Annotated in this window: 42 protein-coding genes, 7 pseudogenes and 2 riboswitches; of the genes and pseudogenes, 23 read left to right on the top strand and 26 right to left on the bottom strand. The window is 43.9% G+C overall.

The window, feature by feature from the left end:
* Positions 1-254: 254 nt before the first annotated feature.
* Positions 255-1,295, top strand: coding sequence for an adenosine deaminase (locus ACYRY3_RS06955; protein ID WP_460200972.1), 1,041 nt, complete (start codon positions 255-257; stop codon positions 1,293-1,295).
* Between the two features lie 84 nt (positions 1,296-1,379).
* Here the strand turns inward: ACYRY3_RS06955 and ACYRY3_RS06950 are convergent, their stop codons facing one another.
* The 6 genes and pseudogenes from ACYRY3_RS06950 to ACYRY3_RS06925 all read right to left on the bottom strand — a co-directional run bounded on the left by ACYRY3_RS06950 (position 1,380) and on the right by ACYRY3_RS06925 (position 6,829).
* Complete coding sequence (locus ACYRY3_RS06950) at positions 1,380-1,724, bottom strand: rhodanese-like domain-containing protein (protein WP_460200971.1); 345 nt, start codon at positions 1,722-1,724, stop codon at positions 1,380-1,382.
* Positions 1,725-2,093: 369 nt separating this feature from the next.
* A pseudogene (avd, locus tag ACYRY3_RS06945) lies at positions 2,094-2,315 on the bottom strand (diversity-generating retroelement protein Avd); the annotation flags it as partial.
* A gap of 91 nt (positions 2,316-2,406) precedes the next feature.
* Positions 2,407-5,166, bottom strand: coding sequence for an SAV_2336 N-terminal domain-related protein (locus tag ACYRY3_RS06940; RefSeq protein WP_460200969.1), 2,760 nt, complete (start codon positions 5,164-5,166; stop codon positions 2,407-2,409).
* A 14-nt stretch (positions 5,167-5,180) separates the two neighbouring features.
* The gene (locus tag ACYRY3_RS06935; protein WP_460200968.1) at positions 5,181-5,669 is read right to left on the bottom strand and encodes a hypothetical protein; all 489 of its coding nucleotides are present in this window, start codon (positions 5,667-5,669) and stop codon (positions 5,181-5,183) included.
* 86 nt (positions 5,670-5,755) lie between these two features.
* Positions 5,756-6,685 carry a thylakoid membrane protein ThyD gene (gene thyD / locus ACYRY3_RS06930; protein ID WP_460200967.1) on the bottom strand — a complete coding sequence of 310 codons (930 nt, stop codon included), beginning with the start codon at positions 6,683-6,685 and terminating at the stop codon, positions 5,756-5,758.
* The gene (locus ACYRY3_RS06925) at positions 6,686-6,829 is read right to left on the bottom strand and encodes a hypothetical protein (protein WP_460200965.1); all 144 of its coding nucleotides are present in this window, start codon (positions 6,827-6,829) and stop codon (positions 6,686-6,688) included.
* 281 nt (positions 6,830-7,110) lie between these two features.
* Here ACYRY3_RS06925 and ACYRY3_RS06920 point away from each other — a divergent pair, with 281 nt between their 5' ends.
* The gene (locus tag ACYRY3_RS06920; RefSeq protein ID WP_460200964.1) at positions 7,111-7,458 is read left to right on the top strand and encodes a hypothetical protein; all 348 of its coding nucleotides are present in this window, start codon (positions 7,111-7,113) and stop codon (positions 7,456-7,458) included.
* A 123-nt stretch (positions 7,459-7,581) separates the two neighbouring features.
* Here the strand turns inward: ACYRY3_RS06920 and ACYRY3_RS06915 are convergent, their stop codons facing one another.
* The 3 genes from ACYRY3_RS06915 to ACYRY3_RS06905 form a co-directional block, all read right to left on the bottom strand.
* Positions 7,582-8,085: an FHA domain-containing protein gene (locus tag ACYRY3_RS06915; protein ID WP_460200963.1), complete on the bottom strand. Its 504-nt coding sequence runs from the start codon at positions 8,083-8,085 to the stop codon at positions 7,582-7,584.
* 150 nt (positions 8,086-8,235) lie between these two features.
* A complete protein-coding gene (locus ACYRY3_RS06910; protein WP_460200975.1) occupies positions 8,236-10,707 on the bottom strand; it encodes a heavy metal translocating P-type ATPase in 2,472 nt (823 codons plus the stop codon).
* Positions 10,708-11,135: 428 nt separating this feature from the next.
* Positions 11,136-11,357: a zinc ribbon domain-containing protein gene (locus ACYRY3_RS06905; protein ID WP_460200961.1), complete on the bottom strand. Its 222-nt coding sequence runs from the start codon at positions 11,355-11,357 to the stop codon at positions 11,136-11,138.
* 188 nt (positions 11,358-11,545) lie between these two features.
* On the opposite strand from ACYRY3_RS06905, the gene ACYRY3_RS06900 reads away from it, so the two are divergent.
* The 6 genes and pseudogenes from ACYRY3_RS06900 to ACYRY3_RS06875 all read left to right on the top strand — a co-directional run.
* Positions 11,546-12,550 (top strand): NAD-dependent epimerase, encoded by a 1,005-nt coding sequence (locus ACYRY3_RS06900; protein ID WP_460200974.1) that lies wholly within the window; start codon positions 11,546-11,548, stop codon positions 12,548-12,550.
* Positions 12,551-12,977: 427 nt separating this feature from the next.
* On the top strand, positions 12,978-14,021 hold the full coding sequence (locus ACYRY3_RS06895; protein WP_460200960.1) for a glycosyltransferase family 2 protein: 1,044 nt from the start codon (positions 12,978-12,980) through the stop codon (positions 14,019-14,021).
* A 174-nt stretch (positions 14,022-14,195) separates the two neighbouring features.
* Positions 14,196-15,230, top strand: a complete 1,035-nt coding sequence (locus ACYRY3_RS06890) for a glycosyltransferase family 2 protein (protein ID WP_460200959.1) — start codon at positions 14,196-14,198, stop codon at positions 15,228-15,230.
* Between the two features lie 15 nt (positions 15,231-15,245).
* Entirely contained in the window at positions 15,246-16,193 is a 948-nt protein-coding gene (locus ACYRY3_RS06885) for a UDP-glucuronic acid decarboxylase family protein (protein ID WP_460200957.1), read from the top strand.
* Positions 16,194-16,232: 39 nt separating this feature from the next.
* A pseudogene (locus ACYRY3_RS06880) lies at positions 16,233-16,976 on the top strand (nucleotide sugar dehydrogenase); the annotation flags it as partial.
* Positions 16,960-17,175, top strand: a pseudogene (locus ACYRY3_RS06875) (hydrogenase maturation protease); the annotation flags it as partial. The pseudogenes ACYRY3_RS06880 and ACYRY3_RS06875, both read left to right, overlap by 17 nt.
* Before the next feature lie 274 nt (positions 17,176-17,449).
* Here the strand turns inward: ACYRY3_RS06875 and ACYRY3_RS06870 are convergent.
* Positions 17,450-17,737: a DUF2887 domain-containing protein gene (locus tag ACYRY3_RS06870; protein WP_460200955.1), complete on the bottom strand. Its 288-nt coding sequence runs from the start codon at positions 17,735-17,737 to the stop codon at positions 17,450-17,452.
* 704 nt (positions 17,738-18,441) lie between these two features.
* Here ACYRY3_RS06870 and ACYRY3_RS06865 point away from each other — a divergent pair.
* On the top strand, positions 18,442-20,082 hold the full coding sequence (locus tag ACYRY3_RS06865) for a fasciclin domain-containing protein (RefSeq protein WP_460200954.1): 1,641 nt from the start codon (positions 18,442-18,444) through the stop codon (positions 20,080-20,082).
* Positions 20,083-20,152: 70 nt separating this feature from the next.
* On the opposite strand, the gene ACYRY3_RS06860 is transcribed toward ACYRY3_RS06865, so the two are convergent.
* From ACYRY3_RS06860 to ACYRY3_RS06825, 8 genes and pseudogenes are all read right to left on the bottom strand, one after another.
* Positions 20,153-20,524, bottom strand: a complete 372-nt coding sequence (locus tag ACYRY3_RS06860) for a hypothetical protein (RefSeq protein WP_460200952.1) — start codon at positions 20,522-20,524, stop codon at positions 20,153-20,155.
* A gap of 25 nt (positions 20,525-20,549) precedes the next feature.
* Complete coding sequence (locus ACYRY3_RS06855; RefSeq protein WP_460200950.1) at positions 20,550-21,836, bottom strand: nitroreductase family protein; 1,287 nt, start codon at positions 21,834-21,836, stop codon at positions 20,550-20,552.
* Complete coding sequence (locus tag ACYRY3_RS06850) at positions 21,811-22,275, bottom strand: ankyrin repeat domain-containing protein (protein ID WP_460200948.1); 465 nt, start codon at positions 22,273-22,275, stop codon at positions 21,811-21,813. Before ACYRY3_RS06850 ends, ACYRY3_RS06855 begins: the two co-directional genes overlap by 26 nt.
* A gap of 290 nt (positions 22,276-22,565) precedes the next feature.
* Positions 22,566-22,961, bottom strand: a pseudogene (gene minD, locus ACYRY3_RS06845) (septum site-determining protein MinD); the annotation flags it as partial.
* Positions 22,962-23,124: 163 nt separating this feature from the next.
* Positions 23,125-24,345 carry a septum site-determining protein MinC gene (minC, locus tag ACYRY3_RS06840; RefSeq protein ID WP_460200947.1) on the bottom strand — a complete coding sequence of 407 codons (1,221 nt, stop codon included), beginning with the start codon at positions 24,343-24,345 and terminating at the stop codon, positions 23,125-23,127.
* Positions 24,346-24,429: 84 nt separating this feature from the next.
* Complete coding sequence (locus tag ACYRY3_RS06835) at positions 24,430-25,767, bottom strand: four-carbon acid sugar kinase family protein (protein ID WP_460200946.1); 1,338 nt, start codon at positions 25,765-25,767, stop codon at positions 24,430-24,432.
* A 7-nt stretch (positions 25,768-25,774) separates the two neighbouring features.
* The gene (locus tag ACYRY3_RS06830; RefSeq protein ID WP_460200945.1) at positions 25,775-26,443 is read right to left on the bottom strand and encodes a hypothetical protein; all 669 of its coding nucleotides are present in this window, start codon (positions 26,441-26,443) and stop codon (positions 25,775-25,777) included.
* A gap of 45 nt (positions 26,444-26,488) precedes the next feature.
* The gene (locus tag ACYRY3_RS06825) at positions 26,489-27,970 is read right to left on the bottom strand and encodes a GTP-binding protein (RefSeq protein WP_460200944.1); all 1,482 of its coding nucleotides are present in this window, start codon (positions 27,968-27,970) and stop codon (positions 26,489-26,491) included.
* Positions 27,971-28,322: 352 nt separating this feature from the next.
* Here ACYRY3_RS06825 and ACYRY3_RS06820 point away from each other — a divergent pair, with 352 nt between their 5' ends.
* From ACYRY3_RS06820 to ACYRY3_RS06790, 7 genes and pseudogenes are all read left to right on the top strand, one after another.
* Entirely contained in the window at positions 28,323-29,165 is an 843-nt protein-coding gene (locus tag ACYRY3_RS06820) for a YaaW family protein (RefSeq protein WP_460200943.1), read from the top strand.
* Positions 29,147-30,532, top strand: a complete 1,386-nt coding sequence (locus ACYRY3_RS06815) for an O-antigen ligase family protein (RefSeq protein ID WP_460200942.1) — start codon at positions 29,147-29,149, stop codon at positions 30,530-30,532. Before ACYRY3_RS06820 ends, ACYRY3_RS06815 begins: the two co-directional genes overlap by 19 nt.
* Positions 30,533-30,834: 302 nt before the next feature.
* Entirely contained in the window at positions 30,835-31,356 is a 522-nt protein-coding gene (locus tag ACYRY3_RS06810) for a DUF2518 family protein (RefSeq protein ID WP_460200941.1), read from the top strand.
* A 359-nt stretch (positions 31,357-31,715) separates the two neighbouring features.
* On the top strand, positions 31,716-32,894 hold the full coding sequence (locus ACYRY3_RS06805; RefSeq protein WP_460200940.1) for an iron-containing alcohol dehydrogenase: 1,179 nt from the start codon (positions 31,716-31,718) through the stop codon (positions 32,892-32,894).
* A 120-nt stretch (positions 32,895-33,014) separates the two neighbouring features.
* A pseudogene (locus tag ACYRY3_RS06800) lies at positions 33,015-33,758 on the top strand (aminotransferase class I/II-fold pyridoxal phosphate-dependent enzyme); the annotation flags it as partial.
* A 138-nt stretch (positions 33,759-33,896) separates the two neighbouring features.
* Positions 33,897-35,147, top strand: a complete 1,251-nt coding sequence (fabF, locus tag ACYRY3_RS06795; protein WP_460200939.1) for a beta-ketoacyl-ACP synthase II — start codon at positions 33,897-33,899, stop codon at positions 35,145-35,147.
* 190 nt (positions 35,148-35,337) lie between these two features.
* Positions 35,338-36,120: a class I SAM-dependent methyltransferase gene (locus ACYRY3_RS06790; RefSeq protein ID WP_460200937.1), complete on the top strand. Its 783-nt coding sequence runs from the start codon at positions 35,338-35,340 to the stop codon at positions 36,118-36,120.
* A gap of 38 nt (positions 36,121-36,158) precedes the next feature.
* Here the strand turns inward: ACYRY3_RS06790 and ACYRY3_RS06785 are convergent, their stop codons facing one another.
* Both ACYRY3_RS06785 and ACYRY3_RS06780 read right to left on the bottom strand, forming a co-directional pair.
* Positions 36,159-38,717 (bottom strand): PAS domain-containing hybrid sensor histidine kinase/response regulator, encoded by a 2,559-nt coding sequence (locus ACYRY3_RS06785; protein ID WP_460200936.1) that lies wholly within the window; start codon positions 38,715-38,717, stop codon positions 36,159-36,161.
* A gap of 691 nt (positions 38,718-39,408) precedes the next feature.
* A complete protein-coding gene (locus ACYRY3_RS06780) occupies positions 39,409-40,251 on the bottom strand; it encodes a prephenate/arogenate dehydrogenase (protein WP_460200935.1) in 843 nt (280 codons plus the stop codon).
* A gap of 226 nt (positions 40,252-40,477) precedes the next feature.
* Between ACYRY3_RS06780 and ACYRY3_RS06775 the strand changes: the two genes are divergently transcribed.
* The 3 genes from ACYRY3_RS06775 to ACYRY3_RS06765 all read left to right on the top strand — a co-directional run bounded on the left by ACYRY3_RS06775 (position 40,478) and on the right by ACYRY3_RS06765 (position 43,749).
* A complete protein-coding gene (locus ACYRY3_RS06775; RefSeq protein WP_460200973.1) occupies positions 40,478-42,037 on the top strand; it encodes a pentapeptide repeat-containing protein in 1,560 nt (519 codons plus the stop codon).
* Positions 42,038-42,189: 152 nt separating this feature from the next.
* Positions 42,190-42,780 (top strand): DUF1517 domain-containing protein, encoded by a 591-nt coding sequence (locus tag ACYRY3_RS06770; RefSeq protein ID WP_460200934.1) that lies wholly within the window; start codon positions 42,190-42,192, stop codon positions 42,778-42,780.
* A gap of 72 nt (positions 42,781-42,852) precedes the next feature.
* On the top strand, positions 42,853-43,749 hold the full coding sequence (locus ACYRY3_RS06765; protein WP_460200933.1) for a hypothetical protein: 897 nt from the start codon (positions 42,853-42,855) through the stop codon (positions 43,747-43,749).
* 218 nt (positions 43,750-43,967) lie between these two features.
* Here ACYRY3_RS06765 and aroF read toward each other — a convergent pair.
* From aroF to ACYRY3_RS06745, 4 genes and pseudogenes are all read right to left on the bottom strand, one after another.
* Positions 43,968-44,876 (bottom strand): annotated as a pseudogene (gene aroF / locus ACYRY3_RS06760) (3-deoxy-7-phosphoheptulonate synthase); the annotation flags it as partial.
* Positions 44,877-45,067: 191 nt separating this feature from the next.
* Entirely contained in the window at positions 45,068-45,838 is a 771-nt protein-coding gene (locus ACYRY3_RS06755) for an ABC transporter ATP-binding protein (protein WP_460200932.1), read from the bottom strand.
* 115 nt (positions 45,839-45,953) lie between these two features.
* A complete protein-coding gene (locus ACYRY3_RS06750) occupies positions 45,954-46,805 on the bottom strand; it encodes an ABC transporter permease (protein WP_460200931.1) in 852 nt (283 codons plus the stop codon).
* 56 nt (positions 46,806-46,861) lie between these two features.
* A complete protein-coding gene (locus tag ACYRY3_RS06745; protein WP_460200930.1) occupies positions 46,862-47,920 on the bottom strand; it encodes an ABC transporter substrate-binding protein in 1,059 nt (352 codons plus the stop codon).
* Between the two features lie 106 nt (positions 47,921-48,026).
* Positions 48,027-48,191: riboswitch (guanidine-I (ykkC/yxkD leader) on the bottom strand.
* 427 nt (positions 48,192-48,618) lie between these two features.
* Positions 48,619-48,727: riboswitch (guanidine-I (ykkC/yxkD leader) on the top strand.
* A 127-nt stretch (positions 48,728-48,854) separates the two neighbouring features.
* On the opposite strand from ACYRY3_RS06745, the gene ACYRY3_RS06740 reads away from it, so the two are divergent.
* From ACYRY3_RS06740 to ACYRY3_RS06725, 4 genes and pseudogenes are all read left to right on the top strand, one after another.
* Positions 48,855-49,625: an urea amidolyase associated protein UAAP1 gene (locus ACYRY3_RS06740; RefSeq protein WP_460200929.1), complete on the top strand. Its 771-nt coding sequence runs from the start codon at positions 48,855-48,857 to the stop codon at positions 49,623-49,625.
* A 56-nt stretch (positions 49,626-49,681) separates the two neighbouring features.
* Positions 49,682-50,323 carry an urea amidolyase associated protein UAAP2 gene (locus ACYRY3_RS06735; RefSeq protein ID WP_460200928.1) on the top strand — a complete coding sequence of 214 codons (642 nt, stop codon included), beginning with the start codon at positions 49,682-49,684 and terminating at the stop codon, positions 50,321-50,323.
* A 79-nt stretch (positions 50,324-50,402) separates the two neighbouring features.
* Positions 50,403-52,028, top strand: a pseudogene (locus ACYRY3_RS06730) (diguanylate cyclase domain-containing protein); the annotation flags it as partial.
* 553 nt (positions 52,029-52,581) lie between these two features.
* A complete protein-coding gene (locus tag ACYRY3_RS06725) occupies positions 52,582-52,836 on the top strand; it encodes a hypothetical protein (RefSeq protein ID WP_460200927.1) in 255 nt (84 codons plus the stop codon).
* Between the two features lie 56 nt (positions 52,837-52,892).
* Here the strand turns inward: ACYRY3_RS06725 and nadB are convergent, their stop codons facing one another.
* Positions 52,893-54,575, bottom strand: coding sequence for an L-aspartate oxidase (gene nadB, locus ACYRY3_RS06720; protein ID WP_460200926.1), 1,683 nt, complete (start codon positions 54,573-54,575; stop codon positions 52,893-52,895).
* Between the two features lie 765 nt (positions 54,576-55,340).
* Complete coding sequence (gene psbU / locus ACYRY3_RS06715) at positions 55,341-55,781, bottom strand: photosystem II complex extrinsic protein PsbU (RefSeq protein WP_460200925.1); 441 nt, start codon at positions 55,779-55,781, stop codon at positions 55,341-55,343.
* Positions 55,782-55,940 lie beyond the last annotated feature (159 nt).

Below are 55,940 nucleotides of genomic sequence, written 5' to 3'. Positions count from 1 at the left end.
GGTGGGTGTTGGACGATGTGGGAAGATGTTGGGTTTCGTGCCTCAACCCAACCTACGGAACGATCGCGTTTTCAAATGTTAGGTATTGTTACTCAATTTTGTTAAAGGATTTTAGAAAAAATTGTAAACAGTACAAGCAAGGTGTCTATCATCCGGAGCATATAAGAAAGTTTTATACAAAATCCGATGGAACTATCTTGTTTTTAAATTTGTTACTGTTAATAATAATTAAAATTTTTCGTAAAAAAATCACTATGGCTCTTTACGCTGAATTACACAGGCATTTGGGCGGTTCGGTTGTACCGCGTGTTTTGTGGCGTTACTTTGAGCGCCACTCATCTGAGTTAATTTCCCGATTTTCCGATTATTCTGAATTTGAGGAATTTTACACTCGACCCCGCAATACTTTGGATGAGTATCTGGAATTGCACACCTTGGTAGAAAGCGTGCAAACAGTGGAAACACTACCTTACTTTATTTATCGCCTGCTCCGGGGTGCTTATATTTTTGAAAATTTGGCTTATTTGGAACTGCGTTACACTCCCTACCTACGTACCCCAGACCATCTCAGTCAATCTGAGAGAATTGAGAAGATGGCAGAAATTGTAGAGGTGGTGGGCAAAGCAAGCAAACTGTTGGAATATCCAATTGTCACCAGCCAAATTCTCTGCATGCACACTCGCCTTCCCTTTGAAGTCAACAAGGCAATTGTAGATTTGGCAGTGCAAAATAGGGAGTATGTTTGTGGTATAGATGTAGCTGGTGGTGATAGCTACTATGCTGAGCGTATGGACGAATGGATTAGCCTGTACGATTATGCGCGATCGCAAAATCTCAACACCACAGGACACCTTTACGAAACCACAGCCGGTTGTTATCCCCAACTCTTACCCTATTTGATGCGGCTTGGGCATGGTATCCAAATTCCCTTGTTATACCCGGAGTTACTCAAAGATGTGGCAAGACGCGGTCAGTGTTTGGAAGTTTGCCCCACAACTTACCTGAAAACCGGTACCCTGCAAAACATCCGCCAACTCAAGCTCGTGTTTGACCGTTGTTTTGATGCGGGGGTAGACATCGCTATTTGTACTGATAATGCTGGATTGCACAATGTACGCTTACCTTTTGAGTATGAAAATCTCTTGACTTACGACATTATTAACTTTAAGCAACTACAAGCTTGTCAAGATGCTGCATTTCGTCACGCTTTTGCTTGGCCTCATCAACACCGTCCCGCTTCTTTGCTCAACGGGATACTAAATCATGAAGAATCTGCCAAAGCTTTAGCACTGTGAGTTGCTGAATGAGTTTTCGGGGAGTGACTGCCAGCTATCGGTAGAACACTGATAGCTGGCAGATAAAAGATTTAGATCTTTGTGTTAAATTCCTTCTACAGCTCCGCCTGCAGCCTTCCAAGCAGAAAGACCACCTACGAGTTCGACAACACGAGTAAACCCAGAATCTCGAAGTGCTTTTGCTGCATGAGCGGATTGCTCATCACTGTCACCGTAAATATAGATGTCGCGATTTTTCACCAGGGACGACGCTCTTTTTGTTAGTTCACTTAAGGGCATCGGGATTGCTCCAGTAATATGACCTTGGTTGTAAGTTGAGCGATCGCGCACATCAACAATGGTAAAACCTGGTTGCCCCCATTCAAGACGTGATTTCAGGTCGTGGGCATCAGACTGGGATACGAAGCCACCTAGCAGAGTGTTTTCCATACGCATTTCTCTATTCACAAGCGGCAGTCGCTACAACTGGTAAAAACCAGACGTCCTTTAGGTTCGCCAGTTGCAACAACGGGGTGAACCTCCACAACGCACTGACTTACCAACACGCTGCCTTATCAATTGCAATCTACCAAAAATCTTATTTTTCTCGGTTTTTTTTCACAATTTATCCAGATTTTTCTCCTGTTTTTAAGCACGGGTTTCCCTATTGGAACTTAAGTATACTAACCAGTAACAAATATTTACACCGACTTATTTATGGACATCTCGGACAAAGAATGTAGAGACTAAGCATGGCTGGTCTCTACAACGGTTTTAGATAACGCATAATTAATTTCCACTCCTATGTCTTGTGTAAAGAGTCTGATGACGTAAAACGTCTAGTCTTGTGTTCAACGATTGTAATATTGCCAACTTGTCGGAAGCGTACTTAGCCTCAATTAAATCATCTAGCAGATTGTACAATCCACTGATTATTCTGTCTCCTAACATAAATTTATGATCTCTTGGAAGACGGTTAAGGATTGGTACGTACCATTTAATCAAATCATAAGTTTTTTGTATAATTGGTAGTTCATCCATTTTCAAAAAAAAATTTTTCAGATCGCTTCGCTCGCTATAATGAGGGGAAAGGAATAAAAAAAGGGCAAGAGGGCAAGACTATAAAGTGGTACTATGTCCACGCAGTACACGCAACACGAAAACCAAGGTCGCTGAGCCTGCTGCCCGCATTGAGGCGGACACGATACGCTGAACGGCAGTCCTCAGGATCGTTGACCCACGAACCACCACGCAGCAATAAAGTATTATCATTATCAATTATTAACCAAACACTGCCATCAATGGGTGCTCCTTCATAATTATTATGCCAATGATCAGCACACCATTCCCATACATTTCCGTGCAGATCGTATAATCCAAAGGCATTAGCAACACCAAAGCTGCCTACTGATGTTGTTTCTCCTCGGAAAGTTCCCTTCACACCCTTATCATAAGCATACCTTGCATTATAATTTGCCAAATCAGATGTGATTGTTTTGCCAAAGTGAAAAGGGGTGGTAGTTGCCCCACGACAGGCGTACTCCCATTCAGCTTCGCTCGGGAGACGGTAGGGCTTGCCAGTGTATAGGGAAAGTCGCTCACAAAATTCAATTGTATCATGCCAAGAAACGCATTCAACAGGACGATTTTCACCTTTAAATCTAGATAGAGCGGGGTTAAGTTCCTGGTTGACTTGTGGAAGAGAGGCTACTGCTCTCCACTGTGCTTGAGTTACAGGATACTTGCCTATAAAGAAAGATTGAATTGTTACGCTATGTTGAGGACTTTCAGACCTAGAGCGCTCGGGCTCATCTTCCGGCGAACCCATCAAAAAGCTTCCGGAAGGAATGGCTACCATGTCTAGCTGCACTCCATTTCCTAAGTCTTCGATAAAGCACTGAGCTTGTTGACGATGACGACGAATGGTTAAATGACGACGAGCAGCCAATTGCTTGAGGACTTTTTGGAGATTTCTTTTGGTAACTTTTTCACCAAGCACTTCTGATAAAACTTCCCAGAGTTTGAGAGCAACATCTTTTAAATGAGGCACAGAGTATTTTGTTGACGCTGCAATTTGCTCATAAGTTTGATTAGCTAATGTTCCCTGTAAAATTAACTGTTCAATATCGTTGAGGTGTTTTTCTGTGTGTGTAAAAATTATCTCATCTGCAATTTCGAGAGGATTACCTGTAACGACTTGAGCAGATTCATTAACCTCTATAAGTGCGACTTCAAATTCAAAGGCAAAGGTTCTTATCGGTGGGAAGCCTTTAATCCGATCACCCTCTTTCTCTCGTTTGCGTGCTGCCACTTGCTCGCGGAGTTTTTGCGCTCGATTGGCATATTCCCCGCCCCAAGTCATGAGAACCGCCGCATCAACTTCGGCAAAATAGAGATCCCTGTCCGCAGGTGCATCTTGAATAGAACCCTCTGGGTTGGGAATAAGCGCCTGAAAATCTCGCAGGCTTCCAAGGTGATGCTCGATAAAATCTCCAATTTCCCGCCAAATCTCAGCCGTGCGTAGAACCGGGCTATTTGCCAGCAGCAATTCGCGAATTCCTGGTTTAAACTCATACCAAGTTTCTGGAACAGTTGCCTTTTCTGGTCCCAAGGCAGACCGTTGAAGCAGACCACTAAAAAAGACTTCTGCTAAATGCCAGTGTTGGCTCTCGGGCAAAAACTGTTGTTGTGCTAACCGCATTACTGGAGGGAAAAGGGGAACCGCAGCCAGAACCTTGGCAAGTTCCCGCGCTTCGGGACTGGCATCGCTCAGAAATCCGCGCAGTAAATCTTCGGGTTTCTCCTCCACTGATTCGGGTTCGTCAACCTCGGGAATTGCTGGTGCTTCCTGTCTGATTAAAATTCCCTGGATAGAATTACCTCCACTCCCCCCAAGGAAATTTGCCCAAGTCGTAAAATGATTGAGGGATAAGTTAAAAATTGGGAACCGATAGAGGGGAGACTTGGTATGGAGCCTAGCTCCCACTTTCAACATTGAGTTCGCGCACCCTGGCTGGGGAGCAACTAAGGGGCGTAAAATCGCCTGTTGCAAAGCAGTTCGCCGCCATAAACTCTGGGGAAAAACATGGGCAATAGCAACGGGATGCTGCTCCCCCAGAATCGCCAGTGCCTCAAATGCCTTTCCTGAATGCCAAGCCTTCCCCAGGGTATCTGTCAAGGCGATAAAGAGTCGATTCCGCCCCGGTGCAATGAGACTGCGAACCTCCCGTTGAATACGCTCTGGTCCTGAAAACAACCGTGGCTCAGTGTTTCCCGTCTCAAACTGCCAAACTCGCACATCTCGAAAAAATCCTTGCCAGCGAAAGAGTGTTGCTACCCCCTCTGCTAAATCTCCCCAAAAAGCCATTGAAGGTGAGCGATCGATCAGTAAATGTACCTCAAACCATCGTTCTAAGGGAGGGCAAAATGCCATCATCACCAATCCATTTGCCTCAGCTGTCTGCTCGACTGTGGCATCAATATCCAAGTCACTCGCCAAGTTACCTGGAACTTTCTTGGCTAAGGGCAAAAGCGTCTTACCGATCGCTGCTGGTTTGGGTAGGGGAAATGGGTCAGGAACACGAATTGGTGAAGCGCGATCGCGCTTAGGTGACTCTGTTTTTTTAGAGGAAGCAGGGGGAGACTCAGAGTTTTTGGCATAAGCGGCAATAGGTGTGCGTGGTGTCTCTTCAGCCGAGGGGGGAGTAGTCTTGGCACTATCTTCCAAGAGTTTTTCAGTAGATGACCCCCCATCAAGAGGAGGCAAATCTTCCGGTCGTTCAACGCCTTTAGGGGATAAAGGGGCAATGATGCGATGCAAGTGAGCCGCACACCAAATTAGTTCAGCAACCTTTGTTTCATCTACCCACCATTCATCTTTCTCTCCAGCCATTTCCCCTTTCTACCTCACAGCGGTTTAAAGATAGTATCCAACAAAAATTGACGATCCTCTTGGGTGAGGTTGTCACCTTGCACTAAGAGATAGACGGCATTTAACAATTGGTCGGTCGCTAATTTTGCATCCTTCTTCTGAATGCGAGCGAGAAAATTTTTAATTAATTCCCTAGCTGGCTCTTCCAGTTGTTTTAGATGCTCGGAATCAAACCGCTTTTCTAAAATTCTATAGAAGCCATCCTCCGTTTCAGGTTGTTTGAGAGATAGGCGCAAACATCGGCGCAGAAAAGCTGGTGGAAACTCTCGCGCTTCATTACTGGTCATAAATACCAAGGGAAACTCTTGACATTGCACAAACCCTTTTTCGATAGGAATTTTGTCATCACTATCATCCCGTTGACGGCGATAAGGAAGCACGTCTTGAGAATCTTTTTCTAGGCGAGCCAGTTCTGGTATTTCAAAAAATCCTTCCTCAAAAATATGCAACAGATCGTTGGGCATATCAATATACTAATGACCAAGGACTAATGACCAAGGACTAATGACCAAGAACTAATGACCAAGGACTAATGACAAATGACTAATAACTAAGGACTTTCTTTCAAAATTTGTGCCAGAGCAGGTTCCAAATTAGGATACTTGTAGGAAAAACCTGTAGACTGAGTGCGTTTGGGGAGGACTTGCTGACCTTCCAGGACAACTATTGAGCCTTCTCCTAAAAGGGCTTCAATTGCAAAAGAAGGGACGGGTAACCAAGAGGGGCGATTCATAATACGTCCCATAGTTGTGCTTAACTCTGCCATGCGGATGGGGTGAGGGGCAGTAGCATTATAAACCCCTTGCATCTCAGCTTGAGTGAGAGCTTGCAAAATCAGGTTAATAAGGTCATCTATATGAATCCAGGAAAACCATTGCTGACCATTACCGATAGGACCGCCAGCAAAGAGTTTGAATGGAGTAATCATTTTACCCAAAGCACCGCCCGTACCTAAAACAATACCCAAGCGCAAAATAACCAATCGCACACCAGCCTCTGTGACTTTTTTTGCTTCTGCTTCCCAAGCTTGACAAACTTGAGCAAGAAAATCACTTCCAGGGGAGCTATTTTCATCAAAGGTAGCAGTTTCACTAGTTCCGTAGTAACCAATTGCCGAGGCATTAACTAGTACACTTGGTTTAGGATTAGCACTAGCTACTGCTTCGACGATTTTTTGCGTAACAAGCTTACGGCTTTCTAAAATTTCCTGTTTGCGTTGTGGCGTCCAGCGTCCTTCACCAATTGGTTCACCTGCAAGATTGACAATAGCATTACAACCAGCAATGGCACTTTGCCAAGAACCAGATACTGTTGGTGTATAGGCAATAATTTTTACATTTGGAAAAGCCGTAGGTGGAAAAATCTTTTGGGCAAAGGAAGTGTTACGAGTTAATACAACTACTTCCATACCCTCTTTCTGGAGCCGTTGTACCAAACGACCCCCCACAAATCCCGTTGCTCCAGCGATCGCTACTTTCATCTAAAAACCTCCGAGAGCTGGGAAAGCGTGTGTCTTTGAACCACGGTGGAACTGCGACACGAGGGATTTTAACGAGCCAGTGCGTTGCGCGGGTTCTCCACGTTGAAGCAACTGGCGTCGCTGTGCAAATATCCTAGAATGCATAGCTGTATCCGTCCTTTTTGTGGATATGTTGACAATATTTGTAGGAAATGCGCTGCACCAATCTGTTTTTAGTTGAGATGTCAAAGCTCTTATTTTACAAGAAAACCGACTGAAAGCCCCGTAAATTGATGTTGGGGGACGCCAGTTGCCTAAATTGGGCTAACCCTCCTTCTCCTTGCAGTGGTTTTTTCAAAACTTAGTTGTTTAATCATGTAATAACTTAGCTGTTGGGCGGTTGGATATTATAGGATGGACGGAGTGTTGCAAGGCTTGGGTCTATTATGGCTCGCTATACCTGTTCTTTTGTTCTTTCTGTTGCTATTAACCATCTTCAGCCATTGATGGTAGAACTTCTTCAGGACTGTCATTTGGATGTACAATATTATACAGCCGATTACATAATGGCACGTGAAATTCCCGGTACCGTACCCTTTTCCAAGTTAGTGACAGTGGAAGCACTAATTGATAAAAGTTCCGCCACTGAAACAGAAACGCGGATGAGTATTGTGATTAAAAACGAGGAACTGCCTCTTCAGCTTGATAATCACTGCCGACAAATGTTTGAGTTTGTTAAACAGGAAATTGAACATAGTCGTCATTGGCATCTGATAGAGAGTCTTGCAGGCTAGGTTATTAGCGGCTTGTAAAAAAAGGCTTCTGCTTGGGCTAGCAAAGACAAAAAGCTAGCTTAAAGCAAAATGCCTAAAAAGATACAAGCTGATTGTGGAAACGTTACAGGGTCTGCTCTGGTTTTAGTCTTCCATATCCTCGGTCATTCCGGGGTTAATCAGCGTAATATCATACTCGCTAGCATCCGTCTGCCCTGTGGAGCGCATACTATCCTTGAGTAAATAATAAATGGCACGAACCTGGGGACCAAAAACCACCTCATCCTCATTCTTGAGGTCATGAGCTGGTATTTTTCGACCGTTGATCATCAAACCATTGGAACTAGCTTTGCCTTTAGCATCACCATCGACAATTCGGTAATAAAAGGTAAATTTTTTATCATCACGCGGTAGCCTAACCAGTGTGGCGTGGCGGCGCGAGACAAATTGTGAAACAAGGCGGATATCACATTCGCGGTCTCTACCAATAGAATAAACGGGACGGTCTAGTGTAAACTCTTTACGTCCTTGGTCGTCCTCTATTATGAGTAGATGACTTTCATTAGTTTCTGCTGCCATTGACAAATCGTTGTTAAAATCGGATGAGCTGCTGTCAATAAAAATTTGTTGAGTATCTTTCCCCGTCATTACTCTATAGTAATCTTTTGATACCCACCTACACTGTTATATTGTATTTTTAAGTGAAAGAGTAGAACGAAAGATTTCGCTCTACTCTTTATATCTACTGCAGTTTAAAGAAGTTAACTCAAGAACTTTTGTTGGCCTGAGAGCAGAATCTCACAAATGATGAGTAAAACGTTTTAGTAACAGAGAATTGGTTACAACGCTCACTGAACTAAAAGCCATTAATGCAGCAGCACCAGAAGGGCTGAGAACAAAACCTAAACTAGGCAGTAGAACACCAGCAGCAAGGGGAATGCCAAGGGTGTTGTACGCGAAAGCCCAGAATAAATTCTCACCAATTTTCCTAAAGGTAGCACGGCTGAGTTGAATGGATTCTACAACATCAATTAAGCGATCGCGCATTAAGACAATTTCCGCTGTTTCCATTGCCACATCAGTTCCTGAGTGTAAGGCGATTCCCACGTCTGCTTGAGACAAAGCGGGGGCGTCATTAATCCCGTCACCGACCATTCCAATAAAAGAGTGGGGAGTGGGGGAAGAATTTCTCCCAGTTGTGTTGGACTCTTGTAACTCTTTGATGGCAGTGGCTTTCTTGGCAGGAGGAACACCAGCGATAACATCAGCACTTTCCAGTCCTAATTCTTTGGCTACAGCAGTTGCAGCTTGTGGTGTATCGCCGCTCAACATCATGACTCGCATACCCATTTGACGCAACTTGTCTACTGTTGCTTTAGCATCTGGTCTTAAGGTGTCACGAACACCAATCAATCCAGCGATTGTCCCTTCAACTGCTACAAAAACTACTGTTTTACCATCTGTTGCGAGTGCTTGAACTTGTTTTGTGACAGTTTCATCTATATGAATGCCGTGCCACTCCAGCCAGTCGCTATTCCCTAAAAGTACTAAGAAGCCTTCTACAACAGCAGATACCCCAAGCCCTGGTTCTGTACGAAAATCTACAGCATTGGGAATTGGTAATTCTTGCCGTTGTGCTTCTTGCACAATTGCTGTTGCTAGTGGATGAATTGTCCCAGTTTCTACTGCTGCTGCTAGCTGAAGAAGGGAGGGAGTTAGGTTGTCGCTTTGTTGCTTAATCGGCTCATTTTCTCCTAAAGGTAAACAATCCGTAACAATGGGACGACCTGTGGTCAGGGTACCTGTTTTATCAAAAACGATGGTGCTAAGACGGTGTACTTTTTCCAAAACGTCGCCGCCTTTGATGAAAAGACCCCTCTCTGCGCCGAGTGTCGTACCAACTAAAAGCGCTGTAGGTGTAGCAAGCCCCAACGCACAGGGACAAGCAACTACCATGACGGCGATCGCGAGTTTCAGGCTGATGAGGAGGGGGGAGGGAGCGAGGGTATGAGAAACTGAGGCAGAGGGAGAATGGTGAGCTGTTTGCATGGCGTGGGACATGAGGGTGCCATGCCAAATGTGAGTGCCGAAAAAGTACCAGAAGACAAATGTAAGTAAAGCGGCTAGCAGCACACCGTAGGTAAAATATGCAGCTACTGTGTCTGCCAATCGTTGTACGGGTGCTTTGCGAGTTTGTGCTGCTTCTACTAGGGCAACAATTTGAGCTAGAGTTGTATCGCTGCCAGTGCGGGTGGCTTGGATTGCGATCGCACCTGATAGATTGATTGTCCCTGCTGTGACTGAATCTCCTGGTTGCTTGATTGCGGGTACCGCTTCCCCAGTCAGCATTGACTCATCAACGGTTGTTTGTCCATCTACTATTTCCCCATCCACGGGAATTTTCTCTCCAGGGAGGACTTGCAACCATTCACCAACACGCACCACTTCTGCGGGGATCTCGACAACACCGCCATTGGGAGAAACAGCCGGAGTAGCACCAGCCGCCTTTGGTTTAGCAATCAATCGCGCTACCTGGGGCTGGAGAGCCAGCAATTGTTTGAATGCGGCTGCAGCACGACCTCTGGCTCGTTTTTCCAGCGTCCGCCCCAACAAGATAAAGCCCAGCATCATGACTGGTTCATCAAAAAAACAGTCCCAACCGAGTTGGGGAAACAGTAAGGCAATTAAGCTCGCTATGTACGCCGTAAGGGTTCCCAATCCTACAAGGGTGTTCATGTTGGGTGCTTTGTGCCGTATTCCCAACCAGCCATCCACTAAAACCGGGCAACCTGGGATGAGTATGGCTACCGTCGCCAATCCACAATGAAACCAGATGTTATGCAAAATGGACGGTATGGGTGCTCCTAAACTGCCAGCATGACCGATGACTGACAGCACAAGCAGTAATGCGGCGATTGCCAATTGCCGACCTGCGGACTGCATTTCCTGACGCTGTCGTTCTTCTGGATTTGGCGTTTCTTGTGTCTCGCCTGCCCCTTTCCCCCCTAGTTTCCGGGGTTGAGTCGGGAATCCTGCCGCTGTCAATTGCTTTGCCACGGCATCTGGGTCTGTCACACCAATTTCTAATTCTACGACTGCAACCTCTGTTGCCAGGTTCACACAAGCGTTTTTCACTCCTGGGTGTTGATTCAGCTGGCGTTCCACTGCTTTGACACAGCCAGCACACTTCATGCCTCCGACATCCAAAGTAATTTTCTCTAGCGTCGGAACGGGTTCTAAGGGAAGGTTTGTTTTCGAGACAAATTGCATGGAAATTTTTTGATTTGCTACGAAATAATAACGCCGCATTTCAGCGTCTCTTATTTGAGCGTAGGCGAATTCCGAAGCATTGACAGATTGTCCTATTTGTTAAGTTTTGTTAAGTTACTCCATCGCCAGTAGGTTACGTAGATTAATGCAAGTAGCTGTAGGGGAATAAGAATAGTTTCTCCTTTCAAAAAAGGGTGTACGTCTACATGGGACACAGTAGTAGAATATACTAGTGCGACTAGACCAAGGGTGACTGAGGCGATATTTTTACCTTTGATAGCTAGCATATGAGAAAAAATTCTTTATTTGTAAAAATAAGAAACGAATAGAGAAAAATTTCTACTCGCTCAAAATATCCCGATCCAGTGGGATCGCTAAGATTGACACTCCCCACCTTAGGAGTACCTTGAAGGTGGGGATTCTACACTCTACGTCGCTACTTGCTCAACCAGGCTTGCGCCAAGCAGAGTAGAGGTTGCGACTCCTGTAGCGTTACTTTGGGACTGCCCATCCCTAGCTTGACGTGCAAGATTCAAAATATTTATTGCTGCGTTAGTGTCTCTTTGCAACTCGCATCCACAACTACATTTATGAGTGCGAGTTGAAAGAGATTTTTTGCTGAAAAGCTTATTATTACGTAGGGTGGGCACCGCCCACCACCCCTTTATTGAGAAGGTGCAAGATGTCAGTTAACCATTAATAAATTCAGGAGGCGGTACGTTGGCTTTTTTCCCAAAGCTTACAGCAACTGCCATGACCAAGTTTTTATTTATCAACCTATTTTTCATCCTTTATCCTTCATCCTTTTTTGGTCATTCAATTTTGAGGAATATTAATGATGAAAGTACTTGTTACTGGAGTTGCTGGATTTATTGGCTATCACTTAGCACAGCGTCTTCTTCAAGAAGGGATGGAGGTTATTGGCATCGACAATTTGAATAATTACTATGATGTCAAGCTAAAAACATCTCGGTTAGAACGGCTAGTTCCTCAGCCAGGGTTTAAGTTTCAGTTTTTGGACTTGAGCGATCGCATTGGGGTTACCCAACTTTTCCAAACCCGCTCCTTCGATTACATAGTTCATCTTGCCGCTCAAGCAGGTGTACGCTATTCCCTCGAAAACCCCCTAGCTTATGTAGACAGTAACATCACAGGCTTTATTAATCTTCTGGAAGGATGTCGCCACAGTCAAATTCAGCATCTAGTTTTTGCCTCTTCCAGTTCTGTGTATGGTGCAAATACCAAAGTTCCTTTTGCCGTTAGCGATAGCGTCGATCGCCCTGTCTCTCTCTACGCTGCTACCAAGAAAGCTAACGAACTGATGGCGCACACTTACAGCCATCTTTATCAGATCCCCACGACGGGATTGCGCTTTTTCACAGTCTACGGCCCTTGGGGACGACCAGACATGGCATATTTCAAGTTTGTGCAAGCGATCGACCAAGGTAAACCCATTGATGTCTACAACTTTGGCACAATGCAACGTGACTTCACTTACATTGATGATATCATTGAGGGAGTCTTTCGAGTGATGCAAAAACCTCCCGAAACCCCTACTGTCGAAGATAGTCAAGCACTTTATAGGCTCTACAACATTGGTAACAATCAACCAGTGGAATTGATGACCTTTATTAAGGTAATTGAAAAGACTTTGGGTAAGGAAGCCAAGAAAAACTTCTTACCCATGCAACCAGGAGATGTTCTCACAACCTACGCTGACGTGGACGACTTAATCCGTGATGTAGGATTTAAGCCAACGACTTCAATTGAAGAAGGTATCAATCGTTTTGTAGAATGGTACCGAGAGTATACAGTATCAAGCCAACTAATTAGTGTTTATTAGCTTGTCATTGGTCATTGGTTATTAGTCATTTGTCCTACACAATGTAAATCCATTAACACCCTTACTAATGACAAATGACAAAGGACGACCCTTACTAGTTAGGTTTTTTCTTACCGACCTACTTAGGATTGCTTTGGAGCTAAGGGACTTCCAGATAAAAAAATATCCAACTTTCTCTTGTGGTGCGGGATTGACGCCCGTCACTGGGATAGAACGGGCGAGGACGCCCGTCCCACATTCAAAGGATAATTTATTTCTTGGACATCCCTAAGCGGATATCCAGAGGGATAATTCTCGTACCTAGAGGGAATGCTATCAACAGAAGATGAGATTGTAGCCAGCAGGTAGTATTTCCATTGCTATACGGGAGATTACCTTATTAACAATACAACCTGAGAACGTGACTGAAACGAAGTCGGTCTTAAAGATGAAAAAAGTTTCTGTAATTATTCCAGTATACGCAGCAGAGAAATATATAGCTGCTACACTGCAATCTGTGTTGGAACAAACTTATAAAAATTTTGAAGTTCTTATTATTGATGATGGTTCCCCAGATCGGAGTATAGAAATTTGCCAGCAGTTCACAGATTCCAGAATTAAAATTATCCGACAGGAAAATCGTGGATTAGCTGGAGCCAGAAATACTGGTATTCGTCAAGCAGAGGGAGAATATCTGGCTTTGATTGATGCTGATGATTTGTGGTTACCAGAAAAGCTAGAAAAACATATCGCTCATCTGGAAAAATCACCAGCAGTAGGAGTAAGTTTTAGCCTCTCAGCTTTTATTGATGAGGCTGGGCAACCTTTAGGAACTTATCATATGCCAAAACTCAGTGGAATCACCCCACCTTATTTACTTTGCCACGATCCAGTTGGAAATGGTTCTGCTGGGGTATATCGACGAGAGGTGTTTGAAGGCATTAAATTTCAGGACAATCTTCATGGTTTTGTGGAGGATTTCTATTTTGAAGAACGCTTCCGTATGTCACAGGACATGGAACTTCTGTTACGTATAGCCCTTCAGACTCCTTGGCAAATTGAAGGGATTCCAGAAGCTTTGACGCTCTACCGAGTGACTGGGGGAACACTTTCATCTAATTGGTCTAAGAAAGTAGAGGCTTGGGAAAAAGTCATTGAACGGGTACGCTCCTACGCTCCCGAACTTATTGCCCAACGAGCAAACCAATCTAGAGCTTATCAGTTTCGGTATTTGGCTCGCAGAGCAGTACGCCTGCAAGCGGAGGGAGCTATCGCCGTGCAATTAATCAATCGGGCTCTATTGACTCACTGGCGTATCCTCCTTGAAGAGCCGCGTCGTACACTAATGACCTGGATAGCCGCTTATTTGCTTTGGCTCTTACCCCAGTCTGCTTACACCAATATTGAGACTATTGTAGCAAAAATTACAGGCTTGATTCAAAGACGATACATTCTTGAAAGCGCCCCACAGGCGGCACGCCACCCGTTATGAATGGAACAAACACTTCCCTCCCTCACTCCCTCACTCACTCCCTCCCTCCCTCAAGACTATTTCTTAAAAGCCCATCCGATCTACAACCTAATGTAGAGACGTGCCATGACGCGTCTCTGAATACCTGACATTCTCACCCATATCGTTCTACTATAGGAAAAGGTGCTTGTTAAAATGAAAACAGTCTCTGTTATCATACCAGTCTACAAAGCAGAAAAATATATTGCTGCGACAGTACAATCTGCTCTTGACCAAACTTACAAAAATATTGAAATTTTGATTATTGACGATGGTTCCCCTGACCGAAGTATAGAAATTTGCCAGCAATTTACAGACCCTAGAATTCGGATTATTCGTCAAAAGAATCGGGGATTACCTGGAGCCAGGAACACTGGTATCCGCCATGCCAAAGGCGATTATTTGACCCTTCTGGATGCAGACGATCTTTGGTTGCCAGAAAAACTAGAAAAACACCTTCAGCACTTGGAAAATTCACCTGGGGTAGGAGTTAGCTTTAGCCGCTCTGCTTTTATCGATGACGATGGAAAACCTTTAGGTATTTATCAAATGCCTCAGATTTCGGGAATTACTCCAGCAATCGTCCTTTGCCGAAATCCAATTAGCAACGGTTCGGCAGCTGTGATTCGCAGGGAAGTTTTTGAAGCAATTAAATTCCAAGACAACCTTTACGGTATTGTTGAGGATTTTTACTTTGATGAGCGATCGCGCCATACCAATGCTGACTCAACAGATGTTGAATGTTGGTTTCGCATGTCTGTGAAGAGCGACCTGAAAATAGAGGGTATTCCTGAAGCCCTGACCTTATATCGAGTAAATTCAGGCGGGCTATCAGCAAACTTGCTCAAGCAGTTAGATTCTTGGGAATTGATGCTGAGTAGGGCACGCTTATACGCTCCGGAAATAGTTAATCAATGGGCAACACTAGCTAGAGCTTATCAGTTGAGGTATTTAGCCCGCAGGGCAGTCACCTTGCAAGATAGTGCAATGGCTGTACAACTAGTTAATCGGGCTTTAGCAACCAACTGGCGCATTCTTGTTAAAGAACCGCGCCGAACTCTTCTGACCTTAGGAGCTGCTTATTTCTTGTTGCTGCTACCCCAGTCTCTTTACAGCCAAATTGAGGCTCTGGCTTTAAAAACAACAGGAGCAACCCAGAGACGCCGCATTTTGCAAGACCAGTCTAGTTAATTATAAAAGGTGTTTATGAGAATATTAGTTACCGGTGGTGCTGGATTTATTGGTTCTCATCTCATCGACCGACTGATGGTAGAGGGACACGAAGTTATTTGCGTGGATAACTTCTATACAGGTCACAAAGAAAACATCCTGAAGTGGATGGAGCATCCATACTTTGAACTCATTCGTCATGATATTACTGAACCCATTCGATTAGAAGTCGATCAAATTTATCACCTTGCTTGTCCCGCTTCTCCGGTACACTACCAGTACAACCCAGTCAAAACCGTTAAAACTAACGTGATGGGGACGCTGAATATGTTAGGGCTGGCTAAGCGTGTAAAAGCTCGATTCCTTCTAGCTTCAACATCGGAAGTCTACGGCGACCCAGAAGTTCACCCCCAATCAGAGGAATACTGGGGTAACGTCAATTCTATTGGAATTCGCTCGTGTTACGACGAAGGGAAACGGATCGCTGAAACTCTCGCTTTTGACTATCACCGACAAAACGATGTGGCAATTCGGGTTGCTCGAATCTTCAATACCTATGGTCCGAGAATGCTAGAAAACGATGGTCGAGTGGTTAGTAATTTTGTCACTCAAGCATTGCGTGACATCCCTTTGACCGTGTATGGTGATGGTTCCCAGACCCGCAGTTTCTGCTATGTTTCAGATTTAGTGGAAGGGCTAATGCGGTTGATGAACAGCGATCGCGTTGGTCCTGTTAATTTAGGAAATCCTGAAGAATACACTATTCTACAACTGGCTACTACTGTTCAAAAGTTAGTGAATCCCAAGGCGGAGATTAATTTTAAATCACTGCCTCAAGACGATCCGCGCCGCCGTCGCCCTGATATTACAAGAGCAAGAACTTATCTCAACTGGGAACCTAAGGTTCCCTTGAAAGAAGGGTTAAAACTAACAGTAGAAAATTTCCGGACTCGCATAGCAAAAGAAGCAAGTGTCTGCTGTTAGTTAATTAGTGAAGTAAAAATTCTAGAGGATAAAAATAATATGCGCGTTTGTGTCATTGGTACTGGTTACGTTGGCTTGGTAACGGGTGCTTGTTTAGCACATATTGGGCATCAAGTTATCTGCGTGGATAACAATGAAGAAAAAGTGAAGTTAATGAAAGCTGGTCAAGCTCCAATTTTCGAGCCCGGTCTTTCAGAAATTATGCAATCAGCGATTCAGTCTGGGAACATTGAGTTCACTACGGATATGGGCTTAGGAGTGACTCACGGGGAAATTCTGTTCATTGCGGTAGGGACACCTCCTTTACCCACAGGTGAAAGCGATACTCGTTATGTGGAAGCTGTTGCTCGCGGCATTGGTACACATTTGAACGGAGGCTATAAGGTTATTGTCAATAAATCTACGGTGCCTATTGGCTCCGGTGACTGGGTGCGGATGATTGTTCTGGATGGCATTGCAGAACGTCAAAAAGTACTGGTTACAGCGGGTGGTACTGGCAGTTCTCAGGCGGTTTTAGAGAAGTTACCTGCCTTTGATGTGGTGAGCAATCCCGAGTTCTTGCGCGAGGGGTCAGCAGTGTATGATACTTTTAATCCCGATCGAATTGTACTTGGTGGCAATAACCCGAAAGCGATCGCCATGATGAAAGAACTTTATGCCCCCATTGTGGAACGAAAGTTCGCTGCTGACCCATCTTTACCCTCAGTGCCTGTAGTTGTGACTGACATCAGTTCCGCTGAGATGATCAAATACGCTGCTAATGCATTTACCAGAAGCCAGCTATAACTTACACGCTTTTCGCTGGGATAATGCACTTGCAGCAGGTAGAAAAATTTTTAAAGAAGACTTTCCTGAAGAAGTGACAGTCTATTTAATAGAAGCAGAAAATTTAGATTTTGGTTTTGAGTTGAGTTCTGCTGTCAAATATTCTGCTGACCTAGTTTTTGAAGAAGTCATGGTAATTATCCATCAGAACGTTTAAAGGGTTCATGAACTATAAACAACGGGCTTTTGACCTGTCCTCTCAACTGGGCGGGCAAAAATGCCCACCTCACAAGACGAACAGTTGTGCATTAGTTCTAATAAAATTGGCTGCTTTTGGCATCACCATGTCAGTAGTCAAATTGTGCGCTGACTTTTACGAATTATTTTTAGCAGCTTGCTGGACAGCTTCTAAATCCACATTAAGTTCTTGAGCAATTTGCTCTACGCTCATCCCTGTTTTTAGTAACAGGGGTACAGTGACTTTCAGCATTTCAGCTTTCTGTTCTTCCCGACATAAATGCTTTCGCTTCCTGATAAATCCTACTTTGCTCTAAATTCAGTCCTAGCATAGTTTCCACTTCCTCTCTACTCAAAGACGAAAACTTGTAAACGGCAATGGTAGTTATGATATCTATTATTTCGTCTTTTGCCAGTGTACCTGTTTCTTCAAATTGTACCCGCTCAATCAATAAACGAGCTTGCTCCGCCATCGCTTCATCCGATGCGATTGTCAACTGCATCAAGTTGATGCCGATAGGTTGCTGGTTCGGTTCACCCAACTCGTCTAGTAAGGGGAGGGTGTTCGTTAGGGCAGGGGAGGTTAATTGTAGCCATATTTACACTAAGAATTAATATTTACTGATGCCAGGGAAAGATGTTCTTAGGAAAAAAGATAGTTACTTTGTAACTATCTTTTTTCCCAAAATTATTTATGTGTTTTAGCTGTCAGGATATTTCGGACGTTTCTCCTCAATACGTCGAGTTTATTGAAGAGTACTCTAAATTTTTACAGATTTCCATACAAATTTCACAGCTTAATGTAGCAATTATAACTTTAAAAGGATCGAATACCCAAGCCCTGATTTTGTTCACGCAAGCTGTAGAGATGCACCTAGATGCTACAAACGTATATGTGAGGCTTGTCGCATTGTATGAGCAGCTGGTTCAAAAATACTGGAACAGTACTCACGGGTAATTTATATAACTTAGTAAACCAAAATAGCTGGAACAGTACGCGATATAGCACCTATTCAAAGGATGAATTTCTAGTCGCCGGAAGAGAGATTTTTGGGAATCAGTCAGGTGATGAAATAAATATCACTTGTAACTAACTAATCCTTGCTTAAGATAGATGCTTTGTAGCTTCTGAAACAGCTATATCAAGCTAAGTAAAGAATTTGTCACAGTAATTCTCTTTTTTGAGAAGAACAAGCATATTGGTGCATTTTTTACCGTTATCGTTGTAAAGTGGCTCTATAAAATTATGTATAGTAGATTTCGTTGGATAACAGTAAGTACAGTAGCGATCGCGCTGGGAGCAACAGCTGCCACAGTCAGCCCCAAGTTGATTTCAGCTCCAGTTTCAGCTCAAGTTACTGCTCCAACTACAGCTCAATCTCAGGGAACTAGCTTTCCAGATGTTGGCTCGAATTACTGGGCACAGCCGTTTATTCAAGCCCTAGCTGCAAGAAATGTAATTGTTGGCTTTCCTGACGGTACCTACAGACCAGACCAAGCAGTGACTCGTGCTGAATTCGCAGCAATGATTCAAAAAGCTTTTAACCAGAATCAAGTCCGACAGTTAAGCCCTGGTGGATTTAGGGATGTTCCTTCTAGCTACTGGGCAGCTTCTGCAATTCAGGAAGCTTATGAAACTGGATTTATGTCAGGTTACCCAAATAACCGATTTTTACCCAATGAGCGAATTCCTAAGGTACAGGCAATTGTTTCTTTAGCAAGCGGTCTGGGTTTGACTGCTAGCGGTAATACTACCGAGATTCTGACAACCTACTATACAGATGCCAGTGCTATTCCAGGTTATGCCGTAAATACTGTGGCAGGTGCAACACAAGCCAATCTTGTAGTTAACTATCCCAATGTCAATGTGCTCAATCCCCTTGTGCCTTTAACTCGTGCGGAAGCGGCAGCACATTTATATCAGGCTTTAGTGAGGCTGGGACAACTGCAACCCCTTCCTGGCAATGTGGCCGCAGCTGGTTATATTGTAGGTAGAAGCGCTACTGATACTCAAACCAATCAAGATATTGTGTCCATTGCTGGGTCTAGTGGTTCTTTTACAACCCTGACCTCTTTATTGCAGGCAGCAGGTTTAACAAGCGCCTTACAACAACAAGGTCCTTTCACTGTTTTTGCTCCAACAGATGAGGCATTTGCTGCTGTGCCTCAAGCAACTTTACAACGGTTGCAACAGCCGGAAAACAGAGAAACACTGATTAGGATTCTGAGATATCATGTGGTTCCCAGTCAGATTACGACTAATGACCTTAGGGCTGGAACTATACAAACTGCTGAGGGTCAATCTTTAAACGTCAAGGTTAATACCAGTACCAATCAAGTTTCCGTTAACAATGCGACCGTAATTCAGTCAGGTATCAAAGCAAGCAACGGTGTTATTTATCCTATTAACCAAGTTCTCTTGCCCCCCAATATCAGTCTAAATCAAAAGCCGCAAAATGATGGTGATGGTATTACCCCAGGAAGAGCAACTCGTGGTGTCTCTAGTTACATTGGGGTTGGTGGCAATATTGGTTTGGGTGGTGATTCAGCCCTTGCTGAAGGTAACTTTGCAGTTGTCAGCAAAATTGGGCTCACACGATTTCTATCAGTGCGACCTTCTGCTGTCATTGGAGACGATCCTGTCGTTCTCGTTCCCATCACCTTCGACCTTACCCAGCGACCGGCAGCTGGCGGATTTAGTATCGCTCCTTACATAGGTGCTGGTGTAGCCATTGAAGTGAGTGACGATGCGGACTTTGGTTTCCTCCTCTCTGGTGGTGTGGACGTGCCTTTAGGAACTCGATTTACATTAACCGGTTCTGTCAATGCAGCTTTTCTGGACGATACCGACGTAGGGCTTGTACTGGGCATTGGCTACAATTTCTAACTAAGTTAGTGGTTATTGGTTAGTGGTAGCTACTAACTACTAACTACTAACTATTAACTATTAACAGCCCCTACGCCATATTTCGGTAAACAGACAATTCATCGACTCTCATTTCAAAGGGCATTCCCTGACCTTTTGGCGGGCAAACGCGAATTCTAGCACTAGTAATAAGTTTGTGCAGTAATTCTGCCATCGTCGCCAGTTTTTGCAGGATACGCCAGTTGGTGATTTGGTCCGGACATTCGATGACTAAAGTCAAAGCAGCTTCATAATAGGTAACATACCATCTACAAGTAGATAGTAAATCTTGAATGTTGCGATCGCACCCTTCATAAAAGTATCTGCTAATAGAATACTCCAGTTGCTGGCGTAAAATAATATCTGCCGATGTTAATTGGATAGGGTGTGAATCTTCCTCGTGAAAGAAATGCTTTCTCTTCATCTTCCTTGTCCCTTGATTGCTCCATCTATATACCAATTACCAATGCGTAAAGAACGTCTTTCTGTGTTTCTAGAAAATCCCTAGTTTCATCATCATAGAAAGCGCCAATACCACTACATTGAACACCCCAGTAATTACTGAATAAATATACCCTTTGTCCTAAAAAACCAGCAATTTGCATCGCAGTTTGATAATTCCTGTAATCGGATACAAAAAACAAAGTTACAGCACTCTCTTTGGCAAGGGCTTGATTCACACACAAATATCCTACCCTGTCACTAAAATGACCTGCTTTAATCAGGCGCTTTCGGTTATATAACCCCGGCGATATGCCTTTTACTTTGTGAATCACAGAGTAAATTTCTATCTCCTCAAAATTTTCTGTTGGTACTGCTTTTTCAACTTCCTGCAAGATACTACAAAAAATATGTGCAGAGATAGGTTGTTGGTGAAAACGCCTGATTGAACGCCTGTTCCGAACAGTTTGGAAAAACCTTTCCTTGTCAAAGTTAAACTGCGGATGCTCGAGTTGCTTTTGAGAACTTGCCTGCGAAGCAGTTTCTATATAGCCATCTTCAATAAATTTATTGGCTTCAAAATAATCGGTTCCGCAGACAAAAGGAACTTTCAGCCTGAGGCGTCTGACCTTTTTTGCTTGGAACTCACCAGAAATGGCGCAAGCTGTGATAAACTCTTTATTCTCAAAACCCAAATCAGCATTGAGAGCGAGTTTATCAAAATCAAAAACGAGTTGGATATCGCGATCGTGAAAGTAAGCTGAAGCTGCAATAGCACCTAGATGATGACCGCTATCCAGAAAGCAGTACCTCACACTCCTGTCTTGATATTTCCAACTAGACCTATAATAAACGCAACTTATTAAAAAAATGAATCCGTTGATACTATTATTGGGTGAAATATAACTTTCTAATCCATCATCAATCAATTCATAAATAAGAGTTAGACAATTATTTGCAACTTCTAGATGGTATATCCCGTCAACTATCCCTTTTATTCCGCGAATTTGGACATAAACCTCGCTAGGATAAAGCGCCCCTGCTGATGGGTTGACTCGCAGCTTGTAGGAACCATCTTGATAACTTTTCTCAAATGTTATGGCACTTGTTAACCAAATAAATGAATGAATCGGATTATGAACATCCAGTGCCAGTCGCCTGTAAAACCTTGGATACAATTTAAACGCGGAAGGTTGGGTAGATGCATCCACATAGTTTGGATTAGTCAGGACGGAGAGGTATGAATGTTTTGTAGCGTCGTGATAATTTTTACCTACTTTCTTGCCTGCTTGCATTTTTTAGTATTCTTAAAACGTCTACATTACTTGCAAAGTCTATTGCTTTAAAATCATCTAAGTTCTTCAACTCTAGATTGGGGTTATGCTTAAGGAGTAACTGGGCGACTTCTGTCTTACCTGCTGATGCTGCATACATTAGCACGGTAGCACCATTATCATTTTGGTTGTTAATATCAATATTGGCAGCTAGCAACACATCAATTAATTGATAATGATTGCCAAAACAAGCAAACCATAGGGCATTGTTCCCGTCATTGTTTCTAGCATTCACATCAGCACCAGCATCAATCAGTTCCCTCACAACTGAGTCGATACCTTCTCTGGTCGCTTTCATTAATGCTGTATCACCATTCTCACCCCGGCAATTTAAATCTTGATGAGCGTAGCCTTTCGCTATTAGCCATTGATGAGTCGTTTCACTTAAAGAAGACTGCATACTTGTTCCTATTGAGACTTTAAATTAAGCTCTGAATTGGTTCTACCAAATCTGGTTTTTGAAGAGACGGTTTTGGTTTATGTTATGGTAATGCGATCGCGGTTTGTTGCTATATTTTTGTTGAGTTGCAACGATTGATGTCTATGATATTATAACAGCCAATCTACGGGGTTCATAATTTGATTTTATGTTGGGTTTCGTTCCTCAACCCAACCTACGGGGTTCATAATTTGATTTTATGTTGGGTTTCGTTCCTCAACCCAACCTACGGGGTTCATAATTTGATTTTATATCGCATTTTTAAACCCCATTTCGATTCCTGCTGGGCTATCAATTAAAACATATTCGTACTTTTGTGCCAGCGCATTTACCAAAAGCTTCATTTGGTCGGGAGTGACCGCGTCCTTGGTGCGATTTTGTGCTGCTGGTAACAGGACTAGATTGGGTTGCCTCTTATCTTTGACTAAAGCTTGCTCCAGGCGACACTCTCTAGCCAAAACTTCTACCGCAGTGTAGACTATACGGTTTTCCAGCCCCAGTAGCAAATCCAAATTTCTCAGACCAAAATCCGCGTCAACCAAAGCAACTTGACGCCCCATTTTGGCTAACGCCATCCCTAGATTTGCTGTTATCGTGGTTTTACCCACACCTCCTTTGCCAGAGGTAACGACAATAATTCGAGTCATAAGATATCTCGCTTAGAAACCCACAGATTTTATTCGTGGGAGGTAAAGCAGGCAACTTGGCGCGATTAGTGATTAAGAATATACAACAAAAAAGTATGAAGGATAAAGTATGAAGTTAAGTCTAGCTTACTGCTTGCTTGATACTCTATCCTCGATCCTGTTTTTATTCCTCATCCTGATTTTGATTCAATCTACTTAATAATATTTTAGAAAAATCGGCTGCCCTAGCGATGCGAATTCCCTGTGGAGTGATGTAAGCCACCTCAGGATGAAACTGCATCGGAGTTTTTTCGGGTGCCCTAGCCACTGCATCAGCTATCCGCAGTTGGGTGGGTTCCATTTGCAAAGCCATAATCATACAATTTCGATTTCCACTCGCACCTGCATGAGCGATTCCACGCAGACGACCCCAAACTAGAATATCTCCATCTGCTACTACGTTACCACCCGGATTTAAATCTCCTAAAAGAATAATATGACCGGGATGGCGAATTTCCTCTCCAGAACGCAATGTTTTTTCTAAATACAGAGGTTCTGCTAAAGGTGGTTTGGTAGGTTTGGGTTCGGAGGCAAGAGTTTTTTGCGGCTGTACTTGTTCTACAGAATAGCCAGCGGTTGCAGCTGCAATGGCAGTTTGGCGACGACTCGTAGTTACGGACTTAAGATGAACTTGGAATTGATTTAAAATCTCAGCCAGTTCTTGGAGTTGCCTCCCGTCTAACAAACGGTCTTGTGCTAATAGGTGTACTTTTGTATTGGGTGCGAAAGAGCGATCGCAAGCTAAAAGCCGCAACTTCATTTGTTGCCAAATATCCGACCAGCTGTATGTTGAGGAAGAGGCTTGGGATTCTGTTGGCAGAACCAATACGAGTCTGTCTTTCTCACTTTTGAGCTGAACTTGGATATTTTGATTCACCACCGTATTTTCTAGGGTAGGTGAACCATCCAATTCTAAATTAACTGAGCCAGGATTTGACTCTACACTGGGAACGACAAAATTTGACTCCACAGTGGAAAGTGAAAGATGTGACTCTATCTCAGGAACGACTGCATTTGGTTCTACATCGAAAGCCACAGAAGTTAACTCCGCATTCACAACCTGTTGTGGTGAGTCTTGATGAGAAACAATAGAATTTAATTCCGCATTTACATCGGCAGGATGAGAGTTTTCATCGGAAACCACAGAATTTAACTCCGCATCAACAATGGGGTTTGACTTTAAATAAACGAGAACAGATTTTACTTCAGATTCTGGGAGGACGGGATTTTCATCTGCATTAGAGTAGCTAGACATCGACTTTACATCAGATAGGGCAGAAACAGCCTCTACATCAGTCAAGGCTTTTGTTGATTGTAAATTTGGTAAAGCAGAATTAGACGTCATGCAAAAGTTACCAAAGTACCAAACCCTGCAATTACCTATAGTAGGTGAGTTGCTTTTGGCAAAAATTTTATTAAAAGTTAATCTTTACGATTGAGTCATTTTACTTAACCTTTGGTAAACAGTGGCTAGAGCATGAGCATCGCCAACATTTCCAGGAAATAAGACCACTGGTAAATTGGGAAACTGGGGGTGATTTGATGGAGTTTTTACCATTGAACAACCAGCCAGGATTTGACCGAGCAATCGGGCTGAGGTCAAAGCCAAACCAGTACTTAAAACGTCATTTGAAGTAATGCCACCCTTGCTAATTAAAAATCCGATATCTGATGGTAGACCCCGCACAATATCCATCAATAAACCTGAAACCTTTATCCCAAACTGCAATCTGGTTTCTACATCCTGAAAAGACAGTTCTGTACGACTTGTATAAATCACTGGTGTTTTACCAGCATCGTGTACTGTTCGGACACTTTCCAACACCTCGGTTAGTAGTGTAAGTGTAATAGATTCATTTGGGCTCTTCTCAACCAACTGTTTAACATCTACTTCTATACCAGTTGTTCCCTCTTCTTGCAATAGCATTTTCAGCTGTTCGGTTGTCTTCCGAACATGGGAACCTACTATCACCGCACCAGGTTTACCTCCTCTAACATACTGTGCCATGTTTTCTGCAGCAATGGGTTGGGGCGGCAATGCTGCTAAAGCTGTTAAGATGCTGGCAGCGCTGCGAAACAAAAATCGCTTTCCCTCACTGGCGGCGGCTAGAACGTCTTGTGCAAAGCTGTTGAGGTCTGCTTGAGTTTCTCCATCCACAACAGCACACTGATTGTTATTAAGTTTCTTTAAGCGTTCCCAACTTCCAGTACGAATATCCGCTAGTAAAAATCGCTCTACAGAATCAGCACTGATGCGTCCTTGGGTTTTTTCTTCCACATACTTTGGCAAATAACTGTGATGGTAGCCAAAGACTGAATCACGGGCAAACTCAGTTTCATGTACTGGGGTTGGAACACCATCAATTATCAAGTAATGCACGCTATCACGAGTAATACGCCCACCCTCAAAAAATGCCGGTACAAGAAAATGAGCATCAAACGGACCGAGTTCTTGTGCGATCGCATCGGTTTCAATCGGGTAATGTCCCCGCAAGGTAGAATCAGAACGGCTGACGACAAGAAAATCGTGAATTCCTTCAGCTTCTATTGCCTGCTTGAGGTTACGACAAACTTCTTTGGTGACAGATGCTGCTTTATCTGGAGGAAGCGCCCTTGTGTTAGTTAGCACAAAGAAGATCGGTGAATCATCCTGCAACCCCAAGCGTAAGGTATCCACATCCCAACGCATTAGCAGCAAGCAACTGTGGACTGTTTGAGAACCTGTGGGGTCGTCATCCAGGACAATTATTTTTGGTTTGGTGCTCATCTTTGTGTTACGGGGGAGACTGCAATTTTCTTATCTCTGCTTGCACATCAATGGCAATCTGCAATGATTGATTTAGGATTTGAGCGTATTCGCCAGCTTGAGAGCTAATTTGTAAAGACGTTGCGTGCAAGGTCTCTACGTTAGTGACAAATAACTCTTGGTTATTAGCAAGCAGTTTTTTATTATCTCGCAAAATTCGTTCAGTTTTCAAAGCTCGGACTAAATCTTCCCGAATCAGTTGTAAAGCAGCGATAACTTTCTCTCTATCGTTGAGGCTGCTGTCATTTCCCGATGTTGTAAGTTGGTCGTGAATATCTATTGCTTTGATAACAGAATGATATTTATCAACTTCATCTAAAAGTGTTGTTAGTGTTTTTTGACTGGTGAAACGCCGCCATACCCAACGGGTAACAACCACAGCAACTGGCACTAGAATTAATAAGATAAGACCGAAAAGAATAGAAGAACCTAAGATTGGCAAAATAATAAAAGCATAAATAGCACCAACAATAATAGGTGTCAGTGCTAGTGCTACAACCATTTCATTGATGAGAAAACTTAATCGCTTCTCGCGATTTTTCATAATGGAAGGTCGAAAAACATCATCTGGGTCTGACCCAATCAAACGTCTTAGCTCTCCCTTGCTAATTTCCAAGCCTAATAAATCTGGCTGCACGGACGGATACTCCTATCAGAACGCGAATTGCGTATTTATGGTATTTTAGTAAACCTTTACCTTATTGCGTAATTCATCCTTAATTCGGTTAAGAATTGAACTTTCATCAAGGTCTGCCAAAATTTTACCAATCACAGCTTTAGGCCCATTGGGTCCCCATGACGCCCCATTTGCTAAATACGCTTTGGTCACTTGCCCTATAGCATAGGAAGAAACACCAGCAACGCTAGCTTGAGTGAGTGCTACCGATAAATACGGACCCAGGGAAAAACCACCTGTCGCAGGTGCAGACAGACCAAGTAGAGTTTTGAGAGAACTTAAACCAAGGTTTGCTAGTAATTCGCTTGCCGTGATGCCACCCATCCCAAGAGCAATTTGCTTTAACAAGTTTACGGCTCCTGTTTCTGTCATGGGAATGCTGTATAGTTTTGATAACCCTACAATCAGAGCAATGTCGATCGCCGCACCACTGAGAAAATCGACTACCGTTACGGGATTGAGAGCAATGGCGATCGCTTTTGTCATGACTGACTTCCAAATCAGTTGATTGGCAGCATTATCCCGAATCGTCAGCTTGCGCTGCACCAATTGCTCATTAATATTATCAGCATAAATCATTGTGTTGAGGGCGACTAAGGCTTTCCCCTCACGGTGCAGAATTTCTAAAATTTTCAGCTTGAGGTCTTCAACTTGAGCAGTTCCCGAACGTAACTGGATACCCTGTGTTCCATCGGGGCGACGAACCATCGTCCTTATCAATGGGGATGCTGCTGCCATAACAATTTCATCAGGTGAAAGTAACTCTCTGACTCTCTCATCCCGAATTTTCTGATAAATTGCCATTCGGTCTGCTTGTGGATACTGGTCTACTTTGTTAAACACCAGCAAAATAGGCTTACCAATCTCTCGCAACTGAGACAGGGCTTCGTGTTCGACTTTGGTCATGTCACCAGAAATCACAAACAGAATTAAATCTGCCTGTTTTGCGATCTTTTCTGCCAGTGCAGCGCGGGTTTCACCATCAACTTCATCTAAACCGGGGGTGTCAATTAATTCCACCTGAGATTGACCCACCCCTGGTAAAGTCACTCGCAAAGCGTGTTCTGTGCTGCCAATTGCCTCGGAAGTCATACTCCAGCTTGCTGTTTGAGCCGTGCGAGTTACCCCGTGTAACGGTCCTGTTTCAAATACTGCTTGCCCTACCAATGCGTTGAGGAGAGAGGATTTACCCCGTCCTACCATCCCAAAAGCAGCTATTTGCACTACCATGCGTTCCAATTTTCCCAACATGGTTTCCAAATCGGCAATTTCCATCTCCAGCCCTTCTTTTTCCTCAGGTCTAAGGTCAAGATGGGCTACCAAATTTTGCAGTGTTGTTTGTGCTTGTTTGTAGTTCAGTTCCGCCTGAATATCGTCAAAGGTGAAAATGGCACTGTTGAGTTCTTCTTCCCAGTTGGAAGAAGGAATGTCACTTTGGGGCGAATGGCTACTATGATGCGGTTCTGGGGAGGGTAATGTCGAAGTCATATCAATTTCGTATTTTTGATTTAGATTTTGGATTATAAATTTTTATAGACCCCAGTCTCCATCCTAGTGATTTTTGCCAGCACAGTGTAGGGGGGGAGTGAGGGAGTGAGGGAGTGAGGGAGTGAGGGAGTGAGGGAGGAAGTGAGGGAGTGAGGGAGGCTAATGACAAATGACCAATGACAAATGACCAATGACCAATGAGTCAATAGTCATTGGTCATTAGAAATTATCTAGGACAAAGGACAACTAACCAAGGACAAATGACACCAAACGATCCAAAGATAACTCATGAGTCCCAGATCCTAATAGTAGAATAAGGTACATAAAAGCTGTATGGCAGGAGGAAGGGAAATTGGACGAACTAAGGGCGGCGCTAGAGCTGGCAACAGAAGAGGAATTAAAGGATTTGACGGCAATTCTTTTTAGTCGTAAGTTTAATCCTCTAGACTACGTTCATACACCTGAGCCCATAGAAGTGCAAAGTAAAGGTCGTCAAGCTTGGATAGATTCCCTAGAGCAACGCTTTCGCTTTTTGGCTGCCGATGGGCTGACGGTCTTGCGAGGGCGTACCCGTCAGCTTACTTACAGGCAAGTGCTGATTCAAGTATGCAAGTATTTAAAAATACCTTATTTGGATACACTGACGACTGTCGATTTAGAATCAGAGATATTTTTGTATCTGCTTGGACACGTGTGGAAAAAATTACCGGAAAAAGACAAGCAAAAATTGACAGTAAAGGTTCAGCGTCAGCTAGCCAAATCACAACCCAATCAACCCCTACCGCTTTCATTGCAGCAAGACCCTATAGGGCTCCTTTTTAAAGGTGGAAGTGCCTTAGCTGTTACCACCGTTATCCAGCCACTGCTGCTGAAACAATTTGCCCGTCAATTTGCAATGCACTTTGCTACCTATGAAGTTACCAAACAAACCGTGTTGAAGGGTTCCGGAGCCGCAGCTAACCAGTTTCAGAGTTATGTCACTTTACAGATGGCAAAACAAGGTATGGCTGTAAGTGCAGCTCGTTATAGTGTAGTTCGTAGTATGTTTTCCTTTTTAGGACCCATGATGTGGGCTTGGTTTTTTGCAGACTTAGGATGGAGAACAATCGCTACTAACTATGGCAGAATTATACCAACTATATTCACACTAGCTCAAATTCGCCTCACTCGTACTGAATGTTGGGAGTTCGTGTGAAGAGCGTTTTTCGCTACCTTAACTATGGTTTGCTCGCACCTTGGAAATACGCTCAACTAGGAATCGCTATCTTCCCACTGTGCCCCCTGTTTGGGGCTATAGGGATCGTTTTGGTTCTACTGAGAACTTGGTTGCAACATTACCGCTCAATAATTAACCGCCCCCTCAACAGGGGGTTTGCACTCCTGAGTGTTTTGCTAATCATTAGCGCGAGCTTTGCCTATGATAAAACTGCTGCTTTCTTAGGCTTATTTAATCTCATACCTTACTTTCTCGTTTTTGCCGCCAGCAGTGCTTTGATTCAGACCATAGCTCAATTACGGCAACTGTCTTGGATTCTGACAATAACCTCTGTGCCAGTCATAATTCTTGGGCTGGGACAGTTGTTTTTAGGATGGACAACACCAGAGCAAGGTTGGATAGGTGTTTTGGGTTGGGCGATCGCACCTGGAGGAGAACCCCCAGGTCGAATGTCTTCCATATTTATGTATGCCAACAGCTTAGCTGGATATCTGATGATTGTTTTCATCCTACAACTAGGATTGTGGGTAGAAAGCTATCAGCAGTTGAGGACAAGGAGACAAAGTACACAAAGAGACAAGGTAGACAAGGAGGACAAGGTAAAACTTTCTCCCTCTCTCCCTCACTCCCTCCTCTTCCTCACAGGGGCGAGCGCTCTAAATTTCCTGGCATTAATTTTGACTAACTCGCGGAATGCTTGGGCAATTGCGCTTTTCGCCTGCTTAGCTTATGCACTGTATCAGGGTTGGCGCATTATTGTAGCTGGTGTTATGGGTATAGCGGCTAGCGTACTTGTAGCCGCTTTTGCTCCAACACCTGTTGCTCAATTGTTCCGTAAGTTTGTTCCTGCATTCTTTTGGGCACGGTTGAATGACCAGTTGTATCCAGATAGACCAGTAGCTTTACTCCGCGCAACCCAATGGCAATTTGCTTTGTCTATGACTCAAGACCGTCCTTGGACTGGTTGGGGTTTACGCAATTTTACTTTACTTTATGAAGCAAAAATGAACATTTGGTTGGGACATCCTCATAACTTGTTCTTGATGCTGCTTGCAGAGACAGGTGTACCCGCCACACTTGTTTTCTGCGGTTTACTGTGCTGGATATTCGTTGGTGGTTTCCAACTTTTGCGAAATTCAGAATATTTAGAAGCTAAAGACAAAACAATATTGTTTAGTTACCTTGTTGCATTCACAGGCTGGGTACTATTCAATACCGTAGATGTCAGTCTATTTGATTTTCGATTAAGTGTTATTTCCTGGTTGTTTTTATCTGCTCTTTCCGGTGTTGTATACCGCTATAGCAAACAAAACAGCCCTATAGACGCTAAGCAGCCACAGCCTTAGTTTTCCAGTATATATACTGATGTCAATTTATGCATTAGTAAATAATATAACTATATACACGTCTGTGCTCGTGTGTGACTAATTCCACGTTAGTCACTGTTGCTGATTGTTGGGAAAATGTAGGGATACTCCTTTCTGGCGTTTTCCTGCATGATGGGCATCTTTTGTAGATGCCCTTATTTATTTTTAAGTGGTTGTATGTATAGATTGGCACTTTCACCACTAACAACTCATCATTAACTACTAACAAAATTCGTGTATTAGTAGAAAATTGAAGAGGACACCTAGGTAGCCAACGTCTTATGTTCACAACAGATGATTTTCTTCAATACACCCAATGGTCTGGTATTGCAACATTGGCATTTGCTGGACTGGCAATTTTAGGTTTTATTCTGAAATGGGGACTCCGCTTTCGGCTAGTGGGTGTAACTGGTTTTATGCTAGTGCTTACGACTGGGTTATTTGCTCTCTCGTTGACGCCGTTAACTCGTACTGTCATTCCTGGTGCAATTCACTACAGTCTCGTCTATGATAATGGGGGACCACAAGCAGTGATTGCAATCCCACCAAGTATTACCCCCACAGAATTAGAAGCAACTCTCCGTCAAGCAGCAAGCGATTTGTACTCCTATGGTCGTCTGGGGGCATTAAGTGATAACCAGTTGACTATTAGAGCACGAACTATTTTACACCCAGAACCAGGGGTCTCTATACCAGCTTATTTAGGCCAGGTAAAGAGATCGCTTGCCAAGCGTGAAGACCAGAACATGGCGGTCGAGATTTACCAAGACAAATTTGCGTTGTTACCCCAATCGAACGCTTAAACCTGTAGAGACGCGCTGTTTGAAGCGTCTCTACATCAATGGGAATTTTAAAATTCATATGTTTGTTCAAAACGCCCAAAATTTGATGCTAAGTAAGTCGGCGAGTATATAAAAAAACGTAAAATCTATGGATATGGCTCGTAGTAGCGCTGTCTAGCCTGCGGCACGCAAGAGCGGCGATCGCATACATTTCTACATTTTTTTTGTATTTTGTAATACCTATTTTAGTTTTTGTTAATATATAAATCGAAAATTAAATATTTATAGAAAGCTAAATTGAAAATCATCAAGTTATTGGGCACTGAAGCACTGTCCCCTTAACTTAAGTATCTAGAAGTGCTACTGTCGTAATTAGTTATATGTTGAATCAACCGACGGAAAAGTTGTCTACTCCAACCTCTAGCTCTATCCTCGCCCTTACTGTAGCGCCAGCAAAAGTCATCCGAGGCTCGAAAATTTTGGCTCAGGCAGGCGAAACTATCGCTCTATTGGGAAGCCGTCCCTTAATTGTCGGAGGCGATCGCTCCCTCAAAGTATCTGAACCCCACTTGCAACCACTACTGGAACAGAAAAAGTTTCATTTTGCCTCTGCTCATTATACCCCAGATTGTAGTGAAGCCAGCCTGAAATCCCTACAAAAAGCCGCAAAAGAACACAAGGCGGATGTCATTATTGGTGTAGGCGGCGGTAAGGCATTGGATACAGCTAAATTACTGGCTCACCAATTGCAGCTACCAGCAGTCACAATTCCTACTTCAGCTGCCACCTGTGCTGCTTGGACAGCTTTATCAAACGTGTATTCCGACAATGGGGCTTTTCTCTACGATGTAGCACTAGCGCGTTGTCCCGATTTACTCGTACTTGATTACGACCTAGTTCAAACTGCCCCCCAACGTACACTTGTAGCAGGCATTGGGGATGCGCTGGCAAAGTGGTATGAAGCCTCTGTCAGCAGCGGGCATTCGGAACAAACTTTGATTATTGCGGCGGTGCAACAAGCAAGAGTGTTACGGGATATCCTCTTTCAAAAATCAGCCACTGCCTTGAAGCATCCCGGCGGCGAGGCTTGGAGAGAAGTTGTAGACGCTACAGTCCTGCTTGCTGGTGTGATTGGGGGACTTGGAGGAGCACAATGCCGTACCGTAGCTGCCCATGCCGTACATAACGGTTTGACCCACATTTCAAAAGGAAGCAGCATTCACGGTGAAAAAGTTGCCTACGGTATTTTGGTGCAACTGCGTTTGGAAGAAATGCTCCAAGGCAATCAACTTGCAGTCGCTGCACGACAACAGCTGTTGAAGTTTTATGCAGAGATTGGATTACCGCAAAAATTAAATGATTTGGGATTGGGGAACATCACACTGGCACAGTTGCAAACAGCAGCTGAAATAGCTTTGGCGGCAAATTCCGATATCCACAGACTACCTTTTAAGGTCGCGCTAGAACAATTGATGGCAGCAATGGTGTCTACCACTGCACCAGTAGAAGGAAACCGCGCCCCTTTAAGTTTGACGCCAACTGCGGAAGAAGTTCAGTAAGGTTCAGCATTATGTAATGATAAGAAGTCGCTGCAAGGCAGTGGCTTCTCATCAGAGTCTTTTGGTGATTGGTTATTCTCTCGTCATATAATTCATAATTCATAATTCATAATTTTCTCGATGACATTAGATTGGATTGTCCCAGCCGAACGCGTACAGAAATTACCGCCCTATGTATTTGCCCGTCTAGATGAACTCAAGGCTAAGGCTCGCGAACAAGGACTGGATTTAATTGATTTGGGTATGGGGAACCCAGATGGCGCAACACCCCAACCAGTGGTAGAAGCCGCGATCGCAGCTTTGCAAAATTCGGCAAATCACGGTTATCCTCCTTTTGAAGGAACAGCAAGTTTTCGTCGTGCTATTACTAACTGGTATCAGCGACGTTATGGAGTTGATTTAGATCCAGATAGCGAAGCATTACCGTTACTGGGCTCTAAAGAAGGATTGGGGCATCTTGCCATAGCCTACATCAATCCCGGTGATTTGGTTTTAGTTCCCTCCCCTGCCTACCCTGCCCATTTTCGAGGTCCAGTGATTGCTGGAGGAACAATTCACAGCTTAATTCTCAAACCCGAGAACAACTGGTTGATTGATTTAGCGGCAATTCCCGATGATGTGGCTGAACGAGCAAAGATTCTCTACTTTAATTATCCCAGCAATCCCACGGCAGCAACTGCTCCTCGAGAATTTTTTACAGAAATTGTCGCTTTTGCTCGCAAACACGAGATTTTACTCGTCCATGACTTGTGTTATGCCGAGCTAGCTTTTGATGGTTATCAACCAACGAGTTTGTTAGAAATTCCCGCAGCCAAAGAAATTGGGGTTGAGTTTCATACTCTTTCTAAAACCTACAATATGGCTGTAACGGCACCCTCCCCTTATTAAGGGGAGGGTTAGGGAGGGGTATTTTTATTACAAGTGTTTAACCGAACATGATATGAGTCGAGTTTCCCAAAATTTAACAAGTCTAACCAAAATTTGAGCTTGGAGTTGAGATAAATGTCAGTTGAATTAAAGCGAGTGGTAGTCACGGGTTTGGGAGCCATTACGCCTTTGGGAAATACAGTACCAGAATACTGGCAAGGTCTCCTCCAAGGACGCAGTGGGATTGGACCGATTACTTTGTTTGATGCTTCGCGTTTGAGTTGTCAAATTGCAGGAGAAGTTAAGAATTTTGACCCTTGTGATTATTTAGACCGCAAGGAAGCGAAGCGGATGGATCGCTTTGCTCAGTTTGCTGTTTGTGCCAGTCAGCAGGCGATCGCAGATGCGGGAATTGAAATCAATGAGAGTAATGCCAGCCAAGTTGGTGTAGTCATTGGCACTGGTATTGGTGGGATAAAGGTTCTGGAAACCCAACAGGAAATTTACCTCACAAAAGGACCTGACCGATGCAGCCCTTTTATGGTTCCAATGATGATTGCCAATATGGCTAGTGGGCTGACAGCAATACATACGGGGGCTAGGGGACCTAATTTTTGTACGGTTACTGCCTGTGCTGCGGGTTCCAACGCTATAGGAGAAGCATTTCGTTTGATTCAACGCGGTTACGCCTCTGCAGTTATTTGCGGTGGTACAGAAGCTACAGTCACTCCTTTATCTATGGCTGGATTTGCGTCTGCTAGAGCTTTGTCAACTCGCAATTGCGAACCCACTCGCGCTTCTCGTCCTTTCGATCGCGATCGCGATGGCTTTGTCATGGGAGAAGGAGCGGGAATTTTATTATTAGAGGAGCTAGAGCACGCACTATCCCGTCGGGCTCGCATTTATGCAGAAATCGTTGGCTATGGTCTGACGTGCGATGCCTATCACATGACGGCTCCCTTGAGTGGAGGTTCAGAGGCTGCTAGAGCTATGGAACTGGCATTAAAAGATGCTGGTTTGTTTCCCAATCAAGTCAGTTACATCAATGCTCACGGTACAAGTACCCCTGCCAACGATGTCAATGAAACTTTAGCCATAAAACAAGCTTTAGGACAACAAGCTTTTCATGTCGCCATCAGCTCCACCAAATCTATGACAGGTCATTTGTTGGGCGGTTCTGGGGGCATTGAAGCTGTGGCAACAGTTATGGCAACAGCCACAAACACAATTCCACCAACAATCAATCTGGACAATCCAGACTCTAACTGCGATTTAGATTATGTTCCCCATATAAGCCGAACTAAAAAGGTGGAAGTTGCTCTTTCTAATTCCTTTGGTTTTGGGGGTCACAATGTAACATTAGCATTTAAGAAATTTGAGATTTAAGGGGAGGATAACCAAGTTAAGTAAGGTGACACAAATAAAGTTAATTCATGAAGACTGTCCTTAGTCCTTTGTCATTGGTCATTGGTAAGGATTTCGGTTCGGTTAACATTTTATAACACAGTTCTATTGATTTCTGTTCACTTACTTAATTCAAGGATTTTTTTTGAATAAATAATGAGGGTGCTAGCTGATGAGAGACAGCAACAACATTCTTAAAGAGCAATCAAACACTCGTACCTCTGTTGTTGAGTTGAATGAGGGCTTACAAGATCTGAGTGTTACATGGGAACGTTTTATCCCCAAACAGATAGCTAACGATCCAGCAAGTCAAAGGATAGCTGAGTTGCATCTCAAACGCTACCAGACTGCAGCACGTTATGTAAAAGGGAAAAACGTTCTTGATATTGCATGCGGTAGTGGATACGGCAGCCAAATGCTTGGTGTTGCTGGCGCAAACATCGTTGTGGGGGTTGATGTATGTCCGAAGACCGTGGAATATGCCAGGAAAAACTATCAAACCCCTAATGTTGATTTTACCTGCGCCAATGCTGAGGAATTCGAGTGGTCGAATCAGTTCGATGTTGTTGTTTCTTTCGAGACAATAGAACACCTCAAACATCCTGCCAATTTTCTGAAGCGCATTCATAAGCTTTTGGTTCGCGAAGGTAAATTTTTCCTCTCAGTACCACTAGGCGAAACCCGCCATATAGACCGCTATCACCTCCATGCATTTAGCCAGGAGCAGATATTGAACCTATTAAAGAAAGCAGGATTTTTGGTAGAGGAATATCTTTGTGATGATTGGTTTTTAAATCGTTCCGATCTTCTCCTCTGGAGACAACTCTATCCAGCAGCAAGACTATCATTTCGCGAACAGTACTTTACTCGTAGAGGGTGGCAGCTCATAAGCGACTTTGTCTTTAAGGGTGGTGTTCCTTTCCCCCAGCTATTTATTGTTGCCTACTTACCTTAGTTGTTGCCAACTGTTTTCCAAGGAATTTTTGAAACTTTTTACACATTGCTGGTTTTTCCAGCCAGGTTTGCGATTGCAGTCACCAACTGCTGAGGCTGAACCGGCTTGGGTAGGTGCATCTGAAAACCAGCAGAAATTGCCAGCGTGCGGTCTTCGGCTCTAGCGTATGCCGTCAAAGCCAGAGCAGGAATCTGTCCTAAGCGATCGCTCAAGCGCTCCCGAACCTGTCGGATTAGGGTGTAGCCATCTTCCACTGGCATTCCAAGATCGCTCACCAGGACATCCGGCGTTAAGCGCTCAAGTAAACTCATCGCTTCCCCAACCGAGCCAGCTGTCTTCACCTTTGCTCCTGACTGTTGGAGCATCACAGTGAGCATCTCACGGGCATCAGCTTCGTCATCTACAACTAGTATGTGCAAGCCATCAAGGATTAACTCACCGTTTAACAGCACGTCACTCTCTTGTGTGAGATGCACCTGTGACTTATGATTTGCCTCTATTGCAAGTATATTCATAACTGGCAGATGAACTGTAAACGTTGCCCCCTTTCCCACGCCGGGACTACTTGCTACAACAGTTCCACCGTGCAGTTCCACCAAGTGACGCACAATCGCAAGTCCCAGCCCCAGACCGCTGTGCGATCGCACCGTAGTAGCATCGGCTTGACTAAAGCGATCGAAGATGTAGGGTAGAAATTCAGCGCTGATACCCTGTCCCGTATCGCTGACTGTAATAACGGCATCAGAATTGACGCGTTGTAATTGGATACTAACACAACCACCTTTCGGAGTAAATTTGATGGCGTTAGACAGCAGATTCCAAACGACTTGTTGCAATCGGTCTGAATCACCTGCAACCGGACCTGCTTCGGATTCAAGTATAGATGTCAGTTCAATACCTTTTGCTTCGGCTGCTAAACGCACCGCATCAAGAGCATCGTCAATCACGGGTATAAGTTTAACAGGGCGAATTTGAAGATGCAGCTTGCCCCTGATAATACGCGAAACATCAAGAATATCTTCAACGATTTGGTTTTGTAACCTAGCATTACGCTCGATAGTTTCCAAAGCACGTGTCACGGCTGCTTCATTTAATTTACCCCGACGCAGCAGTTGTACCCATCCAAGTATGGCGTTAAGGGGAGTACGCAGTTCGTGAGAAACCGTTGCCAAAAATTCATCCTTAAGACGACTGGCTTTTTCAGCCTCGTTACGTGCAGCCTGTTCCCTTGCCAAAAGTTGGGTGTGTTCTTGTTCAACCCGTTTGCGTTCTGTGATATCTTGAAAGACAATCACTGCACCGATGATTTGACCATCTACAACTATAGGCGAAGCAGTATACGCAACGGGGAAAATAGTTCCATCCTTACGTGTAAACACATCTAGCTCGTTCCTCACAATCTTGCCTGATTGCAAAACTGTCATCACCTGACAATCCTCCCAAAGAATTGGGGAACCATCTGCGTGTTGAAAGTGAATTGTATTGTGCATATTTTTCCCCAAGATTTCTGCTTCAATCCAGCCCAAGATTTGCTCGGCAGCAGCGTTCAAGAAGGTGACACATCCAGTGTTGTCGATCGCATAAACTCCTTCACCCAAGCTACTCGTAATGGCTTTAGTAAACTGCAACTGGCGGTGCAAACGGCTTAATGCTGTTTGGAGTGATGACTCCGCCCATTTCCGTCGAGTGATGTCAAGGACGAAGCACACAGCATTATCCTGAGACCCCTCCAACAAAGCAGCACCAAGTACAATGGGAACGCGGCTGCCATCTTTGCGAATGTACTCTTTCTCAAAAGGAGTACAAACTCCAGATTCTCTGAGTTCTTTAATAGCTTGTGAATCTCGGTGAAGATACTCCTCTGGTGTCATTTTGTACCAACTCAGCTTACCAGAAAGCAAGTCCTCCCTTGTATAACCCACCATTTTGAGAAAGGCTTCGTTAGCATCTGCAATATTGCCCTTAACATCCGAGAAAATGACACCAACCATTCCAGACTTGGCAAAACGCCTAAAACGTGCTTCGCTCTTCTGGAGCTTTGCTAAGGTTGTTTCCATCTCCCATTTCGCTTTTTGCTCGCGTTCCAGAAACTGAGCGCGTTCTTCCTCAGCCTGCTTGCGGTCGGTAAAGTCCCGCATCACCTTTGTAAAGCCTTTTAACTTGCCAGTTTTATCCCGTAAAGCTGTCATAATTCCAGAAGCCCAGAAACGAGTACTATCCTTGCGGATATGCCAGCGCTCGTCCACCGCCCGACCTTCAGTCTCTGCCGTCCTCATCTCTTGTTCTGGTATCCCATCCTCAATATCTTCCCGTGTAAAAATGCGGGAGCTATGCTGACCGATAAACTCTACTTCCGAGTAGCCTAAAATGCGTTCTACACCCGCATTCCAACTAATATTATGACCGGATGTATCTAGCATAAAAATTGCGTAGTCCCGAACATCTTCTACTGCCAAGCGGAAGTGCTCTTCACTTTCTTTAAGCGCCGTTAAAGTCTCCTTGTGTTCAGCTTCTGACGCTTCAAGAACAGCAATTTGTTGGCGCAACGCCACTAATTCAGCTATGAGTTGGTCTTTTGTTTTGTCTTCATCTTTCATTTTGCGTGCTGTTTGAGAATAGGTAGCAATTGTGCTTAGCTACGGAATCAAGAAATGTGCTCCTTTTATAGGATCGTTTATAATGGAATCTTATCTAAGAAACCATCCTTCTCCTCGACTACCGCAAAGGGTATTTTTCATGTCTTTCTTCAGTAGAACTTTGCGCTTGGGGTGTAGAAAATTTGATTTTTGATATGGCAAACCCGTTTGTAATAGCGAAAATTTTCTACCTTTAGGTAAATGTACAGGGGAGGATTAGCCTTTTCGTACTATCAAGAGTAGGTGTCAAATCGTACCCTTTTCTCGGTTAACTCATGAGGAAGTTGTTTCTATACTCAAAGACCAACAAATTGAGCTAACAGAGGAAATACTAGCCATTAGTGAAGGTAACCCCAGTCAAGCGATCGCTAATATTAATATGTTGACTCATGTATTAAAAGAAATCATCAGTCAAATGAAATTACAGTTAGCTTTACACGATTCAATTTTTTTCAAAAAATTTTGATCGCTCCTTATATCTTGCACCATCACCTTATTGCAAAAATCAAAGCCCAAAAAGCTGATCCCGATCGTAGGTAGGGCTATGCCGCACACCTCCTCCCACAAAGAAGGTGCAAGATTGTTGGGTTTCGTTCCTCAAACGCCACTTGCTTCAATGGGGGGAACCCCCACAACGCAGTGGCTCCCCAACCTACTGCTTAACAAACTTGGATCTTGCTTTGTTGGTTGAGTGTAGTTGCTGTTCTAAAGCAGCCCAATCTTCTTGCTCGATTAAGTGAATCGTTTTGTCTAGATTGTCACGATATTGTAAGAGCGATCGCAATAACTGCTGTCGATTGTACTGTGCCATCATCAGCCCTAATTCTGAATTTCCACCACCCACGCGGCTTGTATCTTTAAAGCCAGAACTAGCAAACTTTTGGGCTAATTCTAAAACTCTTGGATCTGTTTCACTCATACAAGCAGCAATCAATGAGGAACTAACCATTACGGGTAAGTGCGAAATCCAGCTCACTGCTTGGTCGTGTTCTTCTGGCGAACAAGTATAAATATTAGATCCCAGTTCCTCGACTATCTTCTCCACAACAGTTATGGCAGCAGTCGGTGTTGTTGGTAGAGGGGTCAGGACATAAGGCTTATCTAAAAACAAATTCCGCAAAGCCGCTTCTATACCAGTTTCAGTTTTCCCCGCCATTGGGTGTCCGCCTACAAAATTTTCCCAACGTGGCGCAATTGCCTCCACTATCGGTGTTTTTACGGAACCAACATCAGTTACAACTGTATTTGCAGGGAGATGAGCAATTAGCTGCTCAAATGTGGGAATAATATGCCCTAGAGGTGTACAAATAAATACTACCTCTGCTGCTGAAAGCAAGCTCATGTCTACTGAGGCAACATCTACACTGCCAAGGGTTATTGCCCTCTGACAGGTTGATTCCCGGCGACTCACTCCCAAGACATGATGCCCTTGCGATCGCAAATCCAAGCCCAAAGAACCGCCAATTAATCCAAGTCCTAGAATACCAATGTTCATCTAAGTAACTGTGTGCCAATAAACGTAAGTATGTTAACTGTCATTTGTTATTTGTCCTTTGTCCTTTGTTCTTCACAAATGACTGATGACTAATGACTAATGACTATCCTCACTAGTTCACTTTATGTGTACCAATGTACTTTTTTGTGATTTGGAGACTCCATTTTTTCAAGATTTTCTCCATACTGTACCAACTTTTGAAGTTGGCATATCAGGGGTAGCTTCCATGAATGTAGAGGAATTTTTAGACAAATATGCATCAGGTATCAGAGATTTTTACGGAATTGACCTTCGTGAAGCTAACCTGAGTGGCGCAAAACTCAGTGGTGCTCATCTTACCAAAGCTAACTTGAGTGTTGTCAACCTCAGTGGTGCAAATTTAGTTGAAGCTAACTTGAGTTATGCCAAGCTGAATGTTGCTAGATTAAGAGGCGCTAACTTAAAGAAAGCGAACTTAAAAGGCGCTATTCTCAATGTAGCAAATTTGATTCGGGCAGATTTAAGCAATGCCGAACTGAAGGGTGCTTCCATGATTCGCAGTGAATTAATTCGTGCCAATCTCAGTCATGCTGATTTAATGAAGGCAAATCTCAAAGGTGCGGATTTGCGGGAAGCTGCTTTAAGACATGCTGTACTCCGAGAGGCAAATTTGAGTGAGGCAAATTTTAGGGATGCCTTCCTCACAGGGGCTAATCTAGAACTGGCAAACTTAAAAGGGACTGACTTAACTCGTGCTGATTTGAGTGGGGCTAATTTCCGCGATGCAGAACTCAAACAAGCGAATTTCAGTCAAGCTAATTTGAGTGGGGCTAATTTAAGTGGAGCTAATCTCCGATGGGCAGATTTAAGTCGAGCTAATCTCCGATGGGCAGATTTGTCAGGAGCAAAACTAAGTGGGGCTAATTTAATTGGTGCAGATTTAAGTTATGCTAATTTAACTAATGCAAGTCTGATTCACACCGATTTAACCCATGCAAAATTAATCAAGGTGGAGTGGGTTGGCGCTGACCTGACAGGGGCAGTTTTAACCGGGACAAAACTTTACGCCACTTCAAGATTTGGATTAAAAACTGAAGGCATTATTTGCGAGTGGGTGGATCTTAGCCCTGCAGGAGACCAGTCGATTATACACAATTTCACTTCCCTGGACTCTAGTGACTTTTTTAACGAAACTCCACCAACCATCCGAATTATCGTAGATAGACCTCTGGATCACGAAGCGAATTTTGCTATTGCTGGTGCTTATTACCAAATTTCCCAGGAATACCCTGAACTGCAACAACCCCCTGGTGTAGAAATTGGGTGTCGCCGGACGGTATTCACCTTTAGAGTGGATAATGACGAAAGTTTATTACCTATGGCTTATATAGCTATTCTTCCCTTTAAAGATACATCTAACGCTCACAAGAATATTTATACAATTATAGAAATGATTGCTGGCGAAGATATTTCCCAATTAGGTTTGCGGTGCCACTCGATTGAAAAAGTCAACACGCTCTTAGAGAAAGCCATAGATAATGCTGTTATTATAAAGAAAATGAAAAAAGTTCTGGAAATAGTAGGAAAATTTAAGTTTTTCCAAGCTCCCACTCAGATAGTTTTAACAAATTCCAGTGCCCAAACTTTGCTTTTATACGACAATCCTTATTTTGGTAAAAGATTTCTAAATGACTCTAATGACAGTCATTACACAACCCATGATAGCTCTTCTGAAGTCCTAGACACGATCCTGCCATCATTAAATATGATAGTTGATTTTTTTAAGGGGTTTCATTGTATTAGTTAATAGTTGTAGAGACGAGCCATGGCGCGTCTGTTGTAGAGACGAGCCATGGCGCGTCTGTTGTAGAGACGAGCCATGGCGCGTCTGTTGTAGAGACTAGCCATGGCGCGTCTGTAAATTAGTATTATGTCTCTAACTCATTTCTGGAGGAAAAAATGCAAGCATTTAATAAAATGATAGGTAGAACTCGCTATGTGGTCTGTCGCATAATGCTACATCTAGGCGGGTCTGATGTGGCACCAATTTTGGGAGTTTTCAATCGTGGTGCTAGGGAAGCGGTAGATAATGATGGTGATATGGAAGCCTTGGGAGAAGGGCTTGTAGAAATTGCCGAGAATCTACTGCAATATGATGAGTATTGGCAAGCGGCAGCTAATGAAGGCGACGTATTTTGGAGTGAAGGAGAGGCGGGGGACTATGTTAACGAACTCTTTACCGACTCTGCTCAACGCTATCTAAGCGAACCAGATTACGGTGACAACTATAGGGACAATGAACCCCTTTCTCTGCCTGCAACACGTAATGTCGTGGTGATGATTACAGTGGCGTTTGAGGGTGAAGTCCCAGAATTAGAAACAGATCTGTCGAATATCCCAGCACTGAAGGAAGCTTTGAAAGCCCTAATCAATTTGCATTACAAACATAAATTCCGAGCAATTCAGGTACATTTTTCCCCAGCTCGGTTGGGGGATGAACTTACAAGCGATCTGCTTTTACAATATTACCCAGAGTTGATTCCCTTGTAATTTTTTGGATCGGTCGTCCACACTTACCACACAATGGAGAAATTGTTAAGCTCAATATAGGAAAATAGTCAAATGCTCATGACAATATTGCGTAAGTTCACAGTTGTTTTTTTAGCTTTGAGTCTGTGCTTGACAACCGTTGCTTGCGGTGGTGGAAACCAAGCTACACCTCAAGCTGGCAATAATAATCAAACCAATCAAACAACGTCTAACACTAAGCTAAGTGATGGTCAGTATCCAGTACAGCAAGCCCAGTACAATGATGCTGATGGGGAGTATAACTTGATTCTTCTGAACGCAACACCCCCTAACTATAGGACACAAAATTTACAAATGGCAAGGTTGACGGATGACCAAATTAAGCAAGGTCAAAAAACCTACTTGAAAGTAGAAAACGGACAACCTGCGCTCTATCTTACAGAAGATTTCAAAATTGAATACGTCCATAACGTCACCGAGACGCGATCCAACCCTCAAACCGGTCAACCAGAAACAGTGGTTGTTCGCCAAGAAAATAGCTTTTGGGCACCTTTCGCTGGTGCAGCTGCGGGTAGCTTAGCAGGTCAGGCGATCGGCAGTATGTTATTTAGACCTCAATATTATGTTCCACCTGTCTACCAGCCCGGTGGGATATATGGATACGGCGGTTATGGCAGAAGCTATGGGGATGCGATTCAAAGTTATCGCACTCGTTACAATGCACCACCTGCCGTAGAGAGAAACAGAACAGCTTTCCGCACAACAGGAACTTTGAGAAGGTCATATCCTGGTAGCGATACGAGTGTACGTACTACACCACGCACTGCTCCTGGCAATCGTGCTACTGGTTCCGGTTATGGTAGCAGTACCCTCAGACCTTCTGGCTCCAGCACCAACCGACGCACCCCCAGCGGTAGTAGTTTTGGTAGTGGCGGCGGGACTCGTTCTAGACCAACTGCTGGTTTTGGTAGCAGAGGCAGAAGACGCTAATAACGCAAATAAACAGATGTAATGGATCGGTTATCTGTGAGAACTACAGATAACCTATGTATTACATCCGTTTCCTATTTGTTGCCGATGGTTATATTACAGCGGCAGACGTAGACTTAGGTTGAGCTATGCCGCATAACAGACAAGGGTGGGCAGTGCCCACCCTACTACAAAAATCGCTAATTTTAGAGCGGAAAAGTAGTATTCGTTGTCAATGTTTAGATTACAGCAGCAGTCGGTTGTTCCCAGCGCCCAAAAGCCTTGCCAACAACTGCAAGTTCCTGCATCAAACGGTCAAACCGCTCGGGTGTCAGAGATTGGGGTCCGTCAGACATGGCTTTTGACGGGTTGGGATGAACTTCAATCATTAATGAGTCACAGCCAGCTGCGATCGCCGCCATTGCCATTGATGGTACAAACGCTGCCCAACCTGTACCGTGGCTGGGATCGACCATTATCGGCAAGTGAGTCAGGTTTCGCAAAACCGGTACTGCGGATAAATCCAAGGTGTTGCGGGTGTATTGGCGGTCAAAGGTACGAATTCCCCGCTCGCACAATATAACATTTGGATTTCCTGCTGCTAGGATGTATTCTGCTGCCATCAACCAATCTTCAATAGTTGCAGCCATCCCCCGTTTCAGAAGAACTGGTTTCGGTTGTGCTCCCACTTTTTTCAGTAGGGAGAAGTTTTGCATATTCCTTGCCCCTACCTGAACCACATCCGCGAACTCTGCTACAATCTCCAGTTCGGCAGCGTCCATGACTTCTGTAATAATGCCCAACCCAGTTGCTTCCCGCGCCTTTGCTAACAATTCTAAAGCACTCTCGCCGTGTCCTTGGAACGCATATGGCGATGTTCGGGGTTTGTATGCGCCACCACGTAAAAAATGAGCACCAGCTGCCTTGACTCTGTGTGCTGTCTCTACGATCATTGCTTCGTTTTCTACCGAGCAAGGTCCAGCAACAACTACCACAGGGTGATGTTCGCCGAAAGTTACCTTTCCATTAGGAGTTTCTACTATAACCTCAGAAGCTTCTCCGTGGCGGTACTGGCGGCTAGCCCGTTTGAAAGGCTGCTCTACTCGCAATACCTGCTCAATCCAAGGGCTAACTTCTTGAATTTGTATTCAAGTAGCTCGTGACTTTATTTTGGAACACCTAACACAGAAGGTTGACTTGACTGCATAGTACCGATTTTTTGTTAATGGTAAACGTTCACATAATTCCGAAAGGTTAGTGGAAAAAATAGGTACACTTAGATGGTAGATTAAAAGGCATGGATGTAAATGTCAATGCGTAAGTTCTAAATTTTTTGATTTTATGCTGCAGCAGCTTCCTTGCCATGTTGCCGTAGCAAATCCATCAGTTCATCGCGATAGTCGTGGAAGATAGAATGACGCTTGATCGTAGGGCTACGGTCAGGCAAATTGATGGTTATTACCTTACGTACTGTTCCGGGACAAGCACCTAAGGCATAGATGCGGTTGGATAGGAAAACGGCTTCCTCGACGTCGTGGGTAATGGTGAAGATCGTAATGTTGGTGCGCTTCCAAAGGTCAAGTATAAATTCATGCATTGATTCTTTGGTGTGGATATCGAGTGCGCCAAAGGGTTCATCCATCAGCAACACTTTGGGTTCTGATGTCAGGGCACGGGCGATCGCAACACGCTGCTTCATCCCCCCCGAGAGTTCCTTGGGTAGCGCAGTGCTAAAACGGGATAAACCGACAATGCTGAGGAAGTAGCTTGCCCGTTCGCGCCGCTCTTTTTTAGGAACCCCTTGCAGCTTGAGTCCAAACTCGGTATTTTCCTGCACGTTCATCCAGGGATAGAGGGTGTAGTGCTGAAACACCATGCCGCGATCGGGACCCGGACTGGTAACAAGTTTGCCATCAATGCGTACTTCCCCGGATGTCGGGCTGTCGAGCCCAGCAATCTGGCGAAGTAGTGTGGATTTGCCGGAACCGGACGCACCTACCGCGCAGATAAATTCGCCCTGCTTGATAGCCATATTAATATCTTTAAGAGCTACGAGGGTACCGGAGCGAGTCGAAAAGTGTTTGTTGAGCTTATTGACTTGCAAAAACATTCGTTTAGCCTCTGTTAAAGTAAGTGGGCAGGAATAAACAGAAATTTGTTACAAAATGTAAATAAATTAGAAAATCTCACCAATGACAAATGACAAATGACTGAGGACGACTTATTTATCGCTTCTGGCTTGCCCATTTGCAAGTAACACGAAGCAGATACTGAAACAACAAATCAAATGCCAATCCGATGATGCCAATTACAATCAGTCCAACAAAGATTTCATCGGTTCTTAAAAATCGACCGGCAACGCTGATGCGTCTTCCCAACCCTTCAGTTGCGGCGATTAATTCTGACACAATCACAAGTTGCCAAGCAGCAGCTAAATTGATCCGACAGGCATCCAGAATGCCGGGAAGAACGTGAGGTAAAATCACTTGAGTGAGGGTTGCCCGCCGATTCCCTCCAAGCATATAGGTTGCTTCAATCAATTCTTTGGGCACAAATTTGACGGTATCCATCACCATCAGCGTATTGAAAAAAAAGACACCGATGAAAATCAGCATAATTTTCGGTTCTTCGTCAATGCCCTGGTAGAGTATCAACAGGGGAATAAACGCAGGTGCAGGCATATAGCGCATCAGACCAAACAGGGGCTCTAATAAAGCCCGAATGCTGGAAAAACTTCCCATCAAAATTCCCACCGGAATTGAGAAGCTTGCTGCTAACAAAAAGCCAACACCAACTCGCCAAAGGCTCGCTACAGTGTCTTTCAGCAGTTCTCGTGTCATCCACAAGCGCCCAAAAGCTTCTGCAACTTTTGCAGGGGAAGGCAAAAACTTTGGATCTATGTTGCCGAAAGTTGTGACTGCCCACCAGAGTAACAACGGCAGGGAGATTGAAGCAATGGTCAATGCCGTGTAAAGGGGCTTTGGGATATCTTCACCCAGTCGCCAAAAAACGGTAGACTTCATGATTCCTGGTTTAGTGAACGATTGGAGCGAGGGAGGCGGAGTGCTTTGGCTCATGGTTTAAATTTGGGGTGAGATGTTGGGTCAGACAAGAAACACCGAATGTCATAGTTTTATGCAGGTTTAACTCGCTTTTGCATATAGGCTTTGACAAAGCGATCGTCAAATAAAAGTGTTGCATCCGGTTTCTTTTTCGCTAACCCCACATCAATGAGAAACTGGCTCATTTGCTCGGTAGCATACAGTAAAGAAGTCATATTGTTGCCCGGTTGAAAGGCTTTCAAATTTTCTTCTACTGTAAAGAGGCGCGTACCATCGGCATACTGTTTGTATTCTTCAACTGGCACACCTGCCCGTTTTGCCATGATGATATAAGTACGTTCTTGGTTTTCCCGAATGTAATCGAGTGTGGCAAACCAAGAATCAACTAGTGCCTGAATTTCTTCCGGGTGTTCGTACAAAAATTTACGCGATACCACAAGGTGATCGGAAATTGCACCCGGAAAGTCTTTGGAACTAAACAATTCTTTACTGCCTGCTCGCTGCAATGCCTGTGTTGTAAATGGTGCAAAAACGGCAGCCGCATCAACTTGACCGGCAGCAAAAGCAGCTGCGGCTTTTCCCGTTTCTAAAGGCACAAACTGAATGTCTTGAGGTTTTAAGCCAGCCTGTTTCATGCCCAGCAACAGCAAAAAGTGATCGACAGTGCCCTCTTCAGCAGCCACTTTTTTGCCACGCAAATCTGCAACGGTGTTGATTCCTTTTGCCACGATAACTTTATCGTTGCCAGTGGAGTTGTCGTTGACGAGTACCACGACTTGATCTGCGCCCCCTGCTACGGAACTGACAGTATCACCCAGGGTTTGACTATTGGCATCAATTTGTCCGGCTGCAAGGGTGCTAATGGACTCAAGATAGCCATCAAACCACTTGAGATTAACGGCTGCGTTTTTGGTGTTAAAAATTCCTTGCTCCTGAGCAACTTGCCAGGGAAACCAACCCGGCCAAGCGCTAAAGCCCAAGTTTATGGTTCTAGCCTTGCTGTTGGCGACTGCTGCTGCCTCGGCTTCGGTGGTAGTTTTAATATAAACTGCTGGGTTTGTGCAGCCTATAGTTAAAGACGTAACAACTAAAAATAAAAGGCAGGCTATGAGGAGCGATCGCTTTTTCATAGGCGAAATACTTTTTTAAATTGCAAATAATAAAGTCAAGGGCAACAAACTCGAACTTATATGGAAAAACCCGGAAAGAATTATTCAGTACTAACTAGCTGAAACTTCCTCCCGGGCTTTTCCCCCGCCGTGTAATAAACTAGATCGGGCGTTCAAACATCACGACTAACTAGCTTACCGACTTCTCTCGGACCAGCATTTGAACCAAATCAAGAAACAAGTTCAACACTCGCTCTATTTAATCCAAATCGGAACCCTAGAAGTCTATAGATTTTACTTTGTATTAAATTTTTAAACTTGCTACATCATTGCGAGCAAGCAGAAGATTGAAAACTTACCTTCACTTTATTTCTGCTTAACACTCTAACAACGAGCAAACTGCAAAAATGTATTTAATGCTACAAGAATCAACAAAAAAGTCAGGATTTTTTAATATTTGAATAATTGTTTCAAAAAAAACAATAAGTGCGGCAGAGCTATGGCATCTGCCTCTTTAATGCTTCCTCAAGCCAACTTTTGCACCAATTTAAATACTTTTGAGCCACGTATGGCTATTAAAAAGTAGTCAGTGATACAAATTTTTATAAAAATCTTGCTAAAATTGAAAAAAAATATCCTGTAAAAACACTGACCCAAGTAGGGAAAGTTGTGTTTATAATGTTGTAGAAGTTTCTCGAATTCAAATTACAAACTAAATAAGGATGAGCTTCTAGGGTTCCGATCGCACAGAGTGTGTGATGGCTGGTCCAAGAGAAGCAGCCCACTCTGAGAGAGTCGGTCACACGGCGGGAGAAAAGCCCGGGAGAGCCAGACAGTATGACTGTATTGGTAATTTCCTGGGCTTTGTTATTTGACTCAGTAGCTTCTCCAAATTCCTGAGGTTGAGCTTTTGGCAATTTCTCAACCCCTCGTCTAACCGTAACAAGAGGATTTTATGGTGCAAGCATCTGTTCTACCAAATATGGGGGCAATCGATCCAAACTTGATTTTGCTGGATGAAAAGCTACCTGGTGGTGCGTATTGGCATTACATAATCGAACGGGGAAATACCCTGCGCGTGACCGATCTGGAAGGATCTCAGGGTGTTTCAATGATTTGCTACAACGCGGATAGCCCAATTGAGCGACTCAATGTAGCAGATACCGCCAAGATTCAATTCAACGCCTTCCTCAAAAAGGGCATGGTCATTTACTCTGACATGGGACGCATTTTGTTCTCCATTACAGAGGACACCTGCGGCTATCACGATCTCATCTGTGGTTGCAGCAATGCTGCCAGCAACGCCGCGAAATATGGCGAAGGGCCTTACAATAAATACGGCGAAAGCGATTACAATAACTCGCGCAACAATTTCCTCAAAGCTTTGGGCAAGCGTGGTTTAACCCGCAAAGACTTGATGCCTAACCTGAATCTGTTTAGCCGGGTGGCAGTGCATCCAAATGGAGACTTGGAATATGTCACGGGCAATGAAAAACCGGGCAGTTTTATTGATTTGCGGGCAGAAATGAATGTATTGGTAGTTATTTCCAACTGCCCCCACGTGTTACATCCCGATACAGTCTACAAGCCTAAGCCGATTCAGCTTACCGTTTGGAAATCCCCTGCACCTGCACCGGACGATCTGTGCCGTACTGCAAACGAAGAAGTGATTCGTGGTTTCATTAACACCGATGCGTTGTTTGCTCAGAAGTCGTTGGGAAAATGAAGTTACCTTTGCAATCTCTGTTTCTTGGTATTTGAAAATAGAAGAGGAATCCAATTATGGTCGCAACATTACCCATTGAACTCGATCCAGCAACAGCAATTTACAACGAGGAGTTACCTGCCCGTAAGCCCTGGTCTCGGATAATCAAAAAAGGGCAAATATTACGGATTATTGATTTGCTGGGCAATCAAGCCGTTGACACATTGTTTTACAACGCTGAGGATACTTCCGAAAGATACAGCGCTCCCGATACTGTTGTACGTCAAGGTAACATTTTTATCACTACGGGCACGCAATTGATTTCCAACGAAGGGAACGTGATGATGACCGTCATCCATGATGATTGTGGCAGACACGATACACTCGGTGGAGCGTGCAGCATGGAAAGCAACTCAGTGCGCTATGGGCTGCATAAGAAACATCTGCACGCCTGTGTCGAAAATTACTTGCTAGAACTGAGCAAGTACGAAATGAACAAACGCGACCTTGTCAGCAACGTCAACTTCTACATGAACGTTCCCGTTAGCGAAGACGGCACTTTGGAAATTGTAGATGGTATTTCTGAAGCTGGAAAAATTGTCGATCTCAGGGCAGAAATGGATGTGATGGTGCTAATCTCTAACTGTCCGCAAATTAACAACCCTTGCAATGCTTACAATCCCACACCAATTAGATTGATTGTTTGGGACGCAGCATAGTAGCAGTAGGGTGAGTTAGTGCCTACTACATCTTATTAGACACGTCTGACAAAGAATGTAGAGACGCGCCATGGCGCGTCTCTACCTGGCTTTACTTTATCTCAAGCCTGAAGGCATTACTCCTAAAAAGGCAAAAAGCAACCCCAACTTTATGCAGTTAGGCAACACCGTATTTCACCGTTTTCAACCCAACTCTGGAAGCTACCTAGGTGCAGATAACGGAGGTTATCAAATCTTGTCTAACTTTCCCAAGGTCAGATGCAGGCAACCCAAAGAAGATCGTTGTAGTTTTCGCACAATCTCAATGCGGGATGTCTTAACCAATCGCGTGCAAGAAAGCTGGATCAAAAACCGCATTGTCCTGATTGGTTCGACAGCACCCAGTCTCCAAGATTTTGTCCTCATCCCACACTCCAGTCGTCTGATTGGCGGGGCAAAGCCTGTATCCGGTATTGAACTACAAGCTTATTTTATCAGCGAGTTAATTTCGGCTGCCCTTGAAGGAAGACCTCTACTCAAAACTTGGTCTGACCTCATGGAATGGTTGTGGGTTTTTGCTTGCGCTTATGTGGGAGTAGGTATCAAATGGCGAATGCAACGCATAAGCCTAAGTTACCTGAGTATCCTACTTTTTTGTTGTGTCCTTACGGGTAGTGCTTACCTTGCTTTGCTGTCTGGTTGGTGGATACCAGTTTTACCTGGTTTGTTTGCTTTGAGTGGTTCAGCCATTGCCATTACTGTTCAGATAGCACATCGCCAAGAAGAGTTAAAACGTTCTAAAGAGTTCTTGCATCAACTCATTGATACAATCCCTGACCCGATTTTTGTGAAGAATGAAAAACGTCAGTGGATTGTCTTAAACGAGGCATACTGCCGATTTAGCGGTTATTCCAAGCACCTACTCCTAGAAAAGTCTGACTATGACTTTTTCCCCAAACACGAAGCCGATATTTTTCGTGCCTCCGATGAGTTAGTCTTTCAAAACCAGCAACCTCAAGAAAGTGAAGAGGAATTCACCGATGCTAGTGGAAATACCCACGTAATTGCTACGAAACGTTCTCTTCACAGAGATGCTGCTGGTAATTTCTTTCTGGTTGGAGTTATCCGAGACATTACCAAGCGCAAACTCATAGAGGAAGAACTCAAACGCGTTGCGGCAGATTTATTCCGTACAAACAAAGAGTTACAGGTCAAAGAAGACCATTTCCGCTACATCGCCCATCATGACCCTCTCACAGGTCTACCCAATCGCAAGTTTTTCGCCGAACAACTTCATGAGTCCTTGGTATGGGCTCAAAGCAACAATTTATTGTTGGGTCTACTATTTATTGACCTGGATGGTTTTAAACAAGTTAATGATACCCTAGGACATGAAATGGGCGATCGCCTTTTAGTCACAATTGCCCAACGTCTTAATAACTCCCTACGCAGTGGCGATACTGTTTCTCGTTTGGGAGGCGATGAATTTACCGTAATTCTACGTGCTATTCCTAAAATTCAAGCTGCTGCCACAGTCGCCGAAAAAATTCTCGCAACTCTTAATGAGCCGATTGTTTTGGAAGGACATATTACCAGAGTCTCTGCCAGCATAGGCATCAGCGTCTACCCCATCAACACTCAGGACGTTGAAACATTGCTCAAACAAGCAGACAGTGCCATGTATCGTGCTAAACTCCTCGGTAAAAATCGCTATGAGTTTGCGTAAATTTGCGTAAACAATGATATTTTACACCTTTATTCTGCCAAAATGCCAACATAAATCCGATAGCTCTAAATATATTTACTTAGAAGTAAGTTCAACCAATTAAATATAAAATTTGTATACTATCAGTACTCACTGCCCACCAAATATATAAAATTTACCTTAGGTGGGCATTGGCAACCCATCATCAAAGGCTTACCCTCATCTCAAATCTGCCTAATTGCTTGTCGTAAAAAGCTACTATTGTCCACACTTAGTATTTTGACACAAAAATGTCAAGATTTCTTAAAAAGAAGTCTAAACTACAGATTATTCCTTAAGTATGAGTTAACGATCTCACTTCTGGAAGATGTAAAATGTTATCTCTCAGTAATACAAATTAATTAAAGAATGACTAAAACCTATGATGTAGCTGTTAAGTATCAACATCTAGCCCTAGGTTAAGTCTTTATAATGATGAAATATTAAAATTCATCAATTCTTTACAGTTGAGTCTAATTGAAAGTACCGATTAAGACTCAGTTACACCAAAAATAAGAGGTATCTACTGAGGCTTATGGAAACTAACTTAAGACTCGCAAGCATTATCTTACTTGCCGTTGGCGCATATTTAACAGTTCCTAAAATTGCTGTAGCGTTCACTACGCTAAATGCCCCTGGTGCTAGTACCACTGCAGCTCGTAGCTCAACAAATAGCGTGTCTGAATCTCAAACCTTAGAAAGCGCGGTTTCAAGTACTGCAGTTAGTAACAATTATGAACCACCAAATTATGGTGGTCCGGATAGTCAGCATGGTAGTGGAACTCGCTGACTGTGAAATGAGTATCCGATCGGGAACTGTAGGATGGGCAGGACTGCCCGTCCATCTCATGTAAGCAAAGGGGATTTCCACCAGTTATGGTGTTGCACAATTGTATGTGCCTGCCAATTCGAGTCTAACTGAGGGTAATCAAGGCGATAATGCCCTCCCCGACTTTCGGTTCTAAAGATAGCACTTTTAAGAATCAAATAAGCAACATCCAGAAGATTGCAAGTTTCCGCCCACAATCTCACTTGCCGTTCAACATCCGGTATGTTCACGACAGCAGCTTGTCCTGGATGTAAAGACTGGAAAAATTGACCGATTGGCAAAGCAGCCATATCCCTTTGCCATGATTCAACAGTCTCGATCGCTGAAGCCATCTGTGACTGCTCGCGACATATGCCAGCATTTTCCCATACCAAACGCGGGATTTTCTCTCGTTGTGCTTCTAAATATTCTTGCTGCTCGCGCCACTCGCTTTCAGAAGAGATAAAGGATAAAGGATGAACAACCAACTCAGATTCTTGAAATTCATCCTTTATCCTTCTGACTTCATCCTTCATATACGCCATTTGTGCGCCAAATACTATACATTCCAACAACGAATTACTTGCAAGACGATTTGCTCCATGCACCCCAGTACTTGCAGTTTCCCCTACAGCATATAAACCAGGAATATTTGTCCGGTTCATCAGATCCGTAACAATACCACCCATCCAATAATGGGCAGCTGGGGAAACTGGGATTGGTTCTGAGAAAACATCAATCCCCCAATGTTTACAAACATTAATAATATTAGGAAAACGATGGCGAATCTTTTCTGCAGGGATGGGTTGCATATCCAACCAGACATGAGATGTTGCCAAATCGGCTGAAGTGCGTTGTAGGTGGCTGAAAATTGCACGACTTACGACATCCCTAGGAGCCAGTTCACCCTGAGGATGATAGTCAAAAGCAAAACGCCGTCCTTCACTATCGATTAGATGTGCCCCTTCACCGCGTACAGCTTCGCTAATCAGAAAGCGACCGGGTTTTATCAGGGCTGTGGGGTGAAATTGTACAAATTCCAAATCTCGAAGAATTGCACCAGCCCGCCATGCCATTGCTACGCCATCCCCTGTACTGACAGCTGGGTTTGTAGTTTGGGCAAACACTTGACCCCCACCTCCTGTAGCTACAACAACGGCGGCGGCTTTTACCCATCTGACTTGACCTTGATAAAACAGGCAAATTCCCTGGCAACGTTTTGTTCCAGGTTCCAACCACAGACTTAAAGCCAAAGCTTGTTGAATGACTCGAATATTTTGATGTTGCAGCACTTGGTTTGTCAGGGTAGTGATGACTTCCCTCCCTGTTGTATCTGCGGCATGGAGAACACGATGGTGAGAATGGGCAGCTTCCAAGGTTAAAGCCAGTTCGCTACCATGACGATCGAAGGCAACCCCCAATTTAACTAGGGATTCAATGCAGCTAGGGGCATTATTAGCTAAGAATTCTACAGCTTCTGCTTCACACAACCCCACACCCGCCCGCACTGTGTCTTCAACATGAAAAGAAGGAGAATCTTGCGGTGCGATCGCGGCTGCAATACCCCCCTGCGCCCAATCGCTAGCAGAAAGAGAAAGTGTTTCTTTGGTAATCAAGCCGATTTTGAGATCGGCAGGTATACACAGTGCTGCGTACAATCCAGCTGCACCGGCACCGACGACTATAACATCAAATTGGCTGGGTAAATCTATTTGAAGCAAGGCAGGGAATGGGGTGAAGGGAGTATGGTAGGAGGGAGGGAAGGAGGGAAGGAGAAAAGTTCTCCTTGTACCTTTGTCCTTATCCTCGTGTCCACAGGCTTAAATTCGGATAGAACTTATCCTATTTGAACGCACCGCCAACTAAACTTGCGTTATAGTTGGGAAAACTTTGCGCTACATAGTTTTAGGACTAGATAACGTTCCCTGGTAAGCTGGCGTCCTCAACAATTCGTATAAACTTTTGTCTACGAAAACCCCAGGAAACTTAGCAATTCTTAACAAAGATTGTTGCTACTAACGGTCTTGCAACCACGAAACTTCGTTTTGCCGTACCTACCTGATTTTACCATAATGTTGTTGCGCTTTTTTATACTGGTTTCGCTTCCCCCACCTAAAATGTCAATTTTTTTAGAGTATTTTTAGGTGGGGACTGCGCGAAACATCTTTGTTCAATTTGAGGATGGCGTTAATTTGAGAAACTTTGCTACTTTAATCCTTTATTTTCAGCCCTATTAAGGTTTCTGGATTTCTCAACCACCTTGCTACAGGCAAGACTACTCTTAAAAGTTTTGTACAGGGTCTCAAGCCTTAATTTCTTCGCTTGGTTCTTGCGTTGTTACCACAATAACAAATTTTGTTGGACAAAAGTGTCGATTAATGTCGAACTTTGTCCAGAAATTAAGTTACAGTTTCATACCCCGTATCCGGTTCTCTTTACCTCCACGTTCTAAGATAGTGTGGAGGTGATTGGAAAATGCAAGTAGGTTATCTGTAGATCCCGTTGTTAAAACGGTCATCTCCCTCCGTGAATGCGGGCTCTACCTCTGTCACACTAAAGTGATTCAAGTTAGCCTGCAGTATCTGTTTTTGGCGATCGCTCAAGCCTTCAATGTTTAAAACATCGTCTACCGTTTGATAAGGAGCATTTGAGATAATTTTCCTTGCAAGGGTAGGGTAAAGCCCCGGATACTTTTGAAAAGCTCGCACGTTGGTATTGTTCAAATCGATTTTCTCACCATACACCTTTGCGAGCTTAGCATCTGCACGATTGCGTAAGGTTTGTGTTCCCTCAACCGCCAAAACTGGGGTGGAATGAAAAGCAAGACCGTTGAAATGAGCAGCTTGGGCTATTTGTGGCATTCCCAGCCATCCCCAGCATCCTAATAACAAGCTAAACACTGTTAATAAACGCACCAATCCTTTCACGATTTTTGTACCTCTTTCCATCCAATAAGATAAAAACGTTAAGCTATGAGCGTTCAGGTGTCATTTGTCAAGAGTCATTTGTTACTGACAACAGCACAAAGGACACAAACCGAATCACCAATAACTTAATCAACACAGCAGTATCAGAAACTAATATAC

The sequence above is a fragment of the Scytonema sp. NUACC21 genome (assembly GCF_054684315.1).
Note: the sequence above shows the minus strand (reverse complement) of the source record. Positions and strands in the feature narration are given on the sequence as shown.

Coding starts and splice junctions, on each gene's coding strand:
- ACYRY3_RS06850 (WP_460200948.1), bottom strand. CDS start 22,275: ATGCAGTCTTCTTTAAGTGAAACGACTCATCAATGGCTAATAGCGAAA.
- ACYRY3_RS06910 (WP_460200975.1), bottom strand. CDS start 10,707: ATGCAATTTGTCTCGAAAACAAACCTTCCCTTAGAACCCGTTCCGACG.
- ACYRY3_RS06925 (WP_460200965.1), bottom strand. CDS start 6,829: ATGCATTCTAGGATATTTGCACAGCGACGCCAGTTGCTTCAACGTGGA.
- ACYRY3_RS06780 (WP_460200935.1), bottom strand. CDS start 40,251: ATGAACATTGGTATTCTAGGACTTGGATTAATTGGCGGTTCTTTGGGC.
- ACYRY3_RS06775 (WP_460200973.1), top strand. CDS start 40,478: ATGAATGTAGAGGAATTTTTAGACAAATATGCATCAGGTATCAGAGAT.
- ACYRY3_RS06740 (WP_460200929.1), top strand. CDS start 48,855: ATGGTGCAAGCATCTGTTCTACCAAATATGGGGGCAATCGATCCAAAC.
- ACYRY3_RS06955 (WP_460200972.1), top strand. CDS start 255: ATGGCTCTTTACGCTGAATTACACAGGCATTTGGGCGGTTCGGTTGTA.
- ACYRY3_RS06920 (WP_460200964.1), top strand. CDS start 7,111: ATGGCTCGCTATACCTGTTCTTTTGTTCTTTCTGTTGCTATTAACCAT.
- ACYRY3_RS06885 (WP_460200957.1), top strand. CDS start 15,246: ATGAGAATATTAGTTACCGGTGGTGCTGGATTTATTGGTTCTCATCTC.
- fabF (WP_460200939.1), top strand. CDS start 33,897: ATGTCAGTTGAATTAAAGCGAGTGGTAGTCACGGGTTTGGGAGCCATT.
- ACYRY3_RS06750 (WP_460200931.1), bottom strand. CDS start 46,805: ATGAGCCAAAGCACTCCGCCTCCCTCGCTCCAATCGTTCACTAAACCA.
- ACYRY3_RS06865 (WP_460200954.1), top strand. CDS start 18,442: ATGTATAGTAGATTTCGTTGGATAACAGTAAGTACAGTAGCGATCGCG.
- minC (WP_460200947.1), bottom strand. CDS start 24,345: ATGACGTCTAATTCTGCTTTACCAAATTTACAATCAACAAAAGCCTTG.
- ACYRY3_RS06790 (WP_460200937.1), top strand. CDS start 35,338: ATGAGAGACAGCAACAACATTCTTAAAGAGCAATCAAACACTCGTACC.
- thyD (WP_460200967.1), bottom strand. CDS start 6,685: ATGAAAGTAGCGATCGCTGGAGCAACGGGATTTGTGGGGGGTCGTTTG.
- ACYRY3_RS06940 (WP_460200969.1), bottom strand. CDS start 5,166: ATGGCTGGAGAGAAAGATGAATGGTGGGTAGATGAAACAAAGGTTGCT.
- ACYRY3_RS06785 (WP_460200936.1), bottom strand. CDS start 38,717: ATGAAAGATGAAGACAAAACAAAAGACCAACTCATAGCTGAATTAGTG.
- ACYRY3_RS06860 (WP_460200952.1), bottom strand. CDS start 20,524: ATGAAGAGAAAGCATTTCTTTCACGAGGAAGATTCACACCCTATCCAA.
- ACYRY3_RS06805 (WP_460200940.1), top strand. CDS start 31,716: ATGTTGAATCAACCGACGGAAAAGTTGTCTACTCCAACCTCTAGCTCT.
- ACYRY3_RS06765 (WP_460200933.1), top strand. CDS start 42,853: ATGCTCATGACAATATTGCGTAAGTTCACAGTTGTTTTTTTAGCTTTG.
- ACYRY3_RS06900 (WP_460200974.1), top strand. CDS start 11,546: ATGAAAGTACTTGTTACTGGAGTTGCTGGATTTATTGGCTATCACTTA.
- ACYRY3_RS06770 (WP_460200934.1), top strand. CDS start 42,190: ATGCAAGCATTTAATAAAATGATAGGTAGAACTCGCTATGTGGTCTGT.
- ACYRY3_RS06855 (WP_460200950.1), bottom strand. CDS start 21,836: ATGCAAGCAGGCAAGAAAGTAGGTAAAAATTATCACGACGCTACAAAA.
- ACYRY3_RS06890 (WP_460200959.1), top strand. CDS start 14,196: ATGAAAACAGTCTCTGTTATCATACCAGTCTACAAAGCAGAAAAATAT.
- ACYRY3_RS06835 (WP_460200946.1), bottom strand. CDS start 25,767: ATGAGCACCAAACCAAAAATAATTGTCCTGGATGACGACCCCACAGGT.
- ACYRY3_RS06725 (WP_460200927.1), top strand. CDS start 52,582: ATGGAAACTAACTTAAGACTCGCAAGCATTATCTTACTTGCCGTTGGC.
- ACYRY3_RS06935 (WP_460200968.1), bottom strand. CDS start 5,669: ATGCCCAACGATCTGTTGCATATTTTTGAGGAAGGATTTTTTGAAATA.
- ACYRY3_RS06950 (WP_460200971.1), bottom strand. CDS start 1,724: ATGGAAAACACTCTGCTAGGTGGCTTCGTATCCCAGTCTGATGCCCAC.
- ACYRY3_RS06815 (WP_460200942.1), top strand. CDS start 29,147: ATGTTGGGAGTTCGTGTGAAGAGCGTTTTTCGCTACCTTAACTATGGT.
- ACYRY3_RS06915 (WP_460200963.1), bottom strand. CDS start 8,085: ATGACGGGGAAAGATACTCAACAAATTTTTATTGACAGCAGCTCATCC.
- ACYRY3_RS06825 (WP_460200944.1), bottom strand. CDS start 27,970: ATGACTTCGACATTACCCTCCCCAGAACCGCATCATAGTAGCCATTCG.
- ACYRY3_RS06755 (WP_460200932.1), bottom strand. CDS start 45,838: ATGTTTTTGCAAGTCAATAAGCTCAACAAACACTTTTCGACTCGCTCC.
- ACYRY3_RS06735 (WP_460200928.1), top strand. CDS start 49,682: ATGGTCGCAACATTACCCATTGAACTCGATCCAGCAACAGCAATTTAC.
- ACYRY3_RS06745 (WP_460200930.1), bottom strand. CDS start 47,920: ATGAAAAAGCGATCGCTCCTCATAGCCTGCCTTTTATTTTTAGTTGTT.
- ACYRY3_RS06810 (WP_460200941.1), top strand. CDS start 30,835: ATGTTCACAACAGATGATTTTCTTCAATACACCCAATGGTCTGGTATT.
- ACYRY3_RS06895 (WP_460200960.1), top strand. CDS start 12,978: ATGAAAAAAGTTTCTGTAATTATTCCAGTATACGCAGCAGAGAAATAT.